This window comes from Streptomyces sp. NPDC057136 (genome assembly GCF_042670885.1).
GTDB lineage: Bacteria > Actinomycetota > Actinomycetes > Streptomycetales > Streptomycetaceae > Streptomyces.
Genome location: NZ_JBHUUV010000008.1, coordinates 1 through 57,450 on the forward strand (window position 1 = coordinate 1; position 57,450 = coordinate 57,450).

46 protein-coding genes and 1 pseudogene (1 of these 47 only partly in view) are annotated in these 57,450 nt (G+C 70.6%); 17 read left to right on the forward strand and 30 right to left on the reverse strand.

The window, feature by feature from the left end; genetic code table 11:
* The first annotated feature begins 286 nt into the window (after window positions 1-286).
* A complete protein-coding gene (locus ACFT7S_RS12415; RefSeq protein ID WP_382730277.1) occupies window positions 287-787 on the forward strand; it encodes an NUDIX domain-containing protein in 501 nt (166 codons plus the stop codon).
* Here the strand turns inward: ACFT7S_RS12415 and abc-f are convergent.
* Window positions 754-2,541 (reverse strand): ribosomal protection-like ABC-F family protein, encoded by a 1,788-nt coding sequence (gene abc-f, locus ACFT7S_RS12420; RefSeq protein WP_382730279.1) that lies wholly within the window; start codon window positions 2,539-2,541, stop codon window positions 754-756. The genes ACFT7S_RS12415 and abc-f overlap by 34 nt on opposite strands.
* A 386-nt stretch (window positions 2,542-2,927) precedes the next feature.
* On the opposite strand from abc-f, the gene ACFT7S_RS12425 reads away from it, so the two are divergent.
* Window positions 2,928-3,713 carry an SAM-dependent methyltransferase gene (locus ACFT7S_RS12425; RefSeq protein WP_382730828.1) on the forward strand — a complete coding sequence of 262 codons (786 nt, stop codon included), beginning with the start codon at window positions 2,928-2,930 and terminating at the stop codon, window positions 3,711-3,713.
* 66 nt (window positions 3,714-3,779) lie between these two features.
* On the opposite strand, the gene ACFT7S_RS12430 is transcribed toward ACFT7S_RS12425, so the two are convergent.
* From ACFT7S_RS12430 to ACFT7S_RS12445, 4 genes are all read right to left on the reverse strand, one after another.
* Entirely contained in the window at window positions 3,780-4,967 is a 1,188-nt protein-coding gene (locus ACFT7S_RS12430; RefSeq protein ID WP_382730282.1) for a glycoside hydrolase family 6 protein, read from the reverse strand.
* 129 nt (window positions 4,968-5,096) lie between these two features.
* Window positions 5,097-6,302 (reverse strand): PP2C family protein-serine/threonine phosphatase, encoded by a 1,206-nt coding sequence (locus ACFT7S_RS12435; RefSeq protein WP_382730284.1) that lies wholly within the window; start codon window positions 6,300-6,302, stop codon window positions 5,097-5,099.
* A gap of 214 nt (window positions 6,303-6,516) precedes the next feature.
* Complete coding sequence (locus ACFT7S_RS12440; protein ID WP_382730287.1) at window positions 6,517-7,293, reverse strand: GNAT family N-acetyltransferase; 777 nt, start codon at window positions 7,291-7,293, stop codon at window positions 6,517-6,519.
* Window positions 7,290-8,210, reverse strand: a complete 921-nt coding sequence (locus ACFT7S_RS12445; RefSeq protein WP_382730290.1) for an NADP-dependent oxidoreductase — start codon at window positions 8,208-8,210, stop codon at window positions 7,290-7,292. The genes ACFT7S_RS12440 and ACFT7S_RS12445 overlap by 4 nt, the downstream gene beginning before the upstream one ends.
* A gap of 431 nt (window positions 8,211-8,641) precedes the next feature.
* Here ACFT7S_RS12445 and ACFT7S_RS12450 point away from each other — a divergent pair, with 431 nt between their 5' ends.
* Both ACFT7S_RS12450 and ACFT7S_RS12455 read left to right on the forward strand, forming a co-directional pair.
* The gene (locus tag ACFT7S_RS12450) at window positions 8,642-9,514 is read left to right on the forward strand and encodes an RNA polymerase sigma factor SigF (protein WP_382730293.1); all 873 of its coding nucleotides are present in this window, start codon (window positions 8,642-8,644) and stop codon (window positions 9,512-9,514) included.
* Window positions 9,515-9,667: 153 nt separating this feature from the next.
* On the forward strand, window positions 9,668-10,924 hold the full coding sequence (locus ACFT7S_RS12455) for a sulfite oxidase (RefSeq protein WP_382730296.1): 1,257 nt from the start codon (window positions 9,668-9,670) through the stop codon (window positions 10,922-10,924).
* A gap of 81 nt (window positions 10,925-11,005) precedes the next feature.
* Here ACFT7S_RS12455 and ACFT7S_RS12460 read toward each other — a convergent pair whose 3' ends face one another.
* Both ACFT7S_RS12460 and ACFT7S_RS12465 read right to left on the reverse strand, forming a co-directional pair.
* Window positions 11,006-11,908: an NAD(P)-dependent oxidoreductase gene (locus ACFT7S_RS12460; protein ID WP_382730298.1), complete on the reverse strand. Its 903-nt coding sequence runs from the start codon at window positions 11,906-11,908 to the stop codon at window positions 11,006-11,008.
* Between the two features lie 409 nt (window positions 11,909-12,317).
* Window positions 12,318-12,605 (reverse strand): annotated as a pseudogene (locus tag ACFT7S_RS12465) (alpha/beta hydrolase); the annotation flags it as partial.
* 392 nt (window positions 12,606-12,997) lie between these two features.
* On the opposite strand from ACFT7S_RS12465, the gene ACFT7S_RS12470 reads away from it, so the two are divergent.
* Complete coding sequence (locus ACFT7S_RS12470) at window positions 12,998-14,056, forward strand: PRC and DUF2382 domain-containing protein (RefSeq protein ID WP_382730300.1); 1,059 nt, start codon at window positions 12,998-13,000, stop codon at window positions 14,054-14,056.
* Window positions 14,057-14,214: 158 nt separating this feature from the next.
* Here the strand turns inward: ACFT7S_RS12470 and ACFT7S_RS12475 are convergent, their stop codons facing one another.
* The 13 genes from ACFT7S_RS12475 to ACFT7S_RS12535 form a co-directional block, all read right to left on the reverse strand.
* Window positions 14,215-15,147: a carbohydrate kinase gene (locus tag ACFT7S_RS12475; protein ID WP_382730302.1), complete on the reverse strand. Its 933-nt coding sequence runs from the start codon at window positions 15,145-15,147 to the stop codon at window positions 14,215-14,217.
* Between the two features lie 13 nt (window positions 15,148-15,160).
* On the reverse strand, window positions 15,161-18,736 hold the full coding sequence (locus ACFT7S_RS12480; protein WP_382730304.1) for a GH32 C-terminal domain-containing protein: 3,576 nt from the start codon (window positions 18,734-18,736) through the stop codon (window positions 15,161-15,163).
* Between the two features lie 84 nt (window positions 18,737-18,820).
* Window positions 18,821-20,335 (reverse strand): glycoside hydrolase family 32 protein, encoded by a 1,515-nt coding sequence (locus tag ACFT7S_RS12485; RefSeq protein WP_382730307.1) that lies wholly within the window; start codon window positions 20,333-20,335, stop codon window positions 18,821-18,823.
* 2 nt (window positions 20,336-20,337) lie between these two features.
* Complete coding sequence (locus tag ACFT7S_RS12490) at window positions 20,338-21,366, reverse strand: ABC transporter ATP-binding protein (RefSeq protein ID WP_382730309.1); 1,029 nt, start codon at window positions 21,364-21,366, stop codon at window positions 20,338-20,340.
* Window positions 21,363-22,328: an ABC transporter ATP-binding protein gene (locus ACFT7S_RS12495; RefSeq protein WP_382730312.1), complete on the reverse strand. Its 966-nt coding sequence runs from the start codon at window positions 22,326-22,328 to the stop codon at window positions 21,363-21,365. Before ACFT7S_RS12495 ends, ACFT7S_RS12490 begins: the two co-directional genes overlap by 4 nt.
* Window positions 22,329-22,331: 3 nt before the next feature.
* Entirely contained in the window at window positions 22,332-23,279 is a 948-nt protein-coding gene (locus ACFT7S_RS12500) for an ABC transporter permease (protein WP_382730315.1), read from the reverse strand.
* A gap of 25 nt (window positions 23,280-23,304) precedes the next feature.
* Entirely contained in the window at window positions 23,305-24,282 is a 978-nt protein-coding gene (locus tag ACFT7S_RS12505) for an ABC transporter permease (protein ID WP_382730317.1), read from the reverse strand.
* 80 nt (window positions 24,283-24,362) lie between these two features.
* Complete coding sequence (locus ACFT7S_RS12510; protein WP_382730319.1) at window positions 24,363-26,045, reverse strand: ABC transporter substrate-binding protein; 1,683 nt, start codon at window positions 26,043-26,045, stop codon at window positions 24,363-24,365.
* 70 nt (window positions 26,046-26,115) lie between these two features.
* Complete coding sequence (locus tag ACFT7S_RS12515; protein ID WP_382730321.1) at window positions 26,116-27,132, reverse strand: LacI family DNA-binding transcriptional regulator; 1,017 nt, start codon at window positions 27,130-27,132, stop codon at window positions 26,116-26,118.
* 190 nt (window positions 27,133-27,322) lie between these two features.
* Window positions 27,323-27,586 (reverse strand): type B 50S ribosomal protein L31, encoded by a 264-nt coding sequence (locus tag ACFT7S_RS12520; protein WP_382730324.1) that lies wholly within the window; start codon window positions 27,584-27,586, stop codon window positions 27,323-27,325.
* A gap of 256 nt (window positions 27,587-27,842) precedes the next feature.
* Window positions 27,843-28,502, reverse strand: coding sequence for a helix-turn-helix domain-containing protein (locus ACFT7S_RS12525; protein WP_382730325.1), 660 nt, complete (start codon window positions 28,500-28,502; stop codon window positions 27,843-27,845).
* A 62-nt stretch (window positions 28,503-28,564) separates the two neighbouring features.
* Window positions 28,565-29,467, reverse strand: a complete 903-nt coding sequence (locus tag ACFT7S_RS12530; RefSeq protein WP_382730327.1) for an ABC transporter substrate-binding protein — start codon at window positions 29,465-29,467, stop codon at window positions 28,565-28,567.
* Between the two features lie 111 nt (window positions 29,468-29,578).
* On the reverse strand, window positions 29,579-31,351 hold the full coding sequence (locus ACFT7S_RS12535; RefSeq protein WP_382730330.1) for a glycoside hydrolase family 15 protein: 1,773 nt from the start codon (window positions 31,349-31,351) through the stop codon (window positions 29,579-29,581).
* 173 nt (window positions 31,352-31,524) lie between these two features.
* On the opposite strand from ACFT7S_RS12535, the gene ACFT7S_RS12540 reads away from it, so the two are divergent.
* The 4 genes from ACFT7S_RS12540 (at window position 31,525) to ACFT7S_RS12555 (ending at window position 37,323) form a co-directional block, all read left to right on the forward strand.
* Window positions 31,525-32,331: an SAM-dependent methyltransferase gene (locus tag ACFT7S_RS12540; RefSeq protein ID WP_382730332.1), complete on the forward strand. Its 807-nt coding sequence runs from the start codon at window positions 31,525-31,527 to the stop codon at window positions 32,329-32,331.
* On the forward strand, window positions 32,328-34,496 hold the full coding sequence (locus tag ACFT7S_RS12545) for a putative bifunctional diguanylate cyclase/phosphodiesterase (protein ID WP_382730335.1): 2,169 nt from the start codon (window positions 32,328-32,330) through the stop codon (window positions 34,494-34,496). Before ACFT7S_RS12540 ends, ACFT7S_RS12545 begins: the two co-directional genes overlap by 4 nt.
* 864 nt (window positions 34,497-35,360) lie before the next feature.
* Window positions 35,361-36,155 carry a polysaccharide deacetylase family protein gene (locus tag ACFT7S_RS12550; RefSeq protein ID WP_382730337.1) on the forward strand — a complete coding sequence of 265 codons (795 nt, stop codon included), beginning with the start codon at window positions 35,361-35,363 and terminating at the stop codon, window positions 36,153-36,155.
* 307 nt (window positions 36,156-36,462) lie between these two features.
* Complete coding sequence (locus ACFT7S_RS12555) at window positions 36,463-37,323, forward strand: M12 family metallo-peptidase (protein WP_382730338.1); 861 nt, start codon at window positions 36,463-36,465, stop codon at window positions 37,321-37,323.
* A gap of 47 nt (window positions 37,324-37,370) precedes the next feature.
* Here the strand turns inward: ACFT7S_RS12555 and ACFT7S_RS12560 are convergent, their stop codons facing one another.
* Both ACFT7S_RS12560 and ACFT7S_RS12565 read right to left on the reverse strand, forming a co-directional pair.
* Complete coding sequence (locus ACFT7S_RS12560; RefSeq protein ID WP_382730341.1) at window positions 37,371-37,688, reverse strand: cupin; 318 nt, start codon at window positions 37,686-37,688, stop codon at window positions 37,371-37,373.
* Window positions 37,689-37,753: 65 nt separating this feature from the next.
* Complete coding sequence (locus ACFT7S_RS12565; RefSeq protein WP_382730343.1) at window positions 37,754-38,926, reverse strand: S8 family peptidase; 1,173 nt, start codon at window positions 38,924-38,926, stop codon at window positions 37,754-37,756.
* 683 nt (window positions 38,927-39,609) lie between these two features.
* Here ACFT7S_RS12565 and ACFT7S_RS12570 point away from each other — a divergent pair.
* Window positions 39,610-39,948 (forward strand): hypothetical protein, encoded by a 339-nt coding sequence (locus ACFT7S_RS12570; RefSeq protein WP_382730831.1) that lies wholly within the window; start codon window positions 39,610-39,612, stop codon window positions 39,946-39,948.
* Between the two features lie 95 nt (window positions 39,949-40,043).
* The gene (locus ACFT7S_RS12575) at window positions 40,044-40,634 is read left to right on the forward strand and encodes a YdeI family protein (protein ID WP_382730346.1); all 591 of its coding nucleotides are present in this window, start codon (window positions 40,044-40,046) and stop codon (window positions 40,632-40,634) included.
* 28 nt (window positions 40,635-40,662) lie between these two features.
* Here ACFT7S_RS12575 and ACFT7S_RS12580 read toward each other — a convergent pair whose 3' ends face one another.
* The gene (locus ACFT7S_RS12580) at window positions 40,663-41,079 is read right to left on the reverse strand and encodes an acyl-CoA thioesterase (RefSeq protein WP_382730833.1); all 417 of its coding nucleotides are present in this window, start codon (window positions 41,077-41,079) and stop codon (window positions 40,663-40,665) included.
* A 297-nt stretch (window positions 41,080-41,376) separates the two neighbouring features.
* On the opposite strand from ACFT7S_RS12580, the gene ACFT7S_RS12585 reads away from it, so the two are divergent.
* Entirely contained in the window at window positions 41,377-44,403 is a 3,027-nt protein-coding gene (locus tag ACFT7S_RS12585) for a carbohydrate binding domain-containing protein (protein WP_382730348.1), read from the forward strand.
* Between the two features lie 50 nt (window positions 44,404-44,453).
* Here ACFT7S_RS12585 and ACFT7S_RS12590 read toward each other — a convergent pair whose 3' ends face one another.
* Window positions 44,454-46,463, reverse strand: coding sequence for a GTP-binding protein (locus ACFT7S_RS12590; protein WP_382730350.1), 2,010 nt, complete (start codon window positions 46,461-46,463; stop codon window positions 44,454-44,456).
* A gap of 193 nt (window positions 46,464-46,656) precedes the next feature.
* On the opposite strand from ACFT7S_RS12590, the gene ACFT7S_RS12595 reads away from it, so the two are divergent.
* Window positions 46,657-46,836 (forward strand): hypothetical protein, encoded by a 180-nt coding sequence (locus tag ACFT7S_RS12595; protein WP_382730352.1) that lies wholly within the window; start codon window positions 46,657-46,659, stop codon window positions 46,834-46,836.
* A gap of 43 nt (window positions 46,837-46,879) precedes the next feature.
* Here ACFT7S_RS12595 and ACFT7S_RS12600 read toward each other — a convergent pair whose 3' ends face one another.
* Window positions 46,880-47,473 (reverse strand): GNAT family N-acetyltransferase, encoded by a 594-nt coding sequence (locus ACFT7S_RS12600; RefSeq protein WP_382730353.1) that lies wholly within the window; start codon window positions 47,471-47,473, stop codon window positions 46,880-46,882.
* 107 nt (window positions 47,474-47,580) lie between these two features.
* Here ACFT7S_RS12600 and ACFT7S_RS12605 point away from each other — a divergent pair, with 107 nt between their 5' ends.
* The 3 genes from ACFT7S_RS12605 to ACFT7S_RS12615 are packed head-to-tail and all read left to right on the forward strand — an operon-like array spanning window position 47,581 to window position 51,564.
* Window positions 47,581-49,938, forward strand: coding sequence for an FHA domain-containing protein (locus ACFT7S_RS12605; RefSeq protein ID WP_382730355.1), 2,358 nt, complete (start codon window positions 47,581-47,583; stop codon window positions 49,936-49,938).
* A 9-nt stretch (window positions 49,939-49,947) separates the two neighbouring features.
* On the forward strand, window positions 49,948-50,541 hold the full coding sequence (locus ACFT7S_RS12610) for a hypothetical protein (protein WP_382730358.1): 594 nt from the start codon (window positions 49,948-49,950) through the stop codon (window positions 50,539-50,541).
* Window positions 50,542-50,547: 6 nt separating this feature from the next.
* On the forward strand, window positions 50,548-51,564 hold the full coding sequence (locus ACFT7S_RS12615; protein WP_382730360.1) for a serine/threonine-protein kinase: 1,017 nt from the start codon (window positions 50,548-50,550) through the stop codon (window positions 51,562-51,564).
* On the opposite strand, the gene ACFT7S_RS12620 is transcribed toward ACFT7S_RS12615, so the two are convergent.
* Window positions 51,561-52,826: a streptophobe family protein gene (locus tag ACFT7S_RS12620; RefSeq protein ID WP_382730362.1), complete on the reverse strand. Its 1,266-nt coding sequence runs from the start codon at window positions 52,824-52,826 to the stop codon at window positions 51,561-51,563. The two genes, ACFT7S_RS12615 and ACFT7S_RS12620, sit on opposite strands and share 4 nt — an antisense overlap.
* 145 nt (window positions 52,827-52,971) lie before the next feature.
* On the opposite strand from ACFT7S_RS12620, the gene ACFT7S_RS12625 reads away from it, so the two are divergent.
* On the forward strand, window positions 52,972-54,249 hold the full coding sequence (locus ACFT7S_RS12625; RefSeq protein WP_382730364.1) for a DUF6777 domain-containing protein: 1,278 nt from the start codon (window positions 52,972-52,974) through the stop codon (window positions 54,247-54,249).
* A 22-nt stretch (window positions 54,250-54,271) separates the two neighbouring features.
* Here ACFT7S_RS12625 and ACFT7S_RS12630 read toward each other — a convergent pair whose 3' ends face one another.
* The 4 genes in view from ACFT7S_RS12630 to ACFT7S_RS12645 are tightly spaced (at most 60 nt apart) and all read right to left on the reverse strand, a layout consistent with a single transcriptional unit that may run on beyond the window.
* Entirely contained in the window at window positions 54,272-56,152 is a 1,881-nt protein-coding gene (locus ACFT7S_RS12630) for a rhamnogalacturonan lyase (RefSeq protein WP_382730367.1), read from the reverse strand.
* A gap of 44 nt (window positions 56,153-56,196) precedes the next feature.
* The gene (locus tag ACFT7S_RS12635; RefSeq protein ID WP_382730369.1) at window positions 56,197-56,538 is read right to left on the reverse strand and encodes a YkvA family protein; all 342 of its coding nucleotides are present in this window, start codon (window positions 56,536-56,538) and stop codon (window positions 56,197-56,199) included.
* Window positions 56,539-56,590: 52 nt separating this feature from the next.
* Entirely contained in the window at window positions 56,591-56,767 is a 177-nt protein-coding gene (locus ACFT7S_RS12640) for a hypothetical protein (protein WP_382730372.1), read from the reverse strand.
* Window positions 56,768-56,827: 60 nt separating this feature from the next.
* Window positions 56,828-57,450 carry the 3' portion of a helix-turn-helix domain-containing protein gene (locus ACFT7S_RS12645; RefSeq protein WP_382730374.1) on the reverse strand. It continues 214 nt past the right edge of the window, so the window shows 623 of its 837 coding nt (coding positions 215-837); its start codon lies beyond the right edge, outside the window — the gene reads right to left on this strand; it ends in the stop codon at window positions 56,828-56,830.

The window sequence follows — 57,450 nt, forward strand, 5'->3', positions numbered from 1 at the left end:
GTGGCGGGGGTGATCGCCCCCGCCACCGCCGCGGACAACGTCACGAGCAGCACGAGCGACCGCACCGCGGTGCCGGATCTGCAAAGTCCCACAAGTCCTCCTGGGATTACGCGCGTTGCGCGGGCGGTAAGCGCTGTCGGCGGACAGCATGGCCGGACGCGGAGCGACGCACCAGAGGGCAACGGGGACACCAGGGGGAACAGTTCACGGCGGGCGGGTGACCTTCATGATCATCCGTAGCGGGCTCGAGTGGCGTTGCCCGGTGCCGGCCAGCAGACTTGACGACATGTCGACGGACAAGCGCAGTGCGGGACTCCTCCTCTTCCGGGTCGTGGACACGGAGGACGGGCCGGATACGGAGGTCCTGCTCGGTCATATGGGTGGCCCGTTCTGGGCGGGCCGGGAGGCGGCGGCCTGGTCGGTGCCCAAGGGGGAGTACACCGCCGGGGAGGAACCGGCGGCCGCCGCCCGCCGGGAGTTCACGGAGGAGCTGGGGCTACCCGTTCCTGACGGTGTGTGGGTGCCCCTCGGTGAGGTGCGTCAGGCGGGCGGCAAAACGGTGACGGTGTGGGCGGTGCAGGGCGAGGTGGACCCCGCCCTGGCCGTGCCGGGGACCTTCACCATGGAGTGGCCGCGCGGCTCCGGCGTACAGCGGGAGTTCCCCGAGATGGACCGGTTCGCCTGGTGCACACCCACCGAGGCCGCGGAGCGTCTCGTGGTGGGCCAACGCGTCCTCCTCGACCGGCTGCGGAGTCACGTACGGGGCGAGGACACTCCTTCGGCGTAGCCGTCCGGGATTGGCACGACCGGCCGGCCCGCGCGCAGTTCGAGCCGGTCGCCGGTGAACCGGCCGCGGAAGCTGCGGTCGTGCGAGACCACGACGACGGCTCCCCGGTACGCGGCGAGCGCCGCCTCCAGCTCCTCGACGAGCGTCAGCGCGATGTGGTTCGTCGGCTCGTCCAGGACCAGCAGGTCGGCGGGCCTGGTCACGAGACGGGCGAGGGCGAGCCTGCGCTGCTGCCCGACGGAGAGATCCGCCACGGGGACGAACAGGTCCTCCGCGCGGAACAGCCCGAGGGCGAGCAGGTCCTCCTCGTACTCCTCGGGCAGTCCTGGCCGGCCCGCGGCGAACGTCGAGAGGAGGGACCTGCGGGTCAGCCTGGCGGGGAGTTCCTGCGGCAGGTACCCGATCCTGGCCCTGCGCCGGACCGTGCCCGTGTCAGGCGCGAGGTCCCCGGCCAGCACCCGCAGCAGCGTGGTCTTGCCGGCGCCGTTGGGGCCGGTGATCAGGAGCCGCTGTCCTGCCGCGATGCGCAGAAGGGGCAGGTGGAGGCGGTCGCCGACGGAGACGGATTCGAGCTCGGCCACCGGGTCGGGCGCGCTACGGGACCCGGCGGTCCGGTCCGTGGCCGTGGCAGTGGGTGTGTGCGGGGCAGTGTGCGTGTCCGTGGCGAGGGCCGGTTCGCCCGTGAAGACCAGTGGCCTCGGCGGGGCGGGCACCGGGGCGGCGAGCAGTGCGTCGAGCCTGGTCCTGGCCGCCCTGACCTGCCCGGACAGTTTGCTCTCGTGGGACCTGCGGTGCTTGCCCCAGCCCTCCCCCGGGTCATGGCCGGTGCCGGTGAGCCGCCGCCCCGCCGCGCCGACCAGCTCCTCCGTACGGGCGACCTCGGCCACCCACTCCCGGTGTTCCTGGACCCGGCGGCGACGGGCTGCGGACTTCGCGGTGCGGTAGGCGGCCCAGCCTTCCCCGTACCGGGAGACGCTGCGCAGATCCCTGTCGACCTCCAGGATCACGGTGGTGATCCGCTCCAGGAACGCCCGGTCGTGGGTGATCACGACGAGAGTGCCGCGGTGGGCCCCGAGGTGGTCCTCCAGCCAGCCGACGGCCTTGCTGTCGAGGTGGTTGGTGGGCTCGTCGAGCAGCAGCAGTTCGGGGGCGGCGGCCAGTACGCAGGCCAGCGCCAGCCGGGACTGCTCGCCGCCCGACAGGGTGCCGAGCGTGCGGTCGCGGCCGAGGTGGGCGAGTCCGAGACCGTGCAGAGCCGCGTCCACCCGGGCATCCGCCCGGTATCCGTCGCGCTGCTCGTACGCCGTCAGCAGGTCCCCGTACGCTTCGAGCTCCGCTTCCGTGGGTTCCTGGGCGGCCAGCGCGGCTTCCGATTCGCTGATCCGGCGCTCCAGCTCGCGCAGTTCGGCGAGCGCCACGTCCACGGCGTCCCGCACGGTGTCGCGGGGACCGAGGCCGAGGGTCTGGGGCAGGGTCTGGGCGAGGTAGCCGACGGACCCGGGGAACCGCACGGTGAGTTCCCCGCTGTCCGGGGTCTCCGTTCCGGCGATCAGCCTGAGCAGCGTGGATTTCCCGGAGCCGTTCTCACCGATGACACCGGCCTTCTCGCCGGGGCGGACGGTGAGCGACACATGGTCGAGGACGGACCGTTCCCCGTACGTCTTGGAGACGTCCTTCAAGGTCAGTTGGACACGGTCGTGCGTGGGCTCGGCAGAAGCGGCGCGCTCAGGCGCGGTGGGGTGCTTGGGTGACATGGATTCTTTCCCTGGGATGACAAGGCCGGAGCGGCACGCGGAGCGCGCTGCGGGCGGGGGTGTCGGGCGGCGGGAAGGACGGGGCGCGCCTGATGAGCCGACGGCTCATGCGGCGACGCCCGGCGTCGCACGGCGGCGTCCTGGCCGGGAATCAGAGAAAGAAGTAGTACGAACCCATGAGGCCCATCGTATCCGCATGCGCGTCCGGGCGTTCACGGGCCCTGTGCGCAGAATGCTGTATGCACAGTGAACACCTCTTCCGCACAAGGGAGTTCATTGGTGGCGCACGCGGTGCGCGATTAGGTTGTGGGAGTCACATCGCGACCGCACCGGGAGAGAGATCAGTGAGCAGCGACGCACCGAGCGGCAGGACCGCCGAGCAGATCATGCAGCGCATCGACACCACCCGGCCGCACACGGCCAGGATCTGGAACTACTGGACGGGCGGCAAGGACAACTACCCCGTCGACCGTGAGGCGGGAGACCAGATCCGCAGCCTGCATCCCGGTATCGGTGACTACGCGCGTGCGGACCGGCTCTTTCTCGGCCGTGCCGTGCGCCACCTGGCGGCCGAGGTGGGAATCCGGCAGTTCCTGGACATAGGGACGGGCCTGCCGAGTGCGGACAACACGCACGAGGTCGCCCAGCGGGTGGCGCCCGAGTCCCGGGTCGTATACGTGGACAACGACCCGCTGGTACTCGCCCACGCAAGGGCGCTGCTCACCACCAGCCCCGAAGGGGCGACCGACTACCTGGACGCCGACCTGCGCGATGTCGACGCGATCCTCGACCGGGCGTCACGGACGCTGGACCTGACCCGGCCCGTGGCACTCATGCTGCTCGGGGTGGTGATCTTCATCGAGGACGACGAGGAGTCGTACGCGGTGGTCCGCCGCCTTCTGGACGCGTTGCCCGCCGGGAGCCATCTGGTGCTGTCGCACACCGTGACCAGCCCCTCGATGCCCGATGTGGACGCCGCGGTCGCGTTCTGGAACGAGCACGGCACGCCCAAGTTGACCCAGCGGACCCCGGAGGCCGTCGGCCGTTACTTCGACGGGCTGGAGCTCCTGGAGCCGGGTGTGGTCTCGTGCTCGCGGTGGCGCCCGGACGCGGAGGCGGGGCCTGCGCCCGAGGAGGTCGCGATGTTCTGCGCGGTGGGCCGCAAGGGGTAACTCCGGTCGCTGCGGCAGGTGTTGTCGGGGAGTCCTCGCGGGCGCGGACAACACCTGCCGCACACCTCACTGCTGGGCGAACCGGACCAGTTCGAGGGCCTGTTGCGGGAACCAGGCGCCCGCGGCCGGGTCGATCGTGCCGCGCTCCGGGTCCTCGGGGCCGCCTGTACCGCGTAGGCACAGCCCGTCCGACTCCCCCGGTGTTTTGATCCACAGGGTGGCGTCGTGGAGCGGGTCGGCCGTACGGGTGGTGGGGCGGGCACCCAGGCCGCGGTCCGGCGGGTTGCACCAGTCCTGCGGGTCGGTGTACTTCCCGGCGGGCGGAGTCCAGGGGCCGCGGCCGTTGCGGCTGGAGTCCGTGACGTAGTGCTTCATCAGGGCCGGATCGGTATGGATGTTGGTGTCCAGCCAGGACTGCGCGTCGGCGCGCGGCCACCACTGATTGGGGCAGGCTGCGCTGTCACCGCCGCTGGTCACGTAGGCGAGGCAGGACGAGATCAGCTTCCCGTACCAGGTACTGGCCTCGTCGGTCTGGTAGTTGGCGGCGTTGGTGTAGAAGCCGGTGGCCCTTCCGACGCCGCCCGCGACGAGGCGCGGCACGATGCTGTTGACCGAGTGCCATGCGGGGTGACCGGTGTCGAGGTAGACCTTGGTGCGGGCGAGGCTCCCGAAGGTGTCGACCGCGTAGGTGATCTCGGTGTAGCGGGCGGCGGTCTTCGTGCCCTCGGCGTCGTCCTGTCCGCAGTCGGCGGGCAGCAGCGCGAGCGAGTCGGGTTCCAGGACGATCATCGCGTCGTGGCCGCCGATGCCACGGGCGACGGCGTCCGTCCACGCCCGGTACTCGGCGGTCGTGGACGCGCCGCCGCCCGAGTAGTTGGCGCAGTCGCGGCCCGGGACGTTGTAGAGGGCGAACACCGGCACGGATCGCTGCCGGTCCGCTTGCCGCACCACGCGGTGTGCCTCGCGCTCGACCTCCGCGGGACTCTGGTCGCCGTACCAGACGGCGTGCGGTGTGCGGACCATGGCCAGGATGCCCGCAGCGTCGCGCAGGTGACCGTCGCGTACGAGGGCGAGTGCCTGTTCGTACGCGGCGGGGTTGGCATCCGGTGTGTAGAGGCGGGTGCCGGTGTCCTCGGTACGCGGGGCCGCGGCGCCCGGGGGGGGGTGGTCGGCACCGGCGGCCGGCACGGCCAGCAGCAGGGTTGCGGCCAGGGCGAACGGCATGGCTCTGAGCAGAGTTGCTGTGCTGCGCATGGGTCATCCCTCTGTCACGGCGAGCGCACGGGCGAACGTGCGGGAGCGCCCCCACGAGGGTCGCGGAGGGGCATGTCTGCGTCAAGACTGCGGCCGTATCGCGTGACGGCATCGCATGGGTGCCGGGACCTATGTTTCGCTGAGCTGTTCCGCGGCCTGCCGGTCGCCGCTCCGCAGACCTGGCCGCTGCCCGTCGTGCACGGGCGCCCCGCGGAGGGCGAGTACCGCTATGTCGTCGCGGCGGACCCCGCCGGTGAAGACTTCGAGGTCGGAGCGGAGCGCTTCCAGGACCTCGCGGGGGCCCCGGCGCACCCATCGGGCCAGCCGTTCGTCCAGTGGATAGAAGGCGCCGGACGCGTCGCGCGCCTCGGTGACGCCGTCCGTGCACACCAGGAGGGTGGCGCCGGACGGGAAGTCGAACCATTCGGCGGTCCGCGCCTCGGAGCTGAGGTCCGCCATGCCGAGCGGTACGGAGGTCCGGCGCAGCCGGACGACGCGTGTCTCGCCGTTGTGCAGCAGCCGGGGCGCGATATGGCCGCAGTTGACGGCCTCCACCCGGCCGTCGGCGTCGAAGCCCAGCACCAGAGCGGTCACGAATCGCTCGGTCTCACCGTTCTGGGCGGAGGAGGCGTTGTGACGGACGACCGCGTCCTCCAGCGCCCCGGCGACGCCGGTGAGCGTGGCTTCGCGGATGGCCGCTTCACGGAAGGCGCCGAGGACGGCGATTCCCGTCCCCATGGCGGCCAGGCCCTTGCCCTGGACGTCACCGATGATCACTCGGGTTCCGTGCGGGGACTCGACGACCTCGTAGATGTCTCCGCCGACGAGACGGTCCTCCTCGATGGGCTCGTACAGCCCATGGGCGAAGACCTGGTCCGTCAGTACGGGCAGGGGGCGCAGGATCTGCCGCTGGAGCGCGCCGGCGGCGGTCCGCAGTCTGGCGATCTCGACGGCGTGGCGGATGCGCGCGGTGCAGGACCCCACACCGAGGCCGCAGGCCAGCACCGTGAATCCGATGCTGAGCGAAAGAGCCCAGAAGGTGTCGCCGATGAGGAGCCGGGAGACGACGACGACGCCCGTGATCCAGGCGGCGACCGACACGGTCTGGCGGACCGTGCAGAAGACCGAGGCGAGTGCGGGCGCGACCACCAGCAGCGGAATGACCTGGAGGTCCGCGCCGATGAGGTAGTCGAGAACCACGACGAGGACAGTGAACGCGACCACGAGACCGGTCAGGGCCCCGTTGCCGATGCGGGACGCGCCCGCCGCCGCCTCCCCCGCATCGAGGTCCGGCAGCCGGGGTGTGTGTCCTGTCCTGCGAAGCCTGAATCCCATGGCTGCCTCACGCCTCCCATCACCCGTTCGGTCCCTCCTGCTCTCCTGTCCAGTGGACCCGGGTCGGGACCTCCTGTCCAGTGGACCCGGGTCGGGACGCCCTGGGATGAGGCTTACGGTCCTCGGACCGGGACAAGGGTCCCGGCGCGGGACGCGGAAGGACCTCCGGCCCGTTGGTTCCGGGCCGGAGGCCCTGTGAGTGCGCTCCCGCGATTCAGTGGCGGGCGGCCGTGCGGGTCCCGTCCTCGCGCCGGACGGTGGGCACGGAGCGCGGTACCAGCGCCGAGAGGAACGCCGTCCGGCGGCGGAGTCCGAAGCCGAGCGATGCGTAGAGCCGGATCGCGTTGGTGTTGGACGCCGCCGCGTGCAGGAACGGGATATCGCCACGCTCCCTGATGCCGTGGGCGACCGCCAGCACGAGGCGGCCCGCGAGCCCCTGCCCGCGTACGGACTCGTCGGTGCAGACGCCGCTGATCTCGGTCCAGCCCGGGGGATTCAGCCGCTCCCCCGCCATCGCCACCAGCACCCCGGAACGGCGGATGCCGAGGTAGGTGCCGAGCTCGACGGTGCGCTTGGTGAACGGGCCCGGCCTGGTGCGCTCGACCAGTTCGAGCATCTCGGGTACGTCGGCGGGGCCGAGCAGCACGGCCTCCGGGTCGGGGGCCGCGGCCACGGTCTCGTCGACGAGCTGGACGCCCTCCGCGTGGAAGACGACCTGCCAGTCGTCCGGCGGCGGCTCACGGAAGGCGGCGATGGTGACAGTGCCGCCGGATCCGGCGAGCGCGGCGACGTCGGCCCAGTCCCCGTCCTCCGGGTCGTCCGGCAGGGCCACCCACGGGGTGACGCCGGGCGGGTAGCGCAGGATGCGGCCACGGCGCTCGGCGAAGCGGGCGTGGGGGCCGATCAGCGACGAGCGGACCGGATTGTCCAGCGGGTGGCCGGCCGCTTCCGCGGGCCGGGTACCCCCCTCGGGAGCGTCGGCAGAACTCATACAGCCACCTCGATCACGATCTTGCCGCGCGCGTGTCCGCTCTCCACGGTACGCAGGGCCTGTGCCGCTTCGGCCAGCGGGAAGGTCTGCGTCACATGGGCGCGCAGGACTCCGTCGACGACGAGACGTGCCACCTCGTCGAGGACGGCCGCGTTCCGGGCCCGCCGCACGGCCGCTCCGCCGAGCTCGACCACCAGTTGTTTGCCGCCGGCGCTGATCAGCTTCGCGCGGTCCCGGACCAGCCCCGCCGCGATCGTAAGATCGTCACCGCCGACCAGGTCGTAGACCGCGTCGATACCGTCGGGGGCGGCAGCCCTGATTCGGTCCGCGACGCCGGGGCCGTACGGCACGTGGACAGCGCCGAGGGATTCGATCAGGTCCTTCTTCGCGGCGCTCGCGGTGCCGATGACCCGGACGCCGAGGTGGCGTGCGAGCTGTACGGCGGCGACCCCCACCCCGCCGCCGGCCCCGGTGATCAGCAGCGTCGAACCGGGGGCGGGGTCCAGCTGGTGCACCCCGTCGTACGCGGTGGCCGCCGCCACCGGCAGGGCCGCCGCGTCCGTGAAGGACAGTGCGTCCGGCTTGTGGGCGGTGACGGCGACGGGCATCAGGGTGTACTCGGCGTACCCGCCGGTCAGCGGGCAGCCGAAGACCGCCTGCCCGGGAGCGAACCCGTCCACGCCCGGCCCTGTCGCCACCACGGTCCCGGAGGCCTCGCTGCCGAGAACGGCGGGCAGGGCGGCGGGTGTGCTGCCCGGCCGTGTGTACCCGTTGCGCAGCTTCCAGTCGACGGGGTTGACCCCGGCCGCCCTGACGGCGACGAGCAGTTCGCCGGGCCCGGGTTCCGGCACGGGCAGGTCGGCGAAGGCTTCCGCCTCGGGTCCGCCGTGCCGGGTGAATACGTACGCCTTGGGCATGAGTCCCTCGCTCCGGTTCTTCTCGTCGGCTGCCCGGTGAGCGGCCGGCGGTCCGGCAGCCGCAGGGCGACACCTGCGGTAGGTCCGTTCGCCCTGCATGTATTCCCGCTCCGGCCCTCGCGGGTCCGGCCGTCGGCGGACATCGAAATCGACTCAAAGAGCGTGGAATACCGGCCGGTCGGGCTCCAACACCCCTTCGTCTGTGGCACTCTGGAGCCGACCGCCCCACCGGGCTCCCCCGTACCGGTGGGGCGGTTCTGTGGTCTCCCGGGCCGTGCACGGACCCCTGTTGAGGACTTCGCGGCCGGGCACAGCGATTACCGGCCAAAGAACACGTATCCCCCGGATCGACTCCCTCCGTTACGCATGACCGCCGGAGCCCGGGGCAGGCGCATAGACCTCATGGCCAACAACCAGGGGAGCGTGACGAGATGACGGCGCACACTGCGCGAACCACCGATGCGCAGGCGAGGGGAGCCAGGGATGCGCTGCCGTGGATCGAGGATGCCGGGAAGGTCGCCCCGAAGGACGCGCGCGAACTGTCGAGGCTCTTCTTCGACCGGCTCCAGGTCCTCGACGAGGGCACCGCCGAGCACCAGTACGCGCGCAACACTCTCATCGAGATGAATCTGTCGCTGGTCCGCTTCGCTGCGGGCCGGTTCCGTAATCGCGGCAGCGGCGACATGGAGGACATCGTCCAGGTCGGCACCATCGGTCTGATCAAGGCCATCGACCGCTTCGACCTGTCCCGGGAGGTCGAGTTCACCTCCTTCGCCATTCCGTACATCGTCGGCGAGATCAAGCGCTTCTTCCGCGACACCAGCTGGGCCGTTCATGTGCCGCGGCGGCTCCAGGAGTTGCGCGTCGATCTCGCCAAGTCGAAGGAGTCCCTGTCGGGTGACCTCGACCGCGATCCCACGGTCCACGAGCTCGCCGAGCATCTGGGGATCGACGAGGGCGAGGTCACAGAAGGCATCGTCGCCGCCAACGGCTATACCGCCGGTTCCCTGGACATGCCGACCGACACGACGGAGTCGTGGAAGCTCAGCGCGGGCGGGCGCACCTTCGCCGATGTGCTGGGTGAGCCGGACCCGGCCATGGAGAGCGTCGAGAATCTCCATGCCCTCGCGCCGCTGCTCTGTGAGCTCGACGGGCGCGAGCGCCGCATCATCGACATGCGGTTCGGCCAGGAGATGACACAGGCGCAGATCGGCGAACGGCTCGGTATCTCCCAGATGCATGTCTCCCGGCTGCTCAGCCGCATGCTGCGCAAGCTCCGCAGCGGGATGCTCACCGAGGACTGAGCGCGTCCGGGGCGTGTTCTGTTGCAGCGGCATGTCGGCTTCGTGGCCAAATCCCCGTGGAGCGACGGAAGTTATTCATGGAGACGGGCGAGGTGGGCAGTCTTGTACCGCCCGGCACCTGACCGCCCCGCTTCCCGTCCCCCTGGAGTGCTCATGAGTTCCGTACCGCCGTCCGAAGCCGCCTACGACCGGATGCGGCTGCGGCAGTGGGCCCGCGGCCGTGCGAGATCCGCCGGGGTCGACCGGCGCGACCTGCTGAAGCTCGTGGCGGCGGCTTCGGTGGCGGGGCCCCTGGTCTCGGTCGCCTCGCCCGCCCACGCCGCGGGTTCGCTCCCCGGTGTGGTGAAGCCGCTGCCGCCCGAGCTGTTCACGCTGCGCGGCACCAACGCCGAGACGAATTTCGCGGCACTGCGCGCGACGGGGCTGCTCACCCCCGCCGACCGGTTCTTCGTCCGCAACCACACCGCCACACCCCGGGTCGACCCGGACGACTGGCGGCTCAGGATCTGGGGCAGCGGGCTGACGGGCGGGCCGGTGGAGTTCTCGTACGCCGATCTGCTCGCCCTTCCGTCGGTCGGCCGCACGGCGTTCGTCGAGTGTGCGGGCAATGCCCGCAGTTTCTACGCCTCGCAGCAGAACCAGCCGGTCGCCGGCACCCCGTGGACGCTCGGCGCGATCGGTACGGCACGCTGGCGCGGGGTGCGGCTGGCGGATGTGCTGCGGCGGGCGGGCATCAGCGGTGACGCCGTCGATGTGCTGCCGCGCGGGCTGGACGGCGAGGTCGTCGCCGACGGGGTCGAACTGGGCCGGGTGCGCAGGCCGTTGCCGGTGGCGAAGGCGCTGGACGACGTGCTGCTGGCGTACGAGATGAACGGTGAGCCACTGCCGCCCGACCACGGTTTCCCGGTCCGGCTGATCGTGCCGTCGTGGGTGGGCATCGCAAGCATCAAGTGGGTCGGTGACATCGAGGTGAGCACGGAGCCGCTGCTGTCGCCGTGGAACACGAGCCTGTACCGGCTGTTCGGCCCCGCACATCCGCCGGAGGGCAGTGCTCCGCTGACCCGGCAGACCCTGAAGAGCGCGTTCGAGCTGGCGCCGGGAGCCTCGTTCACCGCGCACCGGCGTCAGGTGCTGACGGGCCGTTCCTGGTCGGGCGGCGCACCGGTGCGCGCGGTGGAGGTCAGCACGGACGGGGGTACGCGGTGGCGGCCGGCGCGGCTGCGGGACGAGCCCCGGGCCGGGAGCTGGGTGCGCTGGTCGGTCGACTGGGTTCCCGCCGAGCGGGGGCCCGCCGTGCTGCTGGCGCGGGCGACGGACCGTACGGGACGCAGCCAGCCTGAGGTGTCGGTCCACAACACTCAGGGCTATCTCTTCGACGCGGTGGTACGGCATCCGGTGACGGTCGTCTGAGGGCTGGCCGTACCCGCGCCGGGCGGGCCGCGGCTGCCCCCTGGGCAGGCCACTTGCCATGTGCGCCGCGGGACCCGTCCGCTATTCGGCGCGTCCCGCGTAGTACGTGGCGATCATGTCCTCGGCGCCGTGTCCGGCCGCCTCCGCGCGGGCGAACCGTGCGGTGGAGGCGGCGACCAGATCCAGCGTCACCCCGGCGGCCTCGGCCGCTTCGAGGATGAGGCGGGAGTCCTTCAGCGCCGTGGAGAGGGCGAAGCTCGGCGTGAGGTCACCGGAGAGCACCGCGCCTGCCTTGCTCTGCAAGTAAGGGGTGTCCAGCGGGCCGCCCTTCATGACGTCCAGGAACAGCTGGGGGGCGACGCCGAGGCCGTCCGCGAGGTTGAGACATTCGGCCACGCTGTTGACCATGTTGATCACCCAGGTGTTGGCGACCAGTTTCAGCCGTGATGCCGCCCCCGGCTCCTCGCCGACCCAGAGGGTGCGCTGCCCGATCGCGTCGAGGACGGGCAGCGCGGCCGCGCGGGCGGTGGAGGGCCCGGAGACGAACACCGTGAGCATGCCGCGCTCGGCGGGTTCCTTGGTGCCGGATACCGGGGTGTCGAGATAGACGAGCCCCAGTGCGGCGGCCCGGTGCGCCAGGTCCGTCGTGACGTCGGGGCCGACGGTGGAGCTCTGCAGCCAGACCTGGCCGGGGCGCAGTCCGGGGGTGGCCGCGGTGAGCGTCTCGGCGACGGACCGGCCGTCGTTCAGCGCGGTGAGGATGACATCGGCGCCGCGCACGGCGTCCTCGGCGGTGCCCGTGACGGTGGCTCCGTCGGCGGCGAGCGGCCGCGCCTTGTCCTGGGTGCGGTTCCAGACGCGTACCTGGAGTCCGGCCCGGAGCAGACTGCGCGCCATGCCGGAGCCCATGATCCCGGTACCGAGGACCGCGACGGCGGGCTGCCCGGGGACGGCGCCGGGCGAGGGGGCGGGAGCGGCTGTCATGCGGAGGTTCCTTCCGTCGGCCGCGCCCGGGGTAAGCGCGGCGCGGCGGGTGGGATCAAGACTGCCGCAGCGCACTCTCCAGTACGGCGCGGTGCACGGCCCTGGCGAGTCGAGCCCCGCCCGGCACCTGCGCGTTGAGGATCCAGGCACGCGGGCCGATGCCGCCACCGAGCACGACGCTGCTGCACACCCGCCACCCGGGGCCGAGCCGCCGGACCAGGTGGTGGAGGTGGTGGCCGTCCTCCTGCCGGGTCAGCAGCTCGCCGCGCTGTTCCGGCAGACGGAGGCGTACGGAATGGATGGTGCACCCCCGATAGCACGGCGGGACGAGGTCGTCGATGGACTGTCGATCAAAAGTGCGCCCCGGGCTGTGCCCGGACCCGTGTTCGGTTGGGTGGCCGGAGCCGGGTCAGATCTCGTGCCTGGCCATGGCGATCAGACGGTCCAGGACGGCGGCGGCGCGGACGCCGTCGTGGGCGTACGCGTCCGTGACCCAGGTGCGCAGCCCGCGGACCGCGTCCGCTGTGGCGAGGGAATGGTCGCGGTCCACGTACATGTCGTCGTGGTACACGGCGGCGACGACCGGGACCTCGTTGGCGGCGAGCCGGTCCAGGTCGTACAGGGCCGGCCAGTCGCTGCGGGCGGCGAGGATCTCGGCGGCGCCGTGCAGCGGGACGAGCGCCGGGTCCTCCTCGAACTGGGTGCGGCTTCCTGCCACCCGGGCCCGTGGGTCCGGTGATTCCCGATCCACCGATGTCAACGAATACGCGCTTTGCCTGATCGTTAGGGGCACGACCTTTTCGGCCGGCATCCGGCCCTTCGGCCGGCATCCGACTGGCCGGTTCGCCGGAGCGGGGCCCGCCACCAGCACCCCCCATCACCCCCCGCCGTCACTCGATTGGCCTAACACGGAAGGGGCCCCCGAAGCGGCCGGGCACGGGGCTGAGACCCACGTGCCGAGCCGCTGGTGCCTTACCCCTACGGGCCGGGAAGTTGCAGCGTCCATCCGGGTGAGGCGCGATGGAAGTCGGACGCGCCTTCCCTGCTGGGCCCACCCACAGGACGCGCCCGGGCGAGGAGGAATCGGCCATGGGAGCCGCAGACGGTTTCACGGATTCCGCAGAGCTTGACGGTCTGAACGTCTACGACAGCGAGGGCGAGAAGGTCGGAAGCGTGGGGCGGGTGTACGTCGACGACGTCACGGGCAAGCCCGACTGGATCACGGTCAAGACCGGCATGTTCGGCATGAAGGAGAGCTTCGTACCGCTCGCCGGAGCTCGCCGCGTCGCCTCCGACCTGCACATCTCTCATCCGAAGGACAAGGTCAAGGACGCCCCGCGGGTGGACGCGGACGCCCACCTGTCCGTATCGGAGGAAGAGGAGCTCTACCGGCACTACGGCCTCACGAAGAGGTCGACCACCAAGGCCGCCGGATCGGCCGGCATGGGTACCGGCACGGGCCCCGGTGCACCGACCGCCGCCGGCACCGGCACGATGGGCGCCGCCGGAGCTGCGGGAACCGCTGGAGCGGCCGGCGCTGCCGGGACCGCCCGTACGGGCACAGGCAAGGCGACGACCGCCGGCACGGCCGGCATGGCGGGAACCGGGACCGGCGCGGGCACGCACCGCGACACATCCGCGACGTCCGCGACGTCCGCGACGTCCGCGACGACCGCGACGACCGGGCGTCCGCTCGTGGGCGCCGGGACCGAACGGTCCGCGACCGACCGTGGCGGCAAGGACGAAATGATCCGTTCCGAAGAGCAGTTGCACGTCGGAACGGAGGAGTACGAGAGCGGAAAGGCGCGCCTGCACAAGTACGTGGTGACCGAGAACGTCACCCGCACCGTGCCCGTCGCCCATGAAGAGGTCCGTATCGTCCGCGAGCCTCTCCTGCCGGACGAGAAGTCCACCGGGCAGTCCAGCATCGGCGAACAGGACGTCGAGGTCACCCTTCACGCGGAACGGGCCACCGTCCGCAAGGAGGCCGTCCCGGTCGAACGCGTCCGCCTCGAAACCAACAAGGTCACCGAGCAGAAGGAAGTCTCCGCCGAGATCCGCAAGGAGAAGATCGACTACTCGGACGGAAAGGACATGGGCAGCGGCAAGGACACGGGCGGCGAGTTCGGCCAGGGACGCCGCCGCTGACCCCCTGTATGCGACGGACCGACGTACACCGCAAGGCAGGGGGCGGACCCGTACCGCAAGGGCCCGCCCCTTCGTCGCGTCCCTGTGGAAGGGGCGGCGTCCGGGGCTCACGGCCGACCACTAGAACTCAAGCTCCGGGGGCGGTGGCACCGTCATGTTCAGACGCGGTCGAGTGCCGCCTTCAGCTCATCCTCGTCAGGAGGATTCGCACCGGCCCGCGCCACGGTCACGGCGGCCGAGGCCGCCGCGTGGCGCAGCACCTCGGTCACGGTGTCCGCGTCGACGGCGCGCAGCCGCTCGCGGCCGTCCGCGCCGAGCAGCCCGAGCGCGGCGAGGGCGTGCAGCGTGCCCGACATGAATGCGTCGCCCGCGCCGACCGTGTCGACGACTTCGGTGGGCAGCGCGTCGACCGTGACCCGTCCGCCGGGGAGGACGGCCAGCGCGCCGTCGGCCCCACGGGTGACGAGAACGAGGGCGGGCCCGGTGGCCTGCCAGCGCTCGGCGACCCGTTCCGGGTCCTCCCCCGGGTACAGCCACTCCAGGTCCTCGTCGCTGGCCTTGACCACATCGCTCAGGGCGACACAGCGTTCGGCCCGGCGCACGGCCGTGTCGTGGTCGCCCATCAGTTCCGGCCGCACATTGGGGTCGTAGCTGATGGTCGCCGCCGTCCGCGACGACTCGACGGCGGCCAGTACGGTGGCCGCGCCCGGCTCCATCACGGCGGCGATCGACCCGGTGTGGACGTGCTGGTGCGGGGATCCGGAGCCGGCCGGTGCCAGCGTCCAGGTGATCTCGAAGGTGTACGCGGCCTGGCCGCCGCCGTCCAGGGTCACGGCGGCGGACGGTGTGGGTGCGGTGGCGCCGTCGGTGCACACCCGTACCCCGGCGGCTGTCAGATGGTCCCTGATCAACCGGCCGTTGTCGTCGGGGCCCAACTGTGTGAGCAGGGTGGCATTCCGCCCGAGCCGGGCGAGTCCGTAGGCGACGTTGGCCGGGCTGCCGCCGGGGTGGACCTGTTCGGCCGCACCGGGGAGCCGGACGATATCGGCGACGCATTCGCCGATGACCAGCACGTCGAGTCTGTCGAGCATGGGGTGGGTCTCCCTAGAGTGCGGTGACGAAGGTGTCCTGGTAGGCGGTGCGGCCTCCGAACACATTGAGCCCGATCCTGCCGCGTACGAAGCGGGTGTCCGTCGTGTCGATGACCGGCCGGCCGTCGACGAACACCTCGATCCGGCTGCCGAAGGCCCTGATCCGCAGCGGGAGGCTCGTTCCGGCCCGCAGGAGCAGGGGCACTTCGGCGAGCACGGTCGTCTGCCCGCCATCCTTGCGGAACAGCCGGACCGTCCGCAGGTTCGGGTCGAGGTTGACCGCGTATCCGTCGGCCGCGTCGGGCGAGGCGCGCAGCAGGACGGAGCCGGCGCCGCCGGTCCCGTCGGGTCCGCCGAACCGCACCAGCGTGGTCAGTTCGAGATCGCCGTACTCAGTGGCGGAGACGGTGGTCGAGTCCCGGTCGAAGACGCCGGTGCGGCCCGCGCCGGTGGTTTCCCAGTGCCCGGCCGGGACGACGGTGAGGCTCCCGAGTCCGCCACTGCGGAATTCTCCGCCGGCCGGCCCTGCGACGGGCTTCGGGTCGGCGTCCGTCACCCTGAAGACGTCTCTCAGCTCGTGCACGGTCAGCTCGACGATCCGGGCGGAGCCACCGGTGGCGTAGAAGGCCATTCCCAGGTCGTCCGGTCCGGGGAGGACGAGGCTGCTGATCGTGACCTGTCCGTCGCCGCCGAACACCTCGACCGAGGAGGTGTCCATGAACAGGCGTACGCGCAGCCGCCGTTCACCGTCGACCGTGTCGAGCGGCAGTGGGGCGGCGGTCCTTCCGGTGAAGTGTTCCGTGAAGTCGCTGACGCCGGAGTCGGTGCGGTCGACAAAGAGACGTTGGGCGGCGACGTCGTAACCCACAACGGTCCGCCTGTCTCCTCCGGTCCGCAGCCGGAGGCCGAATTCGGTGGCGGGTCCGGCGCCCGGCAGGGCGATCTCGGCCTCGATCTCGTAGGAGCGTCCCCGGACGGCTGCGAGTGGGTTGGCGGAGTCCGGCAGCACGTTGACGCCGCTGATGGTGGTGCTGCCCGACCGCAGGGTTTCGAGCTCGGCAGCCGGGCGTTGGACAAGTCCCTTGGCGGAGAGGGTGAGTTCGCGAGGAATGCTCAGCGCGCCGTTCCACTCGCCGGTGGGTGCGCTGAACGCGTAGTCCCAGTTGCTGAGCCAGCCGAGCTGGACGCGCCGTCCGCCCGGCAGCCCGGCGAAGGTCATCGCCGCGTAGTAGTCGCGGCCCGCCTCGGCGCGCAGGGGTGTGCCCGCCGTGTTGGTGGTGGTGAAGGTGGCGCCGTCCCAGTCGCCGAGGAAGTACTCCGCCGCCGAGCCGTCTGTCGCCCGCACCGCACCCGTCGACATGGCGAGCACCCATCGCACTTGATCCGCTTGTCCGTCGACGGGCAGGGGAAACAGGTCGGGGCACTCCCACACTCCGCCGACGACCCAGGCGCCGTAGCCGAAGGAGGAGCGGTGGGTCCAGTGCAGCAGGTCGGTAGAAGTGTGGAAGCGGACATGGTCGCCGCCGGACACCACCATCACCCACTGGCCGTGCTCTTCGTCGCGGACCACCTTCGGGTCGCGGAAGTCCCAACCGCCGTCCGGTCCTCCGGGGTTCGGTACGACGGGCGCTGTGCCGTACCACTGCCAGGAACGGCCCTTGTCCCGGCTGAAGGCGGCACGCACCGACTGGTTCCCGCCGGGCTTGTCCGGGTGGTAGCTGGTGTAGAAGGCGAGCAGCCCGGAGCCGCCCCCGAAGAGTCCGCTGGCATCGTCGGCGTCGACCACGCACGATCCGGACCAGGTGTGGCCGAACTCGGAGACGGGAAGGGCGACGGGCAGGGCCCGCCAGTGCAGGAGGTCGGTGGACACGGCGTGCGCCCACTGGCCCGCGTCCTGGTGGAAGAGGTGGTACTCGCCCTCGTACCGGACGAGTCCGTTGGGGTCGCTCGTGCGTGAGGCGAGCTGGGTGTAGTGGTAGCCGGGGCGGTAGGTGTCCGTGCAGTACGTCTGCGGGGTGCGGGCGCGGACCTCCTGGAAGAGAGCCGTTCCCCCGGTCGCGACCAGTGCGACGGCGGCTCCGTCGGTGCGGACCGCGGTGGCGGTCAGGACCTGGACCCCGTCCACCGTCACCGTCAGGCTCGCCCCCAGGGCGCGTATCTCCGTCCGATACGTGGAACCGGCGACGAAAGGGCGCACAGGCGGTGCCGCCTGGGCGAGGACGCGGCCGTCGGCACGGTCCACGAGGCGTACGCCGCTCGCGTCGAGGCGGGCCTCGTAGCCGCCCGCGCCTGCCGCGTCGGCGCGGACCACCAGGCCCGCTGCCGTCGCCCCCGCCAGGAGGACATCGGCGCTCAGCAGCGTGTCACCGCCCGGGAAGGGTGCGGTACGCAGCGCCGCGGCGCCCTCGGCCCGGATGCCGCGCAGGTCGGGAGTCCAGCGGCCGGTGACGTCCGACCAGCCCTGAAGATCCGTCACCAGGCCGATGGCCGCGACGTTCTCGAAGGAGGCCGAGCCGTTGTACGTCTGGACGCCGAGCTGCCCGGCGGTGTGGGTGGCGTCCTCGGCCGTGATCACCGGGGCGTAGCCGTCGGGGGTGATGAAGTCGGTCTGCCAGCGGACGGTCAGCCGCTTGCCGTCCGCCCTGACCGTGAGCCGGTAGACCTTGCCCACGTCGATGGATGTGCTGTAGGTGCCGAGGGTGGCGTCCCCGTCGATGCGGTGGAGCCGCAGCCGGCTCTGGTTCGGGTCGACCTGTACGCCGTAGCCGGAGGTGCCGCCCGCGTCGGTACGCAGCAGCAGGGCCGCGACGGCATACGGATCGTGGATCTGGATGTCGGCCTGGTACGCGGTGTCGTGCACCCGAGTGGCCGCGATGGCACGGGTGTTGGTGTCGGCGGGTGCCGTGGCGAGCCAGCCGAACACGGTGGCGTTCCAGGTGCCACCGGTCGTGGTCCAGCCGGTCGCCGTGGTGGTAACGGTGCGGAGTCCCGGCGCCCCGAAGAGCACGGTGCCGTTGTAGGCGTGCAGCCCGGCGGCTCCGTGTGCGTAGGTGGTGTCCCGTGCGGTGAGGAGCTGGGCACCGTTGACGGAAACCGTCAACTGCGTTCCGTCCAGATCTACTTCGAGCAGATAGCCGGTGCCGGGGCGGGCGGTGAATGCGGCGGGCGGTGCGAGGTCGCGGCCGGTCGCCAGATCGAAGAGGCGGACCCGGCCGAGGTTCGGGTCGAGGCTCGCCGCGTATCCGGCCCTGCCGTCGTCGGTGGCCCGGACGACCAACGAGCCGACCGCGTAGGGCGATCCGGTGTCGACGGTGATGCGGGCCGCGTATCCGGCGACTGCTCCGATGCGCTGCTCGGACAGGGCGAGGGCGTTGCGGTCGGCCCCCGTCACCACCCGCTGTCCGCCGTCGGCGGTACGGGACCAGGTGCCGGTGACCGCGAGCGGATCGGGGATCGCCGCGAGGTCACCGGGCAGGGCGGCCGGACGGGCCCGGGCCGGTACGGAGGCCGCTGCCTGGCCGGCTCCGGAAAACGGGGTCAGCAGGGTGAGGCCGATCGTGGACATGAGCGCACGCCGAGAGATGGACATCGTCGTCTCCTCCGGGAAAGCGGGACAGGGGGTCTGTCGTTAGGATCAGGCCGGATCAGCCCGGCGTGATCCAAACGACAGGCCCTAGGGCCAGAGCGGGCGGGGGCTGTCGAAGACGGCGGCCATCTGCCAGGCGTCGAGACGCTCGACGGCGACCTCGCCGACGGCCGCGACGGCCACGCCGAGTGCGTCGGGGAGGGTCGGGTAGACGCGGGCGGCCAGCGCCCGGCCGTTGGCGAAGATCTCCAGTACGGAGTGGTCGACGAGCACACGCAGCTCGACCACTCCGTCGCCGTTCAACGGCAGTTCCCCGTAACGGGGTTCGGAGTCCACCGATGGGTCGAGGCTGCTCGCCTCGCGGTGCAGCCGCAGGGCGCCGGTGCCGTCATCGGCCCGCGCCACTTCGATCACGGTCCGCTCGGAACCGTCGGCGGACTCCCGTACCACGAGCCGCGCGACGGCTCCGGGGGCGAGCCGCAGCGTCGTCTCGATGTCCAGCTGGTCGCCGCGTATGCCGTCCAGCAGTACGCGGGTGCCGTCGGTGACCGTGAACGGGCCGGTCCGTACGGCGTCGCGGCGCAGTCGCGCGAGCTCGGGGACGGGCGCCTGGACAAGCCTGCCGTCGCCGCCGAGGGTGACGACGCGGGGCAGGGACATCACCCCGCACCAGCCCGTCTCGGCCATGGCGTCCTCGTCGCGTCCCTCCTGGAGCCAGCCGAACATGATGCGGCGGCCGAGGGCGTCGCGGGTGGACTGCGGGGCGTAGAAGTAGCGCTGTCCGTAGTCCAGCCGGTGCAGTTCGCGCGGGACGAACGTGTCGCCCTCGTAGGTGCCGGTCCAGTAGAGCGGGTAGTGCGTGGTGCCCTCGTCCCAGGCGGAGAAGGCGAGGATGTCGGTCCCGTCGAGCCGGAAGAGGTCGACGCACTCCCACATGGTGCCGGTCCAGTCGAGGTCCGTGGCCGTGCCGGTGCTCGCGTCGCCGGTGAGGAGCGGGCCGACGTACCGCCAGTCGCGCAGGTCGTCGGACTCGTACAGGAAGGCCGTGCCGCCGGTGCCCCGTATGCCGGAGCCGACGAGGTGGCGCCACACGCCGTTCTCGCGCCAGACGCAGTGGTCGCGGAACGCGGTGAGGTCGCCCTTCGGCGGGGCGGCGATCACCGGGTTGGCGGGGTCCTTGCACCAGGTGCGCAGATCGGGCGATCCGGTGGCCACGCACGGGAGTTCGCGATCCCCGTGCCGGCCGGAGTAGACGAGCGTCGGGGTGCCGCCGTCGTCGACGAGGACACCGGACCAGCAGCCGTCGCGGTCGGGGCCCTCGGTGCCGGGGACGAGGGCGACGGGTTCATCGGTCCAGGTGACCAGGTCGCGGCTGGTGGCGTGGCCCCAGTGGATGCGGTGGTGGGCGGCGGCGAGGGGGTTGTACTGGTAGAAGAGGTGGTAGACGCCGTCCCAATGGGCCAGCCCGTTGGGGTCGTTGAGCCACCCGCCGGGGGCGGTGAAGTGGAAGCGGGGCCGCTGCGGGTCGAGGACGGCACGCTCGGCCAGGCCCTTCGGCGCGTCCTCGTGGCGGGCGCGGGGCAGGGTGAGGTCGTGGGTCATGATCAGGCGTTCTCGGTTTCCGGGGTGGCCGCGGTCAGGACGCGGCGCGCGGTGGGCGTGGCCGGGGCGTACAGGTGGCAGCGCACCCAGTGGGGCTGCCCGTCGTCCTCGCCGACGACATGGCGAACGGGCTCGGTGCGGCTGCACACGCCTTCGTCCTCGTACGGGCAGCTCTCCGGTGTCAGTACGGCGGCGCGTAGCCGCGCCCGCAGGACCGGGTCGTACGGTGCGGTCCGCTCGGGGTCGGGCACGGCGGAGAGCAGGAGCTGGGTGTACGGGTGGGCGGGCCGGTCCATCAGGGCGAGCGAGTCGCCGCCCTCGACGAGCTCACCGGCGAACAGCACCTGGGTGGTGTCGGCGACATAGCGGGCCGATGCCAGGTCGTGCGTGATGTAGAGCATCGAGATGCCTCGCTCGTCGCGCAGGCGTCGCATCAGGTTGAGGATGCCGACACGCACGGAGACGTCGAGCATCGAGGTCGGTTCGTCGGCGAGGACGAGCCGGGGATCGACGGCGAGGGCGCGGGCGATGGCGACGCGCTGCCGCTGACCGCCGGAGAGCTCGTGCGGGTAGGACTGAAGCATGTCCTCGGTCAGCCCGACCGTGGTCATGAGCTCGCGCAGCTCGCTCTCCCCGGCGGGGCGCCCGTGCACGAGCAGGGCGCGGCGCAGGAAGTGCTCGACACGGTGGACGGGATTGAGGGAGCCGAAGGGGTCCTGGAAGACCATCTGGACGGCGCCGCGGTACGCGCGCGAGGCGCCCCGCTTCTGGGTCCTGAGGACGTCCTGGCCATCGAGCAGGACCTGCCCCGCGCTCGGCTGTTCCAGCCGTGCGAGACAGCGGGCGAGGGTGGACTTGCCGCTGCCCGACTCGCCGACGAGGGCGACGATCCGGCCGTGCGGAATGTCCAGGTCGACGGCGTTGAGGGCCCGGTGGTGGTCGCGGGAGAACAGTCCGCCCATCCGGAAGTCCTTGGTGAGTCCCCGCACGCTCATCAGCGGGACACGGGTCGTGGTGGCCGTGGGCGTCATCGCGCGTCGCCTCCGATGGTGCGGGCGACGAACCGGCCGGTGGCCACCTCGCGCAGGTCGGGAATGTTCGTCGAGCAGTCGGCACGGTCGGCGGGGCACGAGATGTGGAAGCCGCAGTTCTCCCGGGTACGCGGAGTGTCGGCGAGGCCCGTGAGCTCGGTCCGCGGACCGGTCAGCGGCGGGAAGGCGTTCATCAGCGCCTTGGTGTACGGGTGCAGAGGCTCGGCGAAGATCTCCTTCGCCGGTGCGAGCTCGACGAGCCGGCCCCCGTACATGACGCCCATCCGGTGGGATAGCTCGACCATCAGGGACATGTCGTGAGTGATGAAGAGGACGGAGAAGCCCAGCTCGCGCTGGAGGTCGCCGATCTGCGCCATGATCTCCTGCTGGACCACGACGTCGAGGGCGGTGGTCGGCTCGTCCATGATGAGCAGGGACGGTTTCAGGGCGACGGCCATCGCGATGACGACGCGCTGGCGCATCCCGCCGGACAGCTGGTGCGGGTAGGACTTCAGCCGGGCGGGGTCGATGCCGACGAGTTCGAGGAGTTCGCCGGAGCGTGCGCGGGCCTCTCGCTTCTTCGTCCGCTCGTGGGTGGTGAAGATGTCGCCGATCTGCTCGCCGACGGTGAGGACCGGGTTGAGCGAGTTCATCGCGGACTGGAACACCATGGCGATCTCGCGCCAGCGGAACGCGCGCAGTTCCCTGGCGTCCATCGCGAGGATGTCGCGGCCCTTGAACATGACCGATCCGGTGATCCGGGCGGGCGGCTTCAGCAGGCGCATCACGGCGTTGGCGACGGTCGACTTGCCGCAGCCGGACTCCCCCGCGAGGCCGAAGATCTCACCGGCCCCGATGGTGAAGGAGACGTTGTCGGCACCGACGACACTGCGGCCGTCACCGCCGTACTCGACACGGAGGTTCTGTACGTCCAGCACAGGCTGGAGAGAGGACGAGGTCATCGGTCAGCCCTTCTTCCGGGGCATCGTGGCCGGCTTGCTGCGGCGGGAGCGCAGCCTCGGGTTGGTGATCTCGTCGACCGCGTAGTTGGCCATCGCGAGGGCGAAGGCGACGAGGGCGATGCAGAGGCCGGAGGGGACGAACACCCACCAGGCGCCGGTCATCAGCGCACCGTCGTTGCCCGCCCAGTAGAGGTTGGTGCCCCAGCTGACGACACTCGCGTCGCCCAGGCCGAGGAACTCCAGGCCGGCCTGGGCGCCGATGCCGAAGATGACGCAGCCGAGCAGGGTCGTCATGACGACGGAGGCCATGTTCGGCAGGATCTCCCGGAACATGATCCGCAGGGCGCTCTCACCGGTGACGACGGACGCGGCGACGAAGTCCTTCCCCCGGATCGACTTGGCCTGCGCGCGCAGCACGCGGGCGGAACCCGCCCAGCCGGTGACGACCAGGACCAGGATCACGGTCGTTGTGCCGGGCGGCATGAACGCGGCCAGGATCACCAGCAGGGGCACGCCGGGCACCAGCAGGAAGATGTTGGTGACGAGCGACAGGACGTCGTCGACGATCCGGCCGAAGTAGGCGCAGGCCATGCCGACGAGCACGGCGAGCGCGGTCGCCGCGAGGCCGACCGAGAAGCCGACGAACAGCGAACTGCGCGCACCCCACAGGGTCAGCGCGAGAACGTCCTGTCCCTTGGCGGTCGTGCCGAGGACGTGCTGCGCCGAGGGTGCCGATGCACCCTGACTGTTGATCTTCGAGGGGTCGCCGGGCGCGATCAGCGGGGCCAGCATCGCGAGCAGGACGAACAGGGCCAGGACAACGGCCCCGAACAGGGCTTTGCGGTTGGCGAGCAGGGCGCGCAGGAGTCCGGTGCGGCCCCGCCCGGGGATGGCCGCGGGTGGTCCGGCGGGTGGTGCGGCCTGCTCCGTGCGGGAGTCGAGGACACTCATGGGGGTCTTTCTCCTTCTCAGCCGCTCAGCGGACGCGCACACGCGGGTCGAGACGGACATAGACGAGGTCGACGAGGAAGTTGGCGACCAGTACGGCGGCGGTGATGGTGAGGAAGATGCCCTGCATCAGCGGGTAGTCGAGGCCCTGAACGGCGGCGAGGAGCTGGAAGCCGACGCCCGGGTAGGCGAAGACGACTTCGGTGAGAAGCGCGCCGCCGACCACGAAACCGAGCGCCATGCCGAAGTTGGTGACGGACGGCAGCATCGCGTTGCGTGCGGCGTAACGGAACATGATCCGGGCGGGTTTGAGGCCCTTGGCCTCCGCCATGGTGATGTAGTCCTCGGCGACCGTGGCGATCATGGTGTTGCGCATGCCGAGCATCCAGCCGCCGACCGATACGAGAACGATCGTCAGGGCCGGCAGCACGAGGTGCGTGGCCGCGTTGGAAATGAACGCCCAGGAGAGTTCGGGGCTGAAGCCGACGTCGAAGGCGTGCCGCATCGGGAACCAGCCCAGCGTCATGCCGAACAGGTAGAGCGCGCCCATGGCGAGCCAGAAGTACGGGAACGAGCCGGCGAAGACGAGCAGCGGCGGGAACACCGAGTCGAGGACGCCGCCGCGGCGCCAGGCGGCAAGGATGCCCAGCAGGTTGCCGATGACGACGGCGATGACCAGGGACGTACCGCCGAGCAGCAGGGTCCAGCCGATCTGGGAGGCGATGACCTCGGAGACGGGTGTCGGGAAGCGGGACAGGGAGATGCCCATGTTCCCGGTGCAGACGTCCTTGATGTAGTCGATGTACTGCTCCCACATCGGCCGGTGGTCGAGGCCGAACAGCCGGCGGATCTGGTCGATCTGTTCCGGCTGCATCTGGCTCTGGGAGCGGGCGAACATCCGGGAGACGGGGTCGCCGGGCATGAAGCGGGGCAGCAGGAAGTTCAGGGTGATCGAGGCCCAGAAGGCGAGCAGGTAGAAGCCCAGGTTGCGCAGGAGGTAACGCACCGGTCCCTCTTTCGGTTCTGTGAGGGGCCGGTGGCCCGCCGCACGGGTCGGCGACGGCGGGCCACCGGAGTGACGGGATGTCAGTGCAGAGCGGGCTTCAGGCTCGTCAGGACGAGGACGGTGGTGTCGCCACGGTTGGTGAGCGTGGCGTACGGGTTGTCCTCGGTGGGCCAGCCGGTGAAGCGGCTGTCGGTGTACGCACCCCACTCCGGGCCGGGGAAGAGCGGCACGACGGGCGCCTTCTCCGCGAACAGCTTCTGCAGGGCGGTGAGCTTGGTCTGCTGTCCGGCGACGTCGGACTCGGCGACGAACTCGTTCAGCAGCGTGTCGGCCTGCTTGTCGCCGAAGCGGTGGTAGTTGCTCAGCGCCCTGTCACCGACGGGCTTGACCGTTTCGGTGCCCATCGTGGTCTTGTAGAACTGGTACGGCGTGGCTCCGTTGTCGCTCCAGACGATGCCGGTGTCGTACTCGCCCGTCTCGTAACTGCTGACGACCGCCGCCCAGTCGGGGGACTTCACGGTGGCGGTGACGCCGATCTCGGCGAGGTTCTGCTTGATGATGTTGGCGACGGACAGCCAGTCGGAGGAGGCGGAGCCGACGGAGATGTCGAAGGCGAACGGCTTGCCGTTCTTGAGCTTGCGCTTGCCGTCGGAGCCCTTCTTGTAGCCCGCCGCGTCCAGCGCCTTGCCGGCGGCGACCGCGTCGTGCTTCGTCCAGGTGCAGGAGTCCGCTACGGCGGTGTCGCGCCACTTGTCGTAACCACCGGACAGGCCCGTGCAGTCGGCGGGCGCGGTGTAGCCGTTCATGCCGACCTTGGTGACGCTCTCGCGGTCGACGGCCCGGCTGAGCGCCTTGCGCACCACGGCGTCGTCGAAGGGCGCCTTGGTGGTGTTCATCGTCCAGTCGATCATGGACCCGGTCCTCGGGTACCAGTACTTGTTGTGCTGGGGGTCCCTGGCGACGAAGCTCTTCTTGATGTCCGGGATGAACGACTGCGTCCAGTCCGCCTCACCGTTGACGAAGGCCAGGTTGGCGCTGTCGTTGCCGGAGAAACCGAGGACCCGGATGCCCTCGATCCGCTGCTTCCTCGGCTGCCAGTACTCGGGGTTCTTGCGGAGCTCGTACGACTGGCTCTGGAAGTTGGCGACCTCGGTGTACGGGCCTGAGCCGACCGGGTCCGGGTTGGTGTCCTTCGCCGGGTCCTTGACCTTCTCCCACACGTGCTTGGGCACGATGACCTGCTTGCCGAGCTCGAAGACACCCGGTGAGTATGGCTTGCTGAGGGAGAAGACGACCTTGTTCGTACCCTCGGCCTTCGCCGTCTTCAGGAACTCGTAGCCGCCGAGCAGCTTCTTCTGGAGGCCGAAGGTGTACGCCACGTCCTCCGCGGTCAGCGGCTTGCCGTCGGACCATTTGACGCCGTCGCGCAGGGTGAAGGTGACGGTCTTCCCGTCCGGGGTGGTCTCCCAGGAGCTGGCCAGCCACGGAGTGGCCTTGCCGTTGGCGGGGTTGTAGACGAGCATCGCCTCGTAGACGGCCTGGGTGGTCAGCGGTGCGATCACCTGGCCGGGCGCGAACGGGTTGAAGTTGCGGGTGAAGGTGGCGAAGTCCTCACGGGGAATGGTGAGGAGCTGCTTGCCGGAGGAGTCCCCCGCGGCGTTCGTACCGGCGCCGCTGCAACCCGAGAGCAGCAGGGCCGCGGCGGCGAGGGGGGCGACGAGTGCGGCCCTCCGGAAGCGCCGGGCACGTATCGACGGTGCCATAATGATGTCTCTTCTCTCTTCTTCACATTGACCGGAGACGGGTGAGGAATCCCGTCGGGCTGATTCGCAGTCAGACCGACGAGCGTTCGATCAGCGGGCAGTCGACCGTCACCTGTGTGGTGGTGAGCGGCTGTCCCGCTGTGAGAGCGCCGAGCATGTCGACGCCCTTGGCTCCCATGAGTTCGAACGGCAGAGCGACTGTGGTGAGGCCGGGCCGCAGATAGGCGGCGATGAGTTCCTGATTGTCGAATCCGATGACGGCGATGTCGTCCGGGATCCGGAGTCCGCGTTCCTTGATGGCGTCGTAGGCGCCCATCGCGGTCCGGTCGTTTCCGCAGAACAGCGCGGTGGGCCGGTCGGTACGGTCGAGCAGTGAGCAGGCGGCGGCGTATCCGCCGTCGGCGGTGGCGTGGCCGGGCACGACCAGGCTGTCGTCGATGCCGAGTCCGGCTTCGCGGAGCGCCTGCTCGTAACCCAGACGCCGGCCGACCGCCGCCGGGATGCCGGCGTCGAGGTTGATGAATCCGATGCGCCGGTGGCCCGCGTCGAGCAGCCGCCCGGTGGCGGTGTAGCCGCCCGCGACCTCGTCGGGAACGACGGAGGGCAGTGCGCCGTCCGCGTCGAAGCAGTTCACCAGGACGACGGGTACCTCGCGTGCTGCGGGCGGCAGCTTCACGGCGCGGTGCCAGGTCGTGGCATACAGCAGCCCTTCGGCCCGCTGTTCGAGGAGCTTGTCGAAGGCGGCGGCCTCCATGGCGGGATCGGTGTCGCCCGCGGTGATGAGCAGGAACTTCCCGTCGGCCCAGGCCCGGTCCTGCGCACCCTTGATCACATCGACGGCGAAGGGCGCGGTGACGATCTCGGTGATGAGCCCGTACCACTCGCTGCGCTTGGCGGCGAGCGCCCTGGCCCCGGCGTTCGGCCGGTAGCCGAGCTCCTCGATCGCGGCCCGGATGCGGGCCTGGGTCTCTTCGGGGATGGCGGCGTCGGCGCGAGCGTTCAGGACGAAGGAGACGGTGGTGCGCGATACGCCCGCCCGCTCCGCCACCTCGCTCATCGTCACGCGACGCGTCCTGCTCGTGGCCACTTTGCCTGCTCCCTGCGCCCCACCGACAGCGGGTCGCTCGGTTACGCGCTTTAGTAACGCGCGTTAGTACGATGTTGCACGCAAGTTACGAGCGGTTGGCCAACTGTGTCAAGAGATGTGACAGCCAAGATCTCCCGGCGCTCGGGAAGAGCGCCGGGAGACTCGGGGGCCCAGGGGTCCGGGGGCGGGCTCAGGAGGCGTCCTGAGCCCCATCCTCCCCGTACCGTCGCTCGAATTTGGAGACCTGCCCCTCGGTGTCGATCACCCTGGCCTTGCCGGTGAAGAACGGGTGGCTTTCGGCGGAGATCTCCACGTCGATCACGGGGTAGCTGTTGCCGTCGTCCCAGTCGATCGTCTGTTCGCTCGACGCGGTGGACCTGGTCAGGAAGGCGTAACCGGCGGAACGGTCACGGAAGACCACGGGGCGGTACGAGGGGTGCTTGTCCTGCTGCATGCCTGCTCCTGGGAACGTACGGTTTCGGCTCCGGCCAGCCTCGCCAACGGGAGCGGACCGCGCGATCGCACGCGTCCGTACGGGGGGTGCGGCGCTGCCGGCGGACGAAGGTCAGCACGTGCGGCATTCGAGTGCAGGCAGGGTCACCGTCACCACCAGACCACCGCCTTCGCGGCGGCCCATCACCTCGCCGTCGTGCGCGCGGGCCACGGAACGCACGATGGAAAGGCCCAGGCTGTGCCGAAGATCTTCGCGGTCACGAGGCACCTTCCGGGGCCGTGTCCCGTGCGCCGTCGGATGCCGCAGGGCCGCCGCCGGCCAGGGGGAGTCCTGCGGTGACCAGGACGACCTCTTCGGCCCTCGGGTCGGATGCGTCGCGCGCCGTCAGTTCGGCGAGTTTGGTGTCGAGGGCGGCCCAAAGCTCACTGAGGGACTCCGGCGTCAGCCGGGGCAGCAGGTCGCTCACGTTCGACGGTTCCTGCCATTCCGCGCCGAGCCGTCCGGCCTCCATGTCCGCCTCGTGCTGGGCGAGCGCGCTCTGCAGGTGCTCGATCTGCCGGCGGCGCAGCGCCCCGAGCGCGGCCCGGCTGCCGGGCGTGGCGTGCATCGCCTCGTTGCTCCATGAGGTGAGGGCGTGCACGGACTTCCAGCGGCGCTCCCGGCCGTCGCGGTGCTCGGCCTCGACGACGAAGGCGTACTTGGCCAGGACCCGCAGGTGGTAGCTGGTGGAGGCGGACGTCTCCCCCGTCCGGACCGCCAGCTCGCTCGCGGTGGCCGGGCCGTGCTGCCGCAGCAGTCCGAGCAGCCTGATACGCAGAGGGTGCGTGAGGGCCTTCAGGGCCGCCGTGTCCCACTCGGGATCGAGTACGCGGTGCTGCTCATCGCTGTCCGTGACGGCAGCCCAAAGCAGATCCACCTCTTCCCCAAAGTATTTTTGCAAACTTTATTTGGGGGAATCCCGGAGGGCTCCTGCCGGGCTCAGCGCTCGCTCCCCACCGCCTCCAGGGCATCCGCCACCGAGGTCAGGAAGCGGGCATGGGCCCGGGGGCTGCACGGTGGCTCCGGGTTCCACGGCACGACGCGGGCCGACTCCCACAGGGCAGGCCCGCCCGCTGCCGACCCGACCGCTGCCGCCGCGAACGCGTCGAGCGGGGTGGCGTGGGCCCTGACGTCCGCGAGGACGAGAGGGGGCCGCAGCTCCGCCGCGTGCGCCCGGTCGACGGTGGACCAGCCGGCGCCCGGCCCCTCGGCCGGCTCCATCATGTTCACTCCGAGGTCGGCCAGCACCCGCAGTTCGGGCCACATCCCGGGGCGGGCGAGGTGGACCTCCTCGCGCCCGGCCGGTGAGAGCGCGAGCACCTGGGGCCGGTCCTGCACGGCGGCGACGACCGCGCGCAGCCGTTCTCCTGCGGCAGCCGACTCCCTGTCGGCGGCCGGGGCGGGTTCGGCGCCCAGCGAGCGGGCCAGTTCGCCGAACCGGTCGCCGATCGCGGCAAAGCCGCGGGCCCGGCCCACGTCGATCACGACGACCGGGACCTGCTCCTCCAGATGCTTGGCGGTCTCGGGAGCGAGGCCATAGACCTGTCCGCCGCCGTAGGAAACGGCGACGACCAGGTCCGGCGCTCCACGCAGCAGGGTCTCGATGTCCAGGGCGCCACCCGCGCCCACGTAGTCCACCGAATCCAGTGGCAGGGCGCCGGCCTTCGCGCGGTCGGGTGCGGGACCGTCGTGACCGGAGCCGAAGATCCCCTCGGGCCGTATGCCGTAGTCCCACAGCGTTGCTCCGGCCTGGATGTACGCGAGTATCCGGGCCGGACGGCGCGCGGCCGTCGACACCTGCCCCCGGTCGTCGGAAAATCGCCACGCGCTCTGTTCCGTCACGTCATTCGCCCCTCTGCACCGGTTCCCCGGCCCTCGCCGGGCTCGCACAGCTGTACCTGCCCAGCCGGTTACCGCCACACCCCTCGGGGGACGGCCCGTGCGGGGCAGGACTCAACGAGCGGACTCCGCAAGGGTGAACGCGGTGTTGACCAGGGCGACGTGAGTGAACGCCTGTGGTGTGTTGCCGAGTTGGCGCGCAGTTTCCGGGTCCCACTCCTCGGAGAGCAGGCCGAGGTCGTTGCCGGCCGCGACCGCACGGCCGAAGAGTTCCCGGGCCTCGGCGGGGCGTCCGGTGGCCGCGAGCGCGTCTGCCAGCCAGAACGAGCAGGCGAGGAACGCCCCTTCGGGGCCTGGCAGCCCGTCGGTCGCAACGTCCGGCACATAGCGGCGGACGAACCCGCCCTGGTCCAGTTCGTCGCGGACCGCCGCCACGGTACGCACCACCCGGGGGTCCCACGGCGGCAGGAAGCCCGTCTTGACGACGAACAGCGTCGCGGCGTCCACCTCGTGCCCGTCGTAGTGCTGGACGAAAATGCCCCGCCCGGGGTCGTAGCCACGCGCGCAGACATCGGCATGGACGGTGTCGCGCAGCGCACGCCAGCGGTCGACGGGCGCCGGGAGCCCGGTTGCCTCGGCGATCCGTACGGCACGGTCGGCGGCCACCCACACCATCACCTTGGAGTGCACCCAGTGCCGGCGTGCACCTCTGCCCTCCCAGAGACCTTCGTCGGGGTCGCTCCAGTGCGCCTCCAGGTAGGACATCAGACTGCGGACCAGGCCCCACACATGACGTTCCATCGGAATGCCCGCGCGCAGCGCCAGATACAGGGTGTCGATGACCTCGCCGTACACATCGAGCTGGAACTGCTCGACGGCCGCGTTACCGAATCGCACGGGTGCCGATTCCTCGTAGCCCGGCAGCCAGTCGGCGACGGTCTCCGGCAGTCGGCGCTCGCCGCCCACCCCGTACAGACTCTGCAGATCCCCCGGATCCCCGGCCGCGGCCCGCACGAGCCATCGCCGCCAGGCGGCGGCCTCGTCACGGAAGCCGCCGCGCAGCAGCGCGGACAATGTCATGCTGGAGTCGCGCAACCAGCAGAACCGGTAGTCCCAGTTGCGTACGCCTCCAGCGATCTCCGGCAGGGACGAGGTGACCGCCGCGACGATTCCGCCGGTCGGGGCATAGGCCAGGGCCTTCAGCGTGATCAAGGAGCGCATGACGGGGTCCCGCCACTCCCCCTCGTAACGGCAGCCCGCCGCCCACCGCTCCCACTCCCCGAGGGTCTCGCCCAGCGCCCGCTCCGCATCGGTGCGCGAGCCGTTCGGCAGGTGCGAGGGCTGCCAGGTGAGAACGAACGGGACGCGCTCGCCCGCCCGGACGGTGAAGTCGGAGCAGGTGACGGTGGACCGCCCGTAGGTGTGCACCCCGGGCGGGACACGCAGCCATGCCGAGTCGGGGCCCGCGACGGCCACCCGGTGGCGGGCCGTGCGGCGCACCCAGGGGACGATCCGGCCGTAGTTGAAGCGCAGACAGAGTTCGCCGCGCATCTCGACGGTGCCGCGGACTCCTTCGACGATCCGCATCAGCCGGGGAACGCCGTCGCGGTGGGGCATGAAATCGGTGACCCTGACGGCGCCGCTGCCGGTTTCCCACAGCGTCTCCAGGACGAGCGTGTCGCCGCGGTAGCGCCGCTCGGTGCACTGTCCGGCGCCCACCGGGGCCATCCGCCACCGCCCGTGGTCCTCGTCGCCGAGCAGCGCGGCGAAGCAGGCGGGTGAGTCGAACCGCGGTGCGCAGAACCAGTCGACCGAACCGTCCCTGCCGACGAGCGCCGCTGTGCTGAGATCGCCGATGAGGGCGTAGTCCTCGATGCGACCTGACATGTCCGACCCCCTTGACCTTCTCTCATTGTCGGGTGCCGGGGGGTTCTCCGCACGGTCCGCGCGTCCGGCGCACGGCCGGCCACGCTCCGTGCATGAGGTTGCGGTCGGCGGGCGATCGTTGGAGGCTCGTTCTGGAGGCCCGGAACTGCTGCCTTCCGGTAAGGGGTACGTTCATGTCGCACGAGGAATGGGTGCTGGAGGGAACGGACTTCGAACGGCCCAATGTGGCACGTGTCTACGACTGTTACCTGGGCGGTTCCCACAACTTCGCCGTGGACCGCGAGATGGCCCGCAAGGCCATCGAGATGTGGCCGGACCTTCCGCTCATCATGCGCAGCAACCGGGCCTTTCTCCAGCGGGCCGTGCAGTTCCTCGCCCGTGAGGGCATCACCCGGTTCCTCGACATCGGATCGGGAATTCCGACGTTCGGAACGGTGCACGAGGCCGCACGGGAGATCCGCCCGGAGGCCAGGGTCGTCTACGTCGACATCGACCCCGTGGCCGTCGAACACAGCAGACTCATCCTGCGGGACGACCCGCAGTGCGAGGTGGTGCGCGCGGACATGCGCAACCCGGAGCGGCTGCTGGCCGAGCCCCCTGTGGCCGAGTTGCTGAGTGCCGGAGAACCGGTGGGGGTCCTGCTCGTAGCCGTGCTCCACTTCGTGACGGACGAGGAGGACCCGGCCGGGATCGTCCGGGTCCTGCGGGACGCGCTGCCGGCCGGCAGCGCACTCGTGCTCTCGCATGCGTCGAACGAGGGCCGGCCGGACCGGGCGAAGGAGCACCAGGATCTCTACAAGCAGTCGACGATGCCGCTGACCATGCGTTCCAGGAGCGGCATCGCCGCGATCTTCGACGGATTCGAGCTGGAGGATCCCGGCCTCGTCTACCTCTCCGAGTGGAAACCGCTGGACCCGGCGTCCGTTGGACCTCACCCGGAGAGGATGACGGGGCTGGCCGGAGTGGGGCTCCTGCCATGAGCGCTCCGTCGTCCGGGCGCGGCAGGGAATCCATGGACTCCGCCGAATGCGCTCCCGGCGACGAGTCCTCCGCCCGCTTCGCCGCTGCCTGGGCCCACCTCCTGCGCGAGGGGCACGGGACCGCCGTGCTCCCCGGTCCGCTGAGCCATCTGGTGGCCGGGACGACCGAGCTGCTGATGCGCGCTCACCGTGACGACCCGTTCGACGCCTCCATGGCCGCACGGGCCGGCTCCCTGCTGGTGCAGCACCAGTTCACCGATCCGCAGATGATGGCGCGCGCCGTCGAACTGCTGCAGGACTGGCCGGCCGACGACGACCGCGGCCCCGCCCTCACCGGCGCCTTCGCGGCCGGCTGGGCGGCGGCGCTGCGCGACCGTACGCTGCACGATCAGGAGGCGGTACGCCGGGCGTCCGAACTGGCACGCGGGGGCGTCGAGAAAGCTCTGTACGCCTCCGAGGCCCGATTCCGGGCCATGTTCGAGAACGCCGCGATCGGCATCGGGATCGGCGACCTGGACGGCAACATCCTGGCGGTGAACACCGCACTCCAGGATATGTTCGGCGCACGGGCCGAGGACATCCGCAGGTTCAGCGTCGACATGCTGGTCCACCCCGCGGACGGCCCCGGAGTGTGGGAGTCGTACCGGCGGCTCGTCGACGGCGAACTGGACAGCTTCCAGTGCGACAAGCCGTACTACCGCCAGGACGGCGAGGTGGTCTGGACCCATCTGGTCGTGTCTCTGATCCGGGGCGAGGACGAGCGCCCGCGCTACCAGGTGGCGATGCTGGAGGACATCACCGACCGCCACCGCCTCCAGGAGCGGCTGCACTTCCAGGCCACGCACGATCCGCTGACCGGGCTGCCGAACCGCAGGACGTTCTTCGAACGTCTGGAGCAGCTCTTCGCCGCGCCGGAACCAACCGGCCGGTTCTGTCTCTGCTCGGTGGACCTCGACGGCTTCAAGAGCATCAACGACAGCCTCGGTCACGAGACCGGGGACCGGCTGCTGAGCGCCGTGGCGCAACGGCTGCAGGTCGCCGTGGCCCCGCTGGGCCACCTGGTGGCGCGCCTGGGCGGCGACGAGTTCATCGTTCTGGTGGAGAAGTCCCACGGCCGGCAGGAAGCGGCTGCCGTGGCCCAGACGGTGCTGGCCGCCCTCACCGCTCCGTTCCTGATCGACAGCCAGAAGCTGTCGGTCCGGGCCAGTGTCGGCGTCGTGGAGCAGGCCGTGTCCGCCACCAGCCCCGGGGCTGCGATGCGCGCGGCGGACCTCACGCTGTACCGGGCCAAGAAGGAGGGGCGCGACCGGTGGACGTTCTTCGACCCGCGGCGCAACGCGGTCGCGCTGAGCCAGTACGCGATGTCGGTACGGATTCCGCTGGCTCTGGACCGCGGTGAGTTCTTCATCGACTACCAGCCACTGTGCGCGCTCGCCGACGACTCGATGGTCGCCGTCGAGGCACTGGTGCGCTGGCGCCATCCGGAGCTGGGGGTACTGGGTCCCGACGAGTTCATCACGACCGCCGAGGAGAGCGGGCTGATCATCCCGCTGGGGCGCTGGGTCCTGACGCAGGCGTGTGAACAGGCCGCGCGGTGGGCGGAGCAGTTCGGCCCCGCGGCGCCGCGGATGAATGTCAATCTGGCCGTACGGCAGGCCCGGAACTCCGCGCTCGTCCCGGATGTCGACCGCGCCTTGCGGCTCACCGGTCTCGACCCCGGCCGGCTCCAGCTGGAGATCACCGAAAGTGTGCTGCTCGGCCCCAGGGACCCGGCGTTGCAGGCGTTGGACAACCTGGTCGACATGGGCGTCTCGCTCACCGTCGACGATTTCGGCACCGGTTGGTCGAACCTCGCCTATCTGCGGGACCTGCCCGTGTCGGGACTCAAACTGGCCGGCTCCTTCGTCACGGACCTGCACCCCGGCTCGGACAGCGACCACGTGGGCTGGCGGATCATCCGCGGCCTGATCTCGCTGGCGCACACGCTCGGACTGACCGTGACGGCCGAGGGCGTCGAAGCCGCGGCGGACGCGGAGCGGCTCCGCACCATGGGCTGCGACTGGGCCCAGGGCTGGTACTACGGCCGCCCTGCCGGGCCCGCGGAGATCACGAAGAGGATCGCCGAGGGCAGCCGTGGCGTACTTCCCGACACGAAATCAGAGTAAAACGCGTTAATAGTGAATGAATCCCCTTGACCTGACGTCGCGCCGGGTCGACGATGAAGACCTGGCATCGTGTGCGTTGCGGACCGGATTCCGGTCATCGTACGCACGGTTCATTCGCCAGTTGTGGTGGTCGACGCCCCAGGCGTCCGAGACCGGCCCGGCGCTCAGCGCCCCGAAGGCCCGGCGAGCGGAGATGCTCCCCTCGCCCCGCAGCCTCGATGGCCGCTCTCCACTTTCGGTTCCAGGGGGTATTGGCACGGGGTACGCCGTCCGTATGGGCGGCCCCACCGCCGCCCCCTCGCCCACGGGCCTACACGGCCCCGTAAGGCCGTGGCCGCGCCCGTCACTTCCCGTTAGGCAGCACGCCTATGGCTTCCGTCCCGCCGTCGGAACGGGGCAGTTCTCCGTCCCGACGGCCCGAACAGCGGGCGACCGGTCCGCCTCCGGTCCGGCGCCTTGTCAGTCCGGCGGTCCCGGCCCACCACGCAGCCCCCAGGACGCCTCCTGGTGCGGGCACGCGGTGACCGGCACAGCCCGGCGCACGCCCACGGCCTGTCCTTGCCCTGCCGCCCGCGATTCGCTGTACACACCCGCCCACTTCGTCGGCCCCGACCAGGAAGCGCCCGGTGAGTTCCGCTCACCCGGTGGAACCGGTGGGGTCGCACCGGACGGAGTCGTGTTGGCGTTGGTGCGACCGCATCGACACCCGCTCGGGTCGAGCCGGCACCTGCGGATTCGAAGGAGACCCCGCAGGTCAGTGCCCAGCACCGGTCGACGCCGCCCCTCCGAGGCAGGTGGTTTCCACCTCGGCCGCCGCCTGGCGGCCCGGAGATCCCGAGCTCCGGGTACCGAGAAGGACTGATCATGAGCGCCGTGCCCGTCTTCGCCTACCATTCGGTGGCCCGTGAACCCGCGCCGTGGATCGCCCCGTTCTCTGTGACCCCGCGCACCTTCACCGAGCAGCTCGACAGGATCTCCGACGCCGGGCTCTCGGTCGTGCCACTGCGGCAGCTGGTGGCCGCACTGCGGGGCTGCAAGCCGCTTCCCGAGCGGTCCGTGGTGCTGACGTTCGACGACGGGTTCGCCGACTTCTACTGGACCGTCGCCCCCGTGCTCGCCGAGCGGGGGCTCCCCGCGACGCTCTACATCACCACCGGCGCCGTGCACGCCCCCGGCGCCGGCCCCGAGGGCAGCCTGCTGCCGCCCGCCGCCATGCTGAACTGGCGCCAGATCACCACCCTGGACGCCCTCGACATCGAGATCGGCGGCCACAGCCGTACGCATGCGCAGCTGGACATCCTGCCCGCAGCCCGGGCGCGCCATGAAGTGAACGACAGCAAGCGGCGCCTGGAGGACGCGCTCAGCCACCCGGTGAGTTCCTTCGCCTACCCGCACGGCTACCACAGCGCCACGGTGCGCCGCTTGGTGCGGGAGGCCGGCTGGAGCTCGGCCGCGGCAGCCGGTGACGCGTTCAGTTCCACGGCCGACGATCCGTGGCGGATCTCCCGTCTGATGGTCCGCTCCGACACCGGGCCGGCGGAATTCGACCGCTGGCTCCATGGCGTGGGCGCCCCGGTCGCGTCACCGCACGAGTCCCTGACGACCAAGGGGCGACGGCTCTACCGAAGAGCCAGGTTCATGGCCGGGCACTTCCCCTGAGAGCTCCGGCCCACCACCCGACACCCCCTGAGCCCCGCGGCGTGCGCAGCGGGGCGCTGTGTCGCGCGCCCCGCTGCACGCCCGGAGATCGACGGAGCGTCAACTCGGATACGGTGGCGGGCGGTTGAAGGGCAATTGGTCAGGGTGAAGGATGCCGCACGGCCCGATCCGCAGTCAGGGTGAATTTCGCGCGTTCCACACCCGCGCGCAAGCACATCCCCTCACCACCTGTTAGACATGAACAACCCGGCGTGATCACCGCGCATCGATGCCATCCCCTCCCGTCGTGCCGAGAAGGGACCCCCGCATGCTCTCGACCGCCCTGAGGATCGCGCTGGCCGCGACCGTCGGAGCCTCGCTCTGCGCCATATCCCCCTACAGCCCCCCGGCGGACCGGGAGTCCGCAGCCCCCGCGCCCGCCCCTGCCCGCGCCGGCTGCCCCGTCGTCGACGTGATGGTGGCCTACACGCCCAAGGCCGCCGCCGAGGTCGGCGGGCGCCATCGAGTGTCCGCGTCCGCGCAGCAGATCGCCACCCGGATGAACCGCTCGCTCAAACAGAGCGGAGTGTGCGGCTCGATCCGGATCACGCACGCCTACACGGCGACGGACTACGACGGCTCGGAGGACTTCGCCGCGGCGCACCAACGGCTCAAGGACAAGGACGATCCGACGCTGGGCGGGCCCGCCCACCAGCTGCGTGAATGGTTCGCGGCCGATCTCGTCGCCGTCATGGTGAACCGGCGGGAAAAGGGCGGTGGCATCGCGGACTACACGGCCACGCTCGGCGAGTCCTCCAGCGAATTCGCCTATGCGGTCGCCGATGTCCAGGGAATCGCGCTCGACTCGGTCAGTCACGAGATCGGGCACAACCTGGGCCTCGCCCACGACCGTACGACATTAGCCACTGACCCGGACGGCGGGATGCAGGTGAGCGAGGACCGGCCGTACAACACGGGCTGGATCACCCCGGACCACGAGTACTACACGATCATGGCGTACGGGTCCTCGTGCGGTGACTGCACCAGGGTCGGGCAGTTCTCCAACCCGGACAGGAACTGGCACGGGCAACCCCTGGGCAATGCGTCGAACGACAGTGCTCGCGCACTTCGCGAGACGCTGCCCGTGGTCGCCGGGTACCGCACCTCCCCCGGCCCGTTCGGCCGATAGGGACTCCGTCGCCCGGCGGGATCAGTCGTTCAGCGCGGTCGGCGGGGTCAGTCGTTCACCGCGGTCAGCAGCACCACCGCGTCCTCCAGGGCGAGCAGCCCGTGCCGTTCCTGGGGGATCGGGTGCAGGGCTCCGACGGCGAGCTCCACGTCGCCCGAGGCCGCGGTGAGGCGCACGGCGCCGCGGAGCACCTGGAGGGACGCGGCGGGCGGGGCGTTGTGTTCGTCGAGGGCCGACCCGCCCGTGAGGGCGATGACCGTCTGCCGCAGGGTGTCCTCGTGCAGCAGGAGGTGGGCGCTGCGGCCGTGCGCGGAGGTACGGGCCAGGGCCAGGTGCTCGACGGCAAGGGCGTTCAAATCGTCCATATTTCCACTGTGCCACGAGGCCGGGCCGCGCGTTCGGCTGCGCGGGCCCGGCCGGTGCGTTCCGGTCAGAGGCCCGCGGTGTACAGGAGCCGGTCGGGCGAGCCCGGGCCCAGATTGGACAGCACGCCATCGGTGGACTGCTCGTCGAGCCAGGCGGCGATCTCCAGCGGTGACGCGTCCGGGTTCTTCTCCCTGTACAGGGCGGCCACCCCGGCCACGTGCGGGCTTGCCATGGAGGTCCCGTCGAGCCGCCGGTAGCCGCCGTAGAGAGCGGCGGAGACGATGGCCGTGCCCGGGGCGTACAGCTCGACGCACTCGCCCCAGTTACTGAAGCCCGTCTGCCGGTCCGTGGCGTCCGAGGCCGCCACGGTGACCACACGGTCCGCGCCGGCCGGGGAGACCTCACAGGCGTCCTTGCTGTCGTTGCCTGCGGCGACGACAGGCAGGACGCCCCGGTCCCAGAGGGCGCCGACCGCCTGGTCCACGGCATCCGACGAGGGACCGCCGAGCGAGGCGTTGACCACGGCGGGCTGCTGGGCGTTCCTGGCGATCCAGTCGAACCCGGCGAGGATCGCGGCCCACGTCCCCTCGCCCCGGCAGTCGAGCACCCGCACCGTGACGAGCGAGGTGGAGGGGGCGACGCCGACCGTCGCACCGCCGACCGTGCCGGCCACATGGGTGCCGTGCCCGTTGCAGTCCTGGCCCTGACGTCCGTCGCCGACGGCGTCGAGCCCGAGGGTCACGCGCCCGCCGAACTCACGGTGCCGGGAGTCGATCCCGGTGTCGACGATGTAGGACGTCACTCCCGTGCCTGTGCCGGCCGCGATGTACTGACCATCGAGTGGCAGGTCGCGCTGGTCGATCCGGTCCTGACCCCAACTTACGGCCACCGCACGGGAGTCGGCCGGCAGCGGGTCGTTGGCGACCTGGCCGTTCTCCTCGACGGACTCGACGCCCGGGAAGGCGCGTACCGCGGACAGCTGGGCGGGACCGAGAACGGCCGCGAAGCCGTTCAGGACGTTCCGGTAGCTGAACAGCGGGCGGAGGCCGAACCTCTGCAGGACGGTGTCCGGCGACAGTTCGGGGGCGAGCGTGACGATGTACTGGCCGATGACCGCCCGGTCGGACTGGCGCACCGAAACGGCGCCGCGCCCGGTGTCGGCCGTGGCCGGGGTGGAGCCGATCAGCGGAACGAGCAGCAGTAGAGCGGCTGGTGCCAAGCGGGTGCGCAGGCGCATGCGTTCTCCTTGCGATGGAAGTGGGGGAATCGGTGGTGGAACGGGGCCGTCCCAGGGCGGGCCAGCCGGACAGGGCGACGCTGGGAGTCACCGACAGGTCCGCCAGTTCGGTGTCGACCGCATCCGCCACGCCGGTGCCGACCCACCGTCCTGCGCACAGTTTCCGTGTTCTCCACCGAGGTTCTCCCAAGGACCGGTCAGGGAATTCAGGGGGTGCCCGCTCCGGGGCCGGGAACAGACCTCCGATGTGTCCCCCGTCACCGTGAGAAACATGTCACCCACACTCCGCAATCAGCCGATCAGAGGGTGATCATCTGGAACGGCAGGACCGATAGGCCGAGCGGACCTGGAACACACATGTGAACTGCCGCTCCTCGGCGCCGGACCGACCCGGCGGACGAGGGCCCTCACTGCCGGTCTCACTCCGGCAGGCCTGGTCCCGATGCCGGCGTCCAGGACGACGAGCTCGACGAGGCGGCCTGTCACGGAGACCTGTCCGTGCAGATCTGCAGCACCGCATCCCGATGCCGTGCTGCATGTGATCCGGGACCTCGCGCGCGAGACGCACCGGATGGTGAGCACATGGTGGCGGGTCGACGGTTTCCTCAATCCTCCCGGCGCGCGGGCGCCCCGGCCGCAACAAGGCCACCGGCGCTCCCCTGACCGGCAGGAAGGAATCGGACCTGCCCGCCTACGAGACGGACCCGGATTGCCGGCTGATTCCGCTCGGCTCCCACATCCGGCTGGCGAATCCGCGCACCCCGGCGACCTCCGACTCGCAGATCCTGCGCCGCAGTTACAACGTCGACCGCGGCCTCGCGCCGGACGGCACGCTCGATCCGGGACTGCCGGACTGCTGCTACCAGCAGGACATCACCCGGCAGTTCGCCGCGGTGCAGAAGCGCCTGGAGGGAGAGCGGTTCGCGGACTTCACCAGCACCACGGACGGCGAATACTTCTTCACCCTGTCCGGCGTCGAGGACGGCACGGACTGGTTCGGTTCGGGGCTGCCGAGCACATAGGGCCGACGCACGGGGGCGCCCATCAGGACAGGAGCCGGCCTAATGGGCTCCTACCGTGTCTATGACGGCGAAACCCAGGCTCCCAGGAGGCGGCAGTGCAGACGGAAGCGACGGCGACGGAAGCCCCCGAGACGCTGTTCTTCGAGCGGGCCGCCGAGCTGGAGTCCTGGCTCGACGCCCACCACGGAACGCGGGCCGCGCTGTGGATCAAACTCGCGAAGAAGGCATCGGGCATCGCGTCGGTCACTGCGGCCGAGGTGGTCGAGACCGTGATCTGCTACGGCTGGATCGACGGACAGCGAAGGTCCTGCGACGAGACGTACTACCTCCAGAAGATCACGCCCCGTCGGCCCAGAAGCACGTGGTCCCTGGTCAACGTCCGCAAGGTCGAGGCCCTGACGGCGGCCGGACGGATGCGCGAGCCGGGCCTCGCCGAGGTGCGGGCAGCCCGGGCGGACGGACGGTGGGCCGCGGCGTACCCCTCGCAGAGTGAGGCCATCGTGCCCGCCGACCTCGAAGCGGCGCTGGCCGGCAACACGGAGGCCGCCCGCCACTTCGAGCAGCTCGGCAGGTCGGCCCGGTACCTGGTGTTCCTGCGTCTCGCGACCGCACGGACTCCGGCCGTCAGGTCCGCCCGGCTCCGGAAGGTGACGGAACGTTTGGCGGCGGGCGAACCGATTCACTGACCGGACGGACGGCCCCGGGCCCGCTGCCTCAGGCGCCGAGCAGTTCCGGATTCTCGGCCAGCGACGCGAGGTGGCCCCCCGGGTCCGCGATCAGCCTGCGGGCGGTGAGATCGAGCATGCCTCCCACGCCGGTGATCTCCGCGGCGACCGTGCCGTCCTCCTTGAGGATCTGCTGCGTGATCCGGAAGGTCTTGCCGGTCCCGTACACGAACGCGCAGGTCACCCGGACCTTGTCTCCGCCGCGCAGCTCTTTGGCGTACTTCACCGTCACTTCCAGCGCCACCGGGCCCACGCCGGTGGCCAGCAGCTTCTCCTGCGGCAGACCGGCGGCCCGCAGCAGCTCCCACCGCGCGTGCTCCGCGTACTGGAGATAGACGGCCTGGTTCAGATGTCCCTGGGTATCGAGTTCGTAGCCACGCACGGTCACGTCAACAAAGAAGGTCATGAACACCGCAACGCGCACCGGCATTCCGTCATTCCTGGACGGGTCACCGCGCACCGTGCCGTCGCGGCGTCACAACCCCTTACGCAGACCCTTTACGCAGCTGTCATGCACGGGTAACTTCCTGACTGCAAAAGATTGCAGCAACATTCTGACAGCACTTGCTGTCGGGACGCATTGCTCGCCCGGACCCCGAGGCGCGTCAGGGTTCTCCGGCGGGACACCCGCAGCTGCTCACGGAGCAGCCGCGCTGTCGGCAGCCGCGGTCGACCCGCCCGCGGCACTCCCCTGGAGACATCAATGAAACGCACCCCTCACCGGCTGCTGAGACGCCCCCTCGCAGCAGCCGTGGCAGCCGCCGGGCTGCTGGGGCTCCTCACGGCGCTGCCGCAGGCCGTGGACCCCGCGTCCCCCGTGCCCGTCGCCGCCGCGGAGTCCACGGCAACCGTCTTCTACTACACCGGGACCAAGAACTGGACGGCGTACAACCTTCATTACGCACCGGACGGCGGGTCCTGGACCACCGTGCCCGGGGTACGGATGGAAGCGGCGTGCACCGACTGGGTGAAGCAGACCGTCCCACTGGGCAGCGCGGCGGGCCTGGCCGCGACCTTCAACAACGGCTCCGGGGTCTGGGACAACAACGGCGGCAGGAACTACGCGCTGGGCACCGGGAACATCACGGTGAAGGACGGCGTGGTCGCCCACAGCGACCCGTGCGCGGGCACGGACCCGGACCCGGATCCCACCCCAGGACCGGGTGAGGGGAACACCGCCTCCGTCTACTACTCGACGGCCACCGTCGGCTGGACCACCACCAACCTGCACTACCAGCCCGCGGGCGGCGCCTGGACCGCCGTCCCCGGCGTGGGCATGGAGGCTGCCTGCACCGGCTGGGTGAAGCGCTCGGTCGACCTCGGGGCGGCCACCGGGATGCAGGCCGCCTTCAACAACGGCAACGGTGTGTGGGACAACAACAACGGCGGCAACTACACGATTTCCTCGGGACTGACCACGGTGAAGGACCGGCTGGTCACAGCCGGCGCCAAGGACCCGTGCGCCGCCGAGGTACCCGACACCGAGGCGCCGACCGCCCCCTCGAAGGTGACGGCCGACGCCGACGGAATATCGGTCGTGCTGTCCTGGGACCCTTCCACCGACGACCGCGCGGTGACGAAGTACCAGGTGACAAGGACCGGCGGCACGAAGGGTGCCGTGGTCACCGACGTCGGCTCCACCGTCCACTCGGACACCGGCCTGGAGGAACGGACCGCCTACACCTACACCGTCAGGGCCGTCGACGCGGCGGGGAACGTATCGGCCGCCTCGGAACCTGCCACCGCGACCACGGGCGAGAAGCCCACGGCGCCGGCCTCCGGCACACCGCTGGGCACCGACCCCCGCAAAGACCCGGTCTACTTTGTGCTCACCGCCCGCTTCAACGACGGGGACAGCGCCAACAACCGGGGCGGGAGCCAGCACACGAAGTCGGGCAACGCGGCCAACAACGACCCGATGTTCCGCGGTGACTTCAAGGGCCTCGTCGACAAGCTCGACTACATCAAGGGCCTCGGCATGTCGGCCGTCTGGATCACCCCGGTGGTGCTCAACCGGTCCGACTACGACTACCACGGCTACCACGGCTACGACTTCTACGAGGTCGACTCCCGGCTGGAGTCGGCCGGTGCCTCGTACCAGGACCTCATCAACGCCGCCCACGCCAAGGGCATGAAGATCTACCAGGACGTCGTCTACAACCACTCCTCGCGCTGGGGCGCCAAGGGCCTGTTCACTCCGACGGTCTACGGAGTGCGGGACACCCAGTGGAGCTGGCACTACGACGAGAAGAACGAGGGCTTCGAGTACGACGGTCTCACCGTCGAGACCAAGTCCGGGAAGTCGTACTACAACGGCGACCTGTGGTCCACGGCGGAGCCGGCGGGCAACACCTGCGTCGACTGGGGCAAGCCCACCCAGTACACCTCGCCCGAGGGCTACCGCATCTACAACTGTCAGTGGCCGAACCCCACTTCGGGCATGTTCCCCAAGGCGTACTACCACAACTGCTGGATCGGGAACTGGGAGGGCGAGGACTCCCGCAGCTGCTGGCTCCACGACGATCTCGCCGACTTCAACACCGAGAGCACTCCCGTCCAGAACCATCTGATCGGCGCGTACAACAAGTACATCGACATGGGGGTCGACGGCTTCCGCGTCGATACGGCCGTACACATCCCGCGCACCACGTGGAACCGGCGCTTCCTGCCCGCGATCCAGGAGCGCGTCACCTCCCGGTTCGGCGCCGAGGCCGCGAAGAACTTCTTCGTGTTCGGCGAGGTGGCCGCGTTCGTCAACGACAAGTGGAACCGCGGCTCGGTCAATCACTCCGCCCAGTTCTACACCTGGAAGGAACGCAAGGAGTACAGCGCGGACGACGAGAAGGCCGCGCTGGAGATGTACGACTACGAGCAGCAGCAGGGCACGGGCTCGCAGCCCGTCTCGAACAACGCCTTCCTGAACGGCAACACGTATCACGCACCGGACCACAGCAGGTTCTCCGGGATGAACGTCATCGACATGCGGATGCACATGAACTTCGGTGACGCGAACAACGCGTACAACAACGGCAAGGACTCCGACGACAGTTACAACGACGCCACGTACAACGTCGTCTATGTCGACAGCCACGACTACGGTCCCAACAAGAGCAGCGAGCGCTACGCGGGCGGCACGGACGCCTGGGCGGAGAACATGTCCCTGATGTGGACGTTCCGCGGCATCCCCACGCTGTACTACGGCTCGGAGATCGAGTTCCAGGCCGGAAAGAAGATCGACTGCGGCCCGACGTGCCCGCTGGCAACCACCGGTCGGGCCTACTTCGGGGACCATCTCGCGGGCAGCGTGGAGGTGTCGGACTTCAGCAAGGTCACCTCGGCCACCGGAGCCGTCGCCACCACGCTCGACAAGCCGCTGGCCAGGCACGTGCAACGGCTCAACGAGATCCGACGCGCGGTGCCCGCGCTCCAGATGGGCCAGTACTCCACGGAGGGAATCACCGGCTCGATGGCGTACAAGCGCCGGTACACCGACGCGGCGAGCGGCACCGACAGCTTCGCCCTGGTGACGGTCAGCGGCGGTGCCACGTACACGGGCATCCCGAACGGCACCTACAAGGACGCCGTCACCGGGGACACGCAGGTGGTGACGGGCGGCACGCTCGCGGTGCCTGCCCCCGGCAAGGGAAATCTCCGGGTGTACGTCCTCGACCTCGGCGGGAAGAACGCCGCCCCGGGGAAGATCGGGACCGCGGGACCCTATCTGAAGTAGCGGACGACGCAGGCGGATCGGGGCGTGCCCGGCGGGCACGCCCCGGGTCGTCAGGCCCCGGCGGCCACCCGGCGCAGCGTGCGCAGCAGGTACTCCTTGCGGTGCAGCGGGTCGTTGTCCGTACGCGGTCGCTCCGGGGCGGAGCCGACGACCGGGCGGTACTGCGCGAACACGGACTCCAGCACTCCCTCACCGCGTGTCAGTTCGGGCAGCAGCTGCTGAAGCTCGTGCACCCGGGCCGCCGGGATCTCCCCTTCCAGGACGCAGGTCGCGCCCCGCACTTCGGGCGTGCCCGGTACGGCGCGCAGCCTGGCGAGCACGGGCACCAGGGGGCCGAAGGTGTCGGAGGGCAGCTCGATACGGAAGTGGTGCATCGGCTCGTACACCGTGGTGCCCGCCTTTCGTAGTGCGCTCATCAGCACGAGCGGTGTGAGATTGCGGAAATCACCTGCGGTGCTCGACATGGTCTTGTCGAATACCGCGTGGGAATGGCTCTGCCGCGGCCAGTAGCCGGAATGCGTCATGGTGACGGTGCAGTCGGTGACCCGCCAGCCGTGAATTCCCTGATCCAGTGTGGTCAGTACGGTTTCCTCCACGGCCCGCATGAAGGAGTAGGGCATGGAACCGAGTTCCACCTCGCGCCGGAACTCCACTCCGCTGCCGATCGGTGCGGGGTCCACCCGGAGTCCGACGGTGGCGAGGAAGGGATTGGGGTCCTTGTCGATGATTTCGAACGCCGCGCCGGAACCGAGGGGCCGTTCCAGACAGATGGTCGTGGTCTCGCGGAAGGTGACGTCGACACCGAAGTCGTCCGCCAGGGTGGCCTGGATGACCTCCTTCTGCACCTCGCCGTAGAGCGACACGGACACTTCCTGCCTGATGTCGTCCTGCCGCAGATCGATCAGCGGGTCCTGTTCGGCGAGCCTGCCGAGCGCAAGATGCAGCGCGCCTCGATCGGTGCCACGACCGGGGACGACGACGGTCTCCAGGGTCGGCGGAGCGAAGTGGTGGTGCACCGGCTCCGCGGCCGCTTCGCCGATCGTGTCGCCGATGCGGATGTCGCCGAGTCCGTGGATCGTGCCGATGCGGCCGGCGCCGACCGAGGTGCTGCGGACCTCGGCGCCGCTGTCGAAGACACTGATCGCGGAGACCTTGCCCTCCTTCTCCCGGCCGTCCGCGCCACGGAATCGGAGCACGTCACGCGTGCGCACCGTTCCCGAGACCATGCGCACGTACGCGGCTTTCTCCCCCGCCGGGCCGCGGTCGATCTTGAACACGGTGCCCGAGGCGGGGGCCTGCGCGTCCCCGTGGGCCGTGGGCAGCAACTCGGTGATGCCGGCGATCAGTTCGGCGACACCGGCGCCGGTGGCCGCGGAGCCGAAGAACACCGGGTGGACGAGCGCCCGTCCGGTCTGTGCGGCCAGTGCGTCGCGGAGCCTGTGGTAGGAGACGGTCGCCGGGGCGTCGACGTACGCGGCGAGCAGGTCGTCGTCACGACCGGTCAACAGGTCGACCAGATCGGTGGTGAAGGCGGCGTCGGCTGCCGTGAAGGGCGTACTGCGGGCGTCGCGGGTTCCCAGCCCCTCCGTGCTGCCCAGGGCGACGACGTCCGGGGACAGCCGCTCGGCGATGCTTTCCAGGAGGGTTTCGTACTGCGCCCCGCCCCGGTCGATCTTGTTGACGAAGATCAGGGTGGGGATGCGCAGCCGCCGCAGGGTCCGCATGAGGACGCGGGTCTGGGCCTGGACGCCTTCCACGGCGGAGATGACGAGTACGGCCCCGTCGAGCACGCCAAGGACCCGTTCCACCTCGGCGATGAAATCGGGGTGGCCCGGTGTGTCGATCAGGTTGACCGCAGTGTCGTCGACGACGAAGGAGACGACGGCGGATTTGATCGTGATGCCGCGCTGTCGTTCCAGGGCCAGCGAATCGGTCTGCGTATTTCCGTCGTCGACGCTTCCGATTTCGTCGATGACTCCGGCGGCGTGCAGCAGCCGCTCGGTCAGACTCGTCTTACCGGCGTCGACGTGCGCCAGAATTCCCAGATTCAATGTGTGCACTGAGCTTCAGGTCCTTGAGAGAGGGGTCAATTCCTGTCTGGGTGGACACAGAAGCTCGGCGCATCATCATCTCCGGGGGGTCGGTACGTGCGATGCCGGGATTACAGCAGGAGGCCGGTGCGGCGGGCAACCGGATTTATGGGTGCGCGCAGGCGAGCCGGAGGCTGAGTAACTCCGGCGGACCGTTGACGCGTTGGGCGCTTCCGTGTACCAGCGCGCCGACGGGGCCGACCGGAAGATCACCGCGCTGGCCAGGGAGTTCGAGGCCACGGTGAACCGCCTGACCGACAACCAGGAGATCATCACCGGCCTGAAGTCGTTCCTTCGGCTTCTGCGGACGGCCGAGGGGGCCGAGGGCCGGGTTCTCCCGTGACGGACGAACGAGGCGGCGGGCATGTGGTGCCCGCCGCCGCAGGTCAGAGCCGGGCGCCCAGGCGCTTCTTCGCCTCGGGCCAGTCCTCGGCGAGCAGCGAGAAGTAGACGGTGTCGCGCCAGGTGCCGTCGTGGCGCCGGCGGTGGCGGCGCAGCACCCCTTCGCGCTGCGCGCCGAGGCGGGCGATGGCCTCCTGCGAGCGGTGGTTCATGTGGTCGGTCTTCAACTGAACGCGCCCCATGCCCAGTTCCTCGAAGGCGTACGTCATCAGGAGCAGCTTCGTCTCGGTGTTGACCGGCGACCGCCAGAACGCACGGCCGTACCAGGTCCAGCCGATCTCCAGCCGTTCGTCGGACGCGCTGATGTCGAGGAACGAGGTCCAGCCGACCGCCCGGCCGCTCGCGCGGTGGATGACGGCGTACGGAACGTACGTACCCCGCTCCGCCTCGTCGAGCAGGTCACGCATCGTCATGCCGAGCTCGTCCTGCGACTGCGGTGTCGGACCACCCTGCCAGCGCCAGACCTCGTCGTCACCACCACCGGCGGCGAAAAGGTCTTCGGCATGGTCCATCGTCAACGGCACGAGGGTCACATGCCGACCGGTCAGCGTCACGGGCGCGGGTATCTGAGCAGGCATGACGTCACCTTAACCCACTTCGGACTAGCACTGAAGTCCGTTTGCACTAGTACAAACGGGGCCCTGACGGCGCGCGCAAATGCGGTGCCCTGACTAGACTTTCGAGCATGGGACAGCGGCCTGTGGCGGCGACTGCGCCCGAGCTCGTCCTGGAAACCGATCAAGGTTCGACAGTGATGAGACCGGGCCGGGATTACCACGTCGGCCGCGACCCGCTGAGCGACATCTTCATCGACGACATCCGGGTCTCCTGGCACCACGCGGTGCTGCGGCCCGAGGCGGACCACTGGCTGCTGGAGGACGAGCACAGCACCAACGGCACGTACACCGAGGGCCGTCGCATCCATGAGGCGGACGTCGGTCCCGGCAGTGTGATCCGCTTCGGCAACTCATCCGACGGGCCGCGTGCCCTTCTCGTGGGGTCCGAGCCTCCGGAAACCGCCCCCCGCGCGCCGGAACGGCCGTCGGCCGTCTCGATGCCGGGCGCGACGGGCACCTTCCGGCAGCCGACCACCGTACGCCCGCTGCCCGCCCGCACCGTCCGCATCGGCCGCGGCACCGACAACGACCTGGTCATCGACGACCTGGTCGTCTCGCGCCGGCACGCCGAACTGCGCGCCCTGGCGGACGGGACGTACGAGATCGTCGACCTCGGGAGCCACAACGGAACCTTCCTGAACGGAACGCCGGTGGACCACGCCCCCGTCGCGGCCGGGGACATCGTGGGCATCGGCCACTCGGCGTTCTGCCTGGTCGGCGACGAACTCCAGGAGTTCGTCGACACCGGTGAGGTCTCGCTCGATGTGCAGGACCTGGCCGTCACGGTGGACCGCGGCCGCAAGACGCTCCTGGACGAGGTCGCGTTCCCGGTCGGTGAGAAGTGCCTGCTCGCGGTGGTCGGGCCGAGCGGCGCCGGGAAGTCCACCCTGCTCAACGCACTGACGGGGCAGCGCCCCGCCGACCGGGGCAGGGTGCTGTACGACGGCCGTGACCTCTACCGCGACTTCGCCGAGCTGCGCCAGCGCATCGGTCTCGTACCGCAGGACGACATCCTGCACGCGCAGCTGACCGTCCGCCGCGCCCTCGGTTACGCCGCCGAGCTCCGCTTCCCGCAGGACACCGCCGCTTCGGAACGACAGGCCCGGGTGTCCGAGGTCATGGGTGAACTGGGCCTGGAACAACGCGCCGACCAGCCGATCCACAGTCTGTCGGGAGGCCAGCGCAAGCGGGTGAGCGTGGCCCTGGAGTTGCTGACGAAGCCGTCGCTGCTCTTCCTCGACGAGCCGACCTCGGGCCTCGACCCCGGTATGGACCGTTCCGTCATGCATATGCTGCGCGGCCTCGCCGACGACGGCCGCACGGTCATCGTGGTCACACACAGCGTGCTGAGCCTGGATGTCTGCGACCGGCTCCTCGTCCTCGCGCCGGGCGGGCGCATCGCCTACTACGGTCCCCCGGACGACGCGCTGGCCTTCTTCGGCTTCGAGCAGTGGCCGGAGGCGTTCGAAGCCTTCGAGAACGACCGCGACCGCGACTGGGCCGGGCAGTACCAGCAATCCACCTTCCACCGCCAGTACATCGTGAACTCGACGGCCCAGCCGCGGCCGGCGGAGATCCCGGCCGCGGCGACCGTCTCTGCTCCGCCGAAGACCAGGAACTGGGGCGGTCAACTGCGTACGCTCGTACGCCGGTACGCCGCCGCCCTGAGCGCCGACCGGACCTTCCTCGTCATCATGATCGCCCTGCCGTTCGTGATGGGGGCGATGGCCCGCGCCCTGGCAGGCAGTGAACTGACGCAGGAAACAGCGATGAACGCCCTGCTCATCCTCTGTGTGGGCGGCGTGCTGACGGGCGCCGCCAACGCGGTGCGGGAGCTGGTCAAGGAACGGGTGATCTATCAACGGGAGCGTGCGGTCGGGCTGTCCAGATCCGCGTACCTGATGTCCAAGGTCGTGGTGCTCGGTTTCATCACGGTCCTGCAGGCCGTCGTGCTGACCCTGGTGGGTCTGGTCGGCGTCGATCTCAACGCGCCGGGCGGCAAGGGTGTGCTGCTGCCACCCCTCGTGGAGATCACCGTGGCCGTCGCCCTGCTCTCCTTCACCGCGATGATGCTCGGTCTCCTGGTGTCCGCGATGGTGCGCAAGGAGGAGGTCACCATGCCGTTGCTGGTCCTCCTCGCCATCGTCCAGGTCGTGTTCTGCGGGGCGCTGCTCAAACTGCACGGCGTGATCGGGGTCGAACAGCTGGCGTGGCTGGTGCCGTCGCGGTGGGCGCTGGGGGCGATGGCGGGAACCATCGACCTCGCCGCGATCGTCCCAGGGAAGCTGACGTCCGATCCCCTGTTCGAGCACTCCGCCGGGGTGTGGCTGCTCAACATGGGGATGCTGGTGGTGCTTTCGCTGGTCTTCGGATACGTGGTCGCGAAGCTGCTGCGCCGCCATGAACCCGCCATCATGCGGAAGTAGGGGCGGCCCATGGCGACTCCGGAGTTCCGCCCGTCCCATGTCGTCCCCCCGGACGGAATGCCCGCCTGGGAGGCTCCCGACGTGTCCCGGCCGACCGCGCCGCTCGATCCCCTGCTGCCCGTGCAGCTCCTCGACCGGCGGGGTGACTGGGGGCTCATCGCGTGCGCCAACGGGTGGTCCGCGTGGATCGACGGCAGGCTCCTCGTCCCCGTGCCGCAGGCTCCGCCGGCCGCCCACCAGCCGCTCGCCCGCACGGCGGACCCGGGGCCCCTGCTGGCCAGGGCCGACGAGGCGCTCCACCAGTACCGGCGTGCCGCGCAGGAGCTGGCGGACGGCCGCCTGGACGGCGAGGGCTTCCGGCTCCGCACCCAGGGGCTGCGGGTGGGCGTGGTCGTCGACGGCGAGGCGGTGTGGCTGCACGACGCGGAGCACGAGCGCTGGGTGTACTGCGACGGGAAGCAGCTCAGTACGTACGCGGCGTCGGCGGGGCCGGAACCGACCCGGGTGGCCGAGGACGACGGCCCCGAACCGACCCGCGTCGTCTCGGACACCGGCCCGGCCACGGGGCCTTCCGCGGGACCGCCGACCCGGTCGGTACGGTGACCTGCGATGGCTCCTCCGCCGCCTCCCCCGCCCCCCTCGCACGAGGCCGGCCTGCCCGCCGGAAGGCCGCACGACCTGCTGGGGAAGCAGGTCGCGGGCTACCTGGTGGAGAGCGAGATCGGGCGCGGCGGCATGGCCGTCGTGTACCGCGCCAAGGATCTGCGGCTGGACCGCACGGTCGCCCTGAAGCTGCTCGCACCGGAGCTGGCGCGCAACGACACCTTCCGGCAGCGCTTCACGCACGAGTCACGCGTGGCCGCCGCGATCGACCATCCGCATATCGTGCCGGTCTTCGAAGCGGGCGAGACGGACGGCCTGCTCTACATCGCGATGCGCTTCGTCGCGGGCCAGGATCTGCGGGTCCTGATCGACCGCCGGGGCCCCCTGCCGGTCACCACCGCGATCCGCATCGCCGCACAGGTGGCATCCGCACTCGACGCCGCCCACGACCACGATCTGGTCCACCGCGACGTCAAACCGGGCAACATCCTCGTGGCGGCGGGCACGGACAGCGACCACCCGGAGCATGTGTACCTCACGGACTTCGGACTGACGAAGAAGTCGCTGTCGCTGACCGGGTTCACGACGGTGGGCCAATTCGTCGGCACGCTCGACTATGTGGCTCCTGAACAGATTTCGGGGCGTCCGGTGGACGGCCGGTGCGACGTCTACAGCCTTGCCTGCGTCGTCCACGAGACACTGACCGGTGCCCCGCCCTTCCGGCGGGACGACGACATGGCCCTGCTCTGGGCGCACCAGTACGATCCTCCGCCGCCCCTGAGCGGGGAGCGCCCCGGTCTTCCGGCCGAGCTCGACGGCGTACTGGCGAAGGCCCTCGCCAAGAGCCCGGAGGACCGTTACGACTCCTGTCTGCAGTTCGTCGCGGCCCTGCGCGCCGCGGCCGAGGGTGTCGGCCCGGACACCCACCCGCCGACCCGGGTCGACGAGAGCCCCGCCCTCTGGCCCGACGCCGTCGAACCCCCGCCCACGCCGCCCCGCTGGGCCCTCCCGGTCTTCCCCTAGCGCGAGTCCCTGCGGCGGACCCTTGAGGCGAGCAGACCGCCGAGGAGTCCGGTGACCGCGCCCCAGAGGAGTGCGATACCGAGCGCCGACCAGAGGCGCGGGCGCAGGAGCACCTCGCCGCCGAGCCCGCCGCCCACGTCGCCGAGGCCCAGGAGCGAGAGCCCCAGGTGTGCGGAGACCTGGGCGACAAGACAGATGAAGAGCACCGTCAGGGTGAGGGCCACCGCCATGTGTGCGGCGTGCTGCCAGGCGCGCGTACGGGCCGGAGAGCGGACCGCCATGAGGAAGGCCGCCGCGAGGACCGCGACCGCGGCGACCACGACCAGCCACCATGCGCGGCCGTCCTGCTCGGCGAGCGTACGGACATTGAGCGTCGAGATGTCCGGCGTACGGAGCACCGAGTCGAGCACCTCGGGCATCGGCAGTCCGAACGGGCCGTCGACCTTGCCCTCCCAGGACGCTCCGAGCCCCAGGGTGAACGCGAGCCACACCAGGTTCGGCAGCCCCAGGAGGATCACCGCGAACGTCTCGGCGGGGTGTCCCCGCGTCACCACGACGACGAGTCCGACGACCACGCCCAGCGCCACGTACCCGAGCAGCAGGACCACCATCGCGTGGGCCGCGGGCCGCACCGGTTCCTGGAAGCGCAGCAGCCGGGCAGGGAGCGGGGCGCCGCGCGACACCAGCAGGGCGAGCACGAGCACACCCGCCAGCCACAGCAGACCGAAGATCAGGGTGAGCGGGATCTCGGCCCGGAATCCGACCTCGGGCGTGGCATCGAGCGCCTCGATGAGGCCGCCCGTGGGGTCCTCGACCGGGAGGGCGAAGGTCTGCCTGGCCAGGAGCGAGAGTGCAAGGAGTGCCAGGAGCCACAGCGTCGTGACCCGTGCGGCCCAGCCGCCCAGCTCGCGGGTACCGGCGACGGCCCGGTGGCGCAGCGGCCGGAGGAACCCCGCGGCGACGGCGAGGGCGCCGACGAGCGTCACCGACAGCGGCAGCACCGAGAGGTCCGCATTCGTCTCGGCGAGTGCCCCGGCGTCGCCGGACACCGCCACGGAGCCGCCCGCCGCCATGACGACGACCGCCGCGACGACGCGGGGGAAGGCACCCCCGGGCAGTTGACCGGCTCCTGCGGCCCAGAGGCCGAGTGCCGCGACGACGATCATGACGATCATCCCGGCGAAGACCGCCACGAGGGCGTCGGCCCAGCCGTGCCGGGGGCGGGACGCGCCGTCTCTGCCATTGCTTCGGGGGCTGCTCACGCTGCCACGCTAAGCAGCCCCCGAGCGCTCCGCCCCCTGGTGTGGGCCGACTGCGTCCGCTTGCGGGCAACCGGGGCACAAGGCACACAATGAGATCTGTACGCACATGATTGGGACAGGTTCCCGGCCTTGGGAAGAAGAGCCCGTGAGTGAACAACCGCCGTCGTCCGGCCGCCCGACAGGACCCCCGTCCGGCCCGTTGTCGGGCCCCTCTCAGTCAGGTCCGGTCCCACCGCCGGACACGCCGAGCGGTCCGCCGCCCGGCCCGCCCAGTGGCGGCGAACTGGGAGCGCCCGGCTCGACGGGCGGCTCCGGCGGCGCGGGCGAGTCCGGGGGCGGCAGCTCGGGCGGCGGAGGCTCCGGCGGTTCGGGGGGCGGCGGCCCGAGCGGTGGCGGACAGCCGTCCGCCGACGGTCCCGGCCGGGCCTGGTGGCGGTCCGCTCCCCGTGTGGCCATCATCGCCCTGGCCCTGGTCGCGGCCGTCGTGGTCACCGTCGTCCTGACCCGCCCCGACGGGGGTACGAAGGCGGGCGGCGAAGTGTTCCTCCAGGCCGCCGGTTCCTCGGGTGAGGACCCGTTCACCGAGTCCACCGCCGAACAGGACGAGGCGTCCCCGACACCGACCGCGGTGCCGAGCTCCACCGCCGCGGCCAACGCCACCCGCGTGGTGAAGGGGTCGGCCCCCGGGCTGTACGGCGGCACCCGCAAGACCGCCAGTTGCGACGTGGAGAAGCAGATCACCGCACTCTCCGCCGCGCCGGACAAGAACCGCGCGTTCGCCTCGGTACTGAACATCGAGCCCTCCGGGGTGCCGGGGTATCTGCGCTCACTCACGCCTGTCCAGCTGCGGATGGACACCCGGGTCACCAACCACGGCTACCGGGACGGTTCCGCCACCACCTACCAGGCGGTGCTTCAAGCCGGAACCGCCGTCCTCGTCGACGACCGCGGAGTGCCCCGGGTGCGGTGCGCCTGCGGCAATCCGCTGCTTCCGCCGGTCGCCCAGCAGAGTGCCCCGAAGTTGAAGGGTGCCGCGTGGCCCGGCTACCGGTCGTCGGACGTCGTCGTGGTGACCCCGTCCACCACCGTAGTGAACGTGTTCGTGGTGTTCGATCCCAAGTCCGGGGACTGGTTCGCCCGCGAGCCGGGCGACACCGGGAAGGCCGACAAGAAGACCGACCCGCCGGCCACCACGTCGCCGTCCCCGTCCGACTCCGACTCCCCGTCCGAGTCGCCGTCGGACTCGCCGTCCTCCGACACCCCGTCGCCCGCACCCTCCACGGAGCCGCCGACGACGGAGGCACCCACGTCCGAGCCTCCGCCGCCGTCCGAGCCTCCGCCGCCGTCCGAGGAGCCGCCGACCTCGTCCGCACCGCAGTCCGCACCGGCGCCGGCCGACTCACCCGCCTCACCGGTCGCGTGAGGGGGCCGCGCCGGACGTCCCGCTACGGCGTGGTGATGACCGGCCGGGGCGCGGTCGCCATCCCGTCGCCGATGCCGAAACTCGGCTGCGGTGGCTGGTTGTACGCGGTGTTCTGCCAGGCCAGCGCTGTGCGGTACATGGTGTCGTGGAGCAGTGTGGTGATCCTGGTGCCGGTCTCGTACGGGGTGGAGTAGATCCGCAGCGCGGTGTTCGCGCTGGTCGCCCAGACGACTTCCTCGCGCCAGTCGCCGAAGAGGTCTCCGGAGAGCGCCGGTGTGGCCTTGGTGCCGTTCGCGGAGTGCACCGAGGCCCCGGTCAGCAGCCGGGTGTCTCCCGAGGTGCCGTACTTGTCGATGTGGGTGCCGTCGAGGAGCTCACGGGTGGTGTCGCCGTCCCACCAGGACAGGAAATTGGTGCTGGACGGCTTGCGGCTCGTCACGACGGAACCTTGCGGGTTGCGCACCCCGGACACCGCGGACGACCACGACTCGGCGCCCGGACTGCCCGCCCAGATGTCGCCGGAGACACCCCGGCCGTTGTCTCCGCTGGCCGGAGTGGACCAGAGGATCTGGCCGCTCCTGGCGTCCGCCATCCACGAGCTCGGCTTCGAGCTGTCCTCGTCGACCTTGAACTCCTCCAGTCCGGGCCGGGAGGGATCGAGGTCGCCGACGTGCATCGCGTCGCCGTGACCGTTCTTCGTGGTCCACAGCCCGTTGCCGTTGTCGTCCACGGTCATGGCGCCGTACACGATCTCGTCGTTGCCGTCGGCGTCGACATCGGCGACCGACAGCTGGTGGTTGCCCTGGCCGTCGTACCCCTTGCCGGCGTTGGTCGAGCTGTTCGTGTCGAAGGTCCAGCGCCGGGTGAAGGCGCCGCCCCGCCAGTCCCAGGCGGCGATGACACTGCGTGTGTAGTAGCCGCGCGCCATGATCAGGGACGGCCTGGAGCCGTCCAGATAGGCTGTGCCGGCCAGGAAGCGGTCGACGCGATTGCCGTACGAGTCCCCCCACGAGGACACGGTGCCGCGGGCCGGGACGTAGTCGACCGTGCCCATCGCGGCGCCCGTCCGGCCGTTGAACATGGTCAGGTACTCGGATCCGGTGAGGATGTAACCGGCCGCGTTGCGGTGGTCGGCGCTCGCGCTGCCGATCACCTTGCCCGTTCCGTCGACGGTGCCGTCGGCCGTCTTCATGGCGACCTCGGCCTGGCCGTCGCCGTCGTAGTCGTACACCTGGAACTGCGTGTAGTGGGCGCCTGAGCGGATGTTGCGCCCGAGGTCGATACGGAACAGCCGGGTGCCGTCGAGGCGTATCCCGTCGATGAACGTGTTGCCCGTGTAGCCGGACTGGGAGTTGTCCTTGGCGTTGGTGGGCTGCCACTTCAGTACGAAGTCGAGGGCGCCGTCGCCGTCCAGGTCGCCGACCGACGCGTCGTTGGCCTCGTAGGTGTAGGCGACGCCGTCGGGTGTGGTGCCGCCCGCGGGCGGGGTGATCGGGACATCCTTGTAGCCCGCACGGAACTGGATCGCGTGCACGGAGTCGCTCTGCTCGGCGCCGTTGACGACGGCCCGCACCGTGTAGTCGGCCGTGGCGGGGGCGCCGGTGTGGAAGTAGTTCGTCGAGCCGGTGACGGGGGACGCGTTGACCTTGGTGCCCGCCCGGTAGACGTTGAAGGAGACGTTGTCCGGGTCGGTGCCGAGCCAGCGCCAGCTGACGAGGTTGCCGCTGTCGGTGTGCACGCTGACGACGCCGCGGTCCAGCGCCTCGGCCTGGCGGGCGGTGGCGGCCTGGGAGGTCTGCCCGGCGGCGACCAGCCCGGCGGCGGCGAGCAGCCCTGCGGTGAGCGCTCCGAGCAGAGCGCGGGTACGGGTGACGCGACGCCGGTGGAGCGGTCGGTGAGGCATGGGTTCCACGGTGGTGCCTTCCGAGCGGGGACGGGTTCCTCCCGTCAGTGGCCGCCGGGCACCGAAAGGTTGCCGCCCCTGGCCTCCTTGTGCGCGGTCCGCGCCCCCGTCACCCCGGTTCCGGCCGTTCGCGCAGCGACGTGCAGCGAGTGCAGGGCCAGCATCAGGAATCCGATGTCGTCGAGGTAGACGGGGTCCGGCAACAGGTCGACCGGTGACACGGTGTAGATCGCGGCGGCCCAGACCAGCGCCTTGTTGCGGAGCGGGATTCCCGCGTCGAGCAGCAGTTTCCTGGCCCGGAGCACCCGTACCAGGAGAACGGCGGCGATGCCCATGGTGAGCAGCACGACGACTGCCGCGAGGATGAGCCAGCCTTTGGTGTCCATGCCCCATCCTTTACCCGCGCGCGGACCCGTGGCCGGGCCTCTCCCGGCCGCGTCAGCCCGGTGAGCGGCGCAGCGCGAGAAGCGCCTGATCGTCCTGGGGCCGGCCGCCGGGGTGGCGCCGCACGTCGCGGATCAGCATATCGAGGACCTGCGCCGGCGTGGGCTCCTCGATCACGACGGCCAGCACGATCACTCCGGCGGGAATCCGCTGGGCCTTGCTCTGCCGCACCACTCCCCCACGCTGGCCGTATCCGGCGTGTGCCGCATCCCGGCGGAGCCGTCGGACCGGTCAGGCGACCGGGAAAGGTGTGCCCGGACGGGGTGCGGCGGCGCAGGCAGCGTCGATGCGGATGCGGTGGTTCATCACCGCGTCCGGATCGTCGACGATGTCGACGCGGACTCCGGGGGTCTCCAGGATCGCCTGGTCCCCGATCTCGGGGGCGGACACTCGGAGCAGATTCAGGGGCGGGACTCCGGTCAGGGGGTGCGGAGGATGATCGAGCGGCACCACCTGCACGGTGACGTGCGGCCGGTGCTCGGCCTCGGCCAGCGCCTCCCGCTGCTCGTCCATCACTCGCTGGCCACCGACCCGGGTGTGGAGTGCGGCGGCCGGGATCAGGGCCCACAGGGCGGCACCGCGGTAGGACAGGCGGCGCTGCCGCTCCAGCAGCAGCTCGACGCGGCGCTCGCGCCGGACGGCGTCCCCGTCGGGGTGCAGCGCGCGGTCCAGGGCCTCGGCATAGGCGGGGGTGCGCAGCAGTTCCGGTACGAGCGCGGGGTGCCAGGTCCTTACGAGGCCGGCCGAGGACTCCATGCCGATCACGTCCTGCTGCCAGGGCTCCATCGCGTCGCGCCACTGGTGCCACCAGCCCGGCAGGCTCGCGGCGCCGAGGCCCGCGATGATCGGCTCGG

Bases quoted from the DNA above. Each gene is read 5' to 3' on its own strand.
- ACFT7S_RS12415 (WP_382730277.1), top strand. From the start codon at position 287: ATGTCGACGGACAAGCGCAGTGCGGGACTCCTCCTCTTCCGGGTCGTG.
- abc-f (WP_382730279.1), bottom strand. From the start codon at position 2,541: ATGTCACCCAAGCACCCCACCGCGCCTGAGCGCGCCGCTTCTGCCGAG.
- ACFT7S_RS12425 (WP_382730828.1), top strand. From the start codon at position 2,928: ATGCAGCGCATCGACACCACCCGGCCGCACACGGCCAGGATCTGGAAC.
- ACFT7S_RS12430 (WP_382730282.1), bottom strand. From the start codon at position 4,967: ATGCGCAGCACAGCAACTCTGCTCAGAGCCATGCCGTTCGCCCTGGCC.
- ACFT7S_RS12435 (WP_382730284.1), bottom strand. From the start codon at position 6,302: ATGGGATTCAGGCTTCGCAGGACAGGACACACACCCCGGCTGCCGGAC.
- ACFT7S_RS12440 (WP_382730287.1), bottom strand. From the start codon at position 7,293: ATGAGTTCTGCCGACGCTCCCGAGGGGGGTACCCGGCCCGCGGAAGCG.
- ACFT7S_RS12445 (WP_382730290.1), bottom strand. From the start codon at position 8,210: ATGCCCAAGGCGTACGTATTCACCCGGCACGGCGGACCCGAGGCGGAA.
- ACFT7S_RS12450 (WP_382730293.1), top strand. From the start codon at position 8,642: ATGACGGCGCACACTGCGCGAACCACCGATGCGCAGGCGAGGGGAGCC.
- ACFT7S_RS12455 (WP_382730296.1), top strand. From the start codon at position 9,668: ATGAGTTCCGTACCGCCGTCCGAAGCCGCCTACGACCGGATGCGGCTG.
- ACFT7S_RS12460 (WP_382730298.1), bottom strand. From the start codon at position 11,908: ATGACAGCCGCTCCCGCCCCCTCGCCCGGCGCCGTCCCCGGGCAGCCC.
- ACFT7S_RS12470 (WP_382730300.1), top strand. From the start codon at position 12,998: ATGGGAGCCGCAGACGGTTTCACGGATTCCGCAGAGCTTGACGGTCTG.
- ACFT7S_RS12475 (WP_382730302.1), bottom strand. From the start codon at position 15,147: ATGCTCGACAGACTCGACGTGCTGGTCATCGGCGAATGCGTCGCCGAT.
- ACFT7S_RS12480 (WP_382730304.1), bottom strand. From the start codon at position 18,736: ATGTCCATCTCTCGGCGTGCGCTCATGTCCACGATCGGCCTCACCCTG.
- ACFT7S_RS12485 (WP_382730307.1), bottom strand. From the start codon at position 20,335: ATGACCCACGACCTCACCCTGCCCCGCGCCCGCCACGAGGACGCGCCG.
- ACFT7S_RS12490 (WP_382730309.1), bottom strand. From the start codon at position 21,366: ATGACGCCCACGGCCACCACGACCCGTGTCCCGCTGATGAGCGTGCGG.
- ACFT7S_RS12495 (WP_382730312.1), bottom strand. From the start codon at position 22,328: ATGACCTCGTCCTCTCTCCAGCCTGTGCTGGACGTACAGAACCTCCGT.
- ACFT7S_RS12500 (WP_382730315.1), bottom strand. From the start codon at position 23,279: ATGAGTGTCCTCGACTCCCGCACGGAGCAGGCCGCACCACCCGCCGGA.
- ACFT7S_RS12510 (WP_382730319.1), bottom strand. From the start codon at position 26,045: ATGGCACCGTCGATACGTGCCCGGCGCTTCCGGAGGGCCGCACTCGTC.
- ACFT7S_RS12520 (WP_382730324.1), bottom strand. From the start codon at position 27,586: ATGCAGCAGGACAAGCACCCCTCGTACCGCCCCGTGGTCTTCCGTGAC.
- ACFT7S_RS12535 (WP_382730330.1), bottom strand. From the start codon at position 31,351: ATGTCAGGTCGCATCGAGGACTACGCCCTCATCGGCGATCTCAGCACA.
- ACFT7S_RS12540 (WP_382730332.1), top strand. From the start codon at position 31,525: ATGTCGCACGAGGAATGGGTGCTGGAGGGAACGGACTTCGAACGGCCC.
- ACFT7S_RS12545 (WP_382730335.1), top strand. From the start codon at position 32,328: ATGAGCGCTCCGTCGTCCGGGCGCGGCAGGGAATCCATGGACTCCGCC.
- ACFT7S_RS12550 (WP_382730337.1), top strand. From the start codon at position 35,361: ATGAGCGCCGTGCCCGTCTTCGCCTACCATTCGGTGGCCCGTGAACCC.
- ACFT7S_RS12555 (WP_382730338.1), top strand. From the start codon at position 36,463: ATGCTCTCGACCGCCCTGAGGATCGCGCTGGCCGCGACCGTCGGAGCC.
- ACFT7S_RS12560 (WP_382730341.1), bottom strand. From the start codon at position 37,688: ATGGACGATTTGAACGCCCTTGCCGTCGAGCACCTGGCCCTGGCCCGT.
- ACFT7S_RS12565 (WP_382730343.1), bottom strand. From the start codon at position 38,926: ATGCGCCTGCGCACCCGCTTGGCACCAGCCGCTCTACTGCTGCTCGTT.
- ACFT7S_RS12580 (WP_382730833.1), bottom strand. From the start codon at position 41,079: ATGACCTTCTTTGTTGACGTGACCGTGCGTGGCTACGAACTCGATACC.
- ACFT7S_RS12585 (WP_382730348.1), top strand. From the start codon at position 41,377: ATGAAACGCACCCCTCACCGGCTGCTGAGACGCCCCCTCGCAGCAGCC.
- ACFT7S_RS12600 (WP_382730353.1), bottom strand. From the start codon at position 47,473: ATGCCTGCTCAGATACCCGCGCCCGTGACGCTGACCGGTCGGCATGTG.
- ACFT7S_RS12605 (WP_382730355.1), top strand. From the start codon at position 47,581: ATGGGACAGCGGCCTGTGGCGGCGACTGCGCCCGAGCTCGTCCTGGAA.
- ACFT7S_RS12610 (WP_382730358.1), top strand. From the start codon at position 49,948: ATGGCGACTCCGGAGTTCCGCCCGTCCCATGTCGTCCCCCCGGACGGA.
- ACFT7S_RS12615 (WP_382730360.1), top strand. From the start codon at position 50,548: ATGGCTCCTCCGCCGCCTCCCCCGCCCCCCTCGCACGAGGCCGGCCTG.
- ACFT7S_RS12630 (WP_382730367.1), bottom strand. From the start codon at position 56,152: ATGCCTCACCGACCGCTCCACCGGCGTCGCGTCACCCGTACCCGCGCT.
- ACFT7S_RS12635 (WP_382730369.1), bottom strand. From the start codon at position 56,538: ATGGACACCAAAGGCTGGCTCATCCTCGCGGCAGTCGTCGTGCTGCTC.